The following is a 44,403-nucleotide window of genomic DNA, read 5'->3' on the forward strand; positions in this document are numbered from 1 at the left end:
AATGCGAGAACGAGTGAAACGTTATATTCTTCCAGAAAAAAGAAAACGGCCCAAAAGTAGGACCGTTCGAATTTCAAAAACTCGGTACACCATTAAGTCAAAGCATGCTTAACTGAATGGTGTTAGCCTTAGGCGCTTTTTTTATATCATATTGTTACGCTTAACCGTTTCAGCTTTTGGCTTACTAGGCAGCGCAATAGATACGTTTTTTTCTTTTAAAGCAGCTAGTAAACCTTTTTGATCGTTTGTACCAACTCTATACAAGGTGCCATCTTTGAGCGTTAACTGTATTGCACTAAAGCCAGATACTGTATATACCCAACCATCATGAGTAATTCGCATACCAATACCGTGCCTGTAAGAGTTTTGAACTGCTTTTGCTTCTACTACTTCGCTAAGCTCAATACTTTGCCCAGCAACGCCTGGACCAAACGCCCAGCTAATATTTTTATCATCTACTTTTACTGTTAGGCCATGGAACAAAAAGCCCACCAGCACTAAAATCCCAGTAAATATTATTAAAGGTCCATCAGCGCCTAACAAGTTCCACGCAAGCGCCACAAAACCGCCAATCCACGATAATACAAAAAAGATAAACACCGCATACTGTTTATGCTGATACATAATATTCTCTAAATTAAATAAATACTTAAAAGCTGTATACCAATGTAGCACTCAGCTCTGAGTCAAACTTGAGTTTATCATCTTCGGGTTTTGAATTATAACGATACATGTAGGTAAATTTGAGTGATACCGCGCCAATCACTTGGCTTATCAGTGCGGTTTCCGATTTTAAGCGAGAATTAAGACCTGAAAGCGACTGCTCTATACTCACATCTTGATTAAAACGAGTACGCTTAGAGACCAAACGTTCCCACTGCATTGCAACACGTACTAAATAACCGGTTTTATCAATTTCATCTTCGCTCACATCCGAATCTTCATCGGCGACTGAACGGTATAAACCAGGTCCTATATCAATATCTACTTTGTTTTTAGAGCCTTGATATACACGCGCACCATAGCCTGTCGCCACCGTGCTTTTAAAATCAAGTCCACTAAACTCATCTTCTTCGTAATCACCGTAAATAAAAAATGAGGAGTTTTTAACACCTACTTTATAGTTACCTTGCGCTGATACAAAAATACGATTAGCAGTAACATCAGTGCCACCGCTTTCATCGTTTTCATCACGCTTATAAAGAGAGTCTATTTTAAATTGATTACGCCACTTTTCAAAATCTTGGTATAAATTACCTTTGAGCTTAAAACTGGTCGAATTGGTGTTACCTTTACTTAGAATAAAACCAAATTCAGTATCACCGTAAAGCATATCACCTTTGTGTAACTCATGAATTTCTTCATCAGAGAGCTTGCCATATTCATGAAAATCTTCAAATGGATCAACAGCCCAACTTGGGCAGCTAATTATTAAAAAAATTAAAAATAAATACTTACGCACAACACTCTCTCTGCACACAATTATAAAAATAAGCGGTATTGCTTATTCACTCTCTTTCCATAAAATATGACAAAACGGAGCATCTTTATCACGACTAATCAAAATTTTAGCAAACAAAACATCATCATTTTCAAATTCTAAACCAACTAGCACCTGAATAAAGTGCTCTGGCTCTATCTCAAGGGCAACAAAATCTTGCCACTGATCGTCTGGCTCGTCTTCTTCAATAAAGCCTAGGTCTTCTCTAAACTCATTAAAGTCTTCAACATCTTTATCACTCAAGTTATTTGGCGCTAGCTCTAAAAAAATATCATAAGCTTGGTGAGTAGCTTCTTCTACCGTATATAAACGTGGACCCGACATATGTGCTTAACCTTAAGCTTTTAAGTTGCGCTATATTATCAAATCTCATCATCATTTTGATAAAAAAAAGCGTAAAACACTGACTTTTTTGTAACTGAGTCATGCTTTATTCAGCATGCAGCTCAAACAATAAATAACAATTTAACTAACCCATTGAATATCAAGATTACTTTTTTAATTTAAGCTTAAAATAACAACGTAAAAAATTTTATTATCTCAAGTTCTAATTGTTTAGCTTTTTCTCATCTAAATCTAACCCTTTAAGACTACAGCTTTAGCAATAAATTCCATTTATTTAAAAAATACTGTCACTTTACTTAATTCTTATAACAACATAAGCTCAACTAACAGGTCAGAGGAGTGTGTAATGATAAAACTAGAAAAACAAAATGGCATTGCAACCGTCACGCTTAGCAGAGCAAAAAAACAAAACGCATTAAGCTTTGAAATGTTTGTAGAGCTAAACAAAGCCATTAAAAACATAAAAAGAGATCGCAGTATTCGTGCTGTAGTAATAAAAGGCGATGGCGAGCATTTTTGTGCAGGGCTTGATATATCAGCCGTAATGGCGGCACCATTGAATATTATAAAATTATTGCTTAAATGGTTACCTGGCAATCAAAATTTAGCGCAAAAAGTAGTATTAGGCTGGCAGTCACTGAGCGTGCCTGTTATTGCACAAATTGATGGCAACTGTTTAGGGGGAGGATTACAAATAGCGCTGGGTGCTGATTACAGGATTGTTCATATTGATGCCAAGCTTGCCATTATGGAAGCGCGTTGGGGCTTGTGCCCCGATATGGGCGCAAATGTAATGATGAGCGGTTTAGTTAAGCGTGACCAAGCACTTTGGCTTGCAAGCCACGCAAACCCAATCACAGCACAACAAGCAAATGAGCTAGGTTTAGTTACTCAGCTTACCGATGATACTCAACAAGCCACGCAAAACATGCTCAATACATTACTTGAGCGCTCACCCGATACGCTTGCTGCTATTAAACGTGTTACACAACTTAGCTATAAACCAAACCAACGAAAAATACTCGCTAAAGAAACTTTCAGCCAAATTCGCTTACTGCTAAACCCAAACACTAAAAAAGCAATTGCTAAAGCAAAAGGAAAAGCGGATATAACCTACGCAAATACAAAGCATTGGTAGACTATTGCACAATGCATAAAAGAGTTTGATTTGTTAAAGTTAAGCTCTTATCTTTTCTGTGAGCCACTTTGATGAAATATCTGCTCAGTAGCGCTATTATATTACTATGTTTAGCCTGCGCTAAACTCATTATGCACTTTATTGGTGGAAGCTTTCCTGCACCGCTACTCGCTATGGTTATTTTATTAGTTTTACTCTTATCGGGTATTGTAAAAGAGCAACATGTAAAACCATGCGCCTCCCCTATTTTAAATATTATGCCTATCTTTTTCATTCCAGCTGGCGTGGGATTTATTGAGCATCTCGGCCTTATAAAATCGCACTGGGCATTTTTAGCATCAGTTGTGGTGCTTGTCCCTATAACTACCTTATTGCTTGTTAGCAGTGTAATTGCGTACTTTAAGGGAAGAGAAAATAATGACTAATTTTACTTTTTCCGCTATTTCAGAGCTACAGCCTAATTTATGGTGGCTAAGTATTCCTTTCATTATTGTATTATTTTTAGCGCTAAGGGCCGTAAACCAAAGTATAAAAAGCAGCGTATTTAAATCGCTCACCAACCCCGTATTTTTAAGTATTAGTATTATTGCTTTATTACTCGTTAATCTAAATTTGCCTTATACGCAATTTGCCACGCACAGCAAATTACTAAGCTGGTTATTAGAGCCCGCAATTGTGGCTCTAGCGCTTCCTTTATATCAGCAGTTTACACACGTACGAAAAAATCTATTACTCATAGTCGCAACATGTAGCTTAGGTATTGTTAACGCAACCGTTGTGGCATTTTTGCTAAGCATATTATTTAATTCGCCAGCGCAGCTAAGTGCATCTGTTGCCGCACTCAGTGTGACGACCCCAATATCTTTAATTGTTACCGACTCGTTAGGAGGGATTAGCTCACTTGCTGCGGCTTTAGTTATTTTTATTGGTTTACTAGGCGCTTTATTTGGTTTTATGCTTTTTAAACTCATTAATATTTTTAATCACGAATCTCAAGGCGTTGCCATGGGCACAGCTTGCCATGCAATTGGGACCGCTGCTGCTATTGCTGAGCATCCAAAAGTAGGCGCTTACTCATCAGTTGCAATGGCACTAAGTGCTTTATTAACAGCGATTATAGTGCCGCTGTTATATCCATTTTTAGTCAACATTTTGCTATAGTTGGAAAAATACAACATAGCCCTAACATAGAGCGCTTTATGATCAGTTCTGAAATCGAACAGTTTGAAAAATATTACACCATGCTTACTGAGTATATGGTTACCTACAGTATGCAAATTGTTGGCGCTATTTTTATCGTCCTCATTGGTTTGTGGATAGCACAAAAGCTTGCCAAATTTGTAGCCGCGTTAATGACCCGCCATAACGTTGATATTACGCTCACAAACTTTGTCAGTAGCGTGGTAAAAGTACTGCTAATTGTAATGGTTATAATTATTGCACTTGGCAAAATAGGTATCAGCGTTACGCCATTTGTAGCAGCCATTGGTGCTGCATCTTTAGGTGCTGGTTTAGCGCTGCAAGGAATGCTTTCTAATTATGGTGCAGGCCTTGCCATTATAGCCACTCGACCTTTTGTTGTTGGTGATACTATTGAAGTTAAAAATGTAAGCGGCCAAGTTAAAACAATTGAGCTTGGCTACACTATTTTAATCAATGAAGAAAAAGTAGAAATCACCATTCCAAATAAGCACATAGTGGGTGAAATACTTCACAACTCATTTAGTTACTCATTGGTCAAAGGTGAAATAGATATAGCTTATAGTGCATGCTCTGATAACGCGATTAGCCTCATTGAAGACGTACTTAAAGCACATGAATTAGTCGCACAAAATCCGTTATCACAAGTGGGTATTGAACGCTTCGCCGATAGCGGTGTTACAATAAGCTACCGATATTGGGTGCCTACTACTAAAATTATCGAAACCAAACTGGCTATTAACGGTGGTGTTTATAAAGCAATTAATAACGCTGATATTGAAATTCCATTCCCTCAACGCGTCATTACAATTAACAAAGCCGACCTAGAAAGCTAATTTATTTTTATTTTGAGCTTGCATATCTGCAAGCTCATCCTTTACTCCCCCCCTCTGCTCAGAATAAACTCAAATAGTTGTGTTATAGATTTATTTGCCATATAAATAGTGTTAATAAATATCAATACGCACTTAATTTTAATAATAAAAAACAATAATGAGTAATGATGATGCGCAACCCCTTCTACCTAGGCGATTGGCAAGTAACACCTTCAACTAACTCAATTCAACTCACTGGTAAAGCCAAACAGTTAGAGCCCAAAGCGATGGAAGTTTTATTGCATTTGTGTCAACAAAATGGCGACATTGTAAGCAGCGATGAATTGCTCAATAAATGCTGGAAAAATACTGATATTGGCGATAATCCATTACATAAAACTATCACTCAACTAAGAAAAGCGCTCGGTGATAAAGCCAATGAACCACATTATATTGAAACTATCCGTAAACGTGGCTACCGCATTATTGCAAAATTATCTTTTCCGTTAGCAGATCCTATCCCAAGCACTAAAAGTACATGGCAGGGAGGATCCCCTTTCTTAGGCCTGCGTGCATATAACCCAAATGATACCCACGTTTTTTTTGGCCGTACCCAATCTATAGCTACCCTGCTGGAAAGGATATCTAGCCAGGTAAATTACGGTCGTGCTTTTTGCTTAATACTTGGCCCTAGTGGTACAGGTAAATCCTCGCTTGTTAATGCTGGAATTTTACCAAAACTGCTAGATGAGCGAGGCTATAATAGCATCGAGGTTATTTCCTACACCCAGATCGACTTTGCAGATGTGCATAAAAATAGACTTTTTCTAGACTTAGCTTCTGCATTACTTGATTGGGATATAAACGCCCAGCCTGTGTTTGAAGGATTAAGCGCGCAAACACTTGCAGAGCAACTAGAATTGGCAATAGATGGCGTAATTAACGCCATACAAGCTGCACTTAGTAAAGCCTCTACACAACTTAAAACACCCCAGTTATTTTTATTTATTGACCGCTTAGAAGTACTGCTTTCTTCTCCTATATTTAGTAGCGAAACACGCAGCCATTTTTTATCGGTTATTGAACGCTTAGCAATCTCTAAAGCTGTGATTGTATTTAGTGCGTGTCGTAACGACTTTTACCCTTTAGTGGTTGAACAACCAAGTTTAATGGCAGGCAAAGCTCATGGCGCGCACTACGATTTAACACCGCCAAACCGCTAAGAACTCCAACAAATTATTCGCCTGCCAGCGTTAACTGCTAATTTAACGTTCTCCAATGACCCACAAACTCAAACACCACTGGATGAAATATTGTGCGCCGATACCGCCAATAACCCCGATGCATTGCCCATGCTGCAATACACATTGCAAGAGCTGTACTTACAGCGCAGTGATAATAACGAGCTACTGCACAGTGTTTACAAAAAACTCGGGGGTATTGAGGGCGCCATAGGCAAAAAAGCAGAAGATATATTTATTGACCTTAGTAATGAGCAACAGCAGCAACTAAAAAGCGTATTATCACAACTGATCACTTTAAACCCAGATGGTAAAACCATTACGAGCCGCGCTGCACGCTGGCAAACATTAACAAACACAAGCCAAAAAGAGCTTGTGCAAGCCATGGTCGATAGCCGTTTATTTGTATCGCATTTACAAAACCAAGAAGCCTGTTTTAGTCTTGCTCACGAGGCATTATTACGTCAATGGCCGCGCGCAAAACAATGGATTAATGACCATAAAGATGCCTTAGCAATAAAAAGTCGTTTACAACATCAAGCACAAAATTGGGTAGATGAAGGTAAAAGTAGTGCTTACCTCCTAGTGCCAGGTAAACCGCTACAAGAAGCGCAGCTATTACTTAACGACAAACTGTTTAAATTAGATGATAACGAGCATGCTCTTATCAAAAGCTCTGTAAAAAAAACAAAAACAAAAATAAGAGCAAAACGAGTGACCGTTGCTTTATTGTGCTTACTTACATTTACCGCGTTATTAATGAGCTTCACTAGTTTTAAAGCCCAACAGCATGCGCAAAAAAAGCAGCTTGAGGCCGAAAGCTTACTAGGGTTTATGGTCGGCGACTTTGCCGATAAATTACGTAGCGTTGAACGTATGGACTTACTTGATGGTATTAGTAATAAAGCACTTGAGTATTTTACTGATCAAACTGACGATTCAAGTTCACTTTTTAGCTTTAGCGATAATAAAGCACAATTTAACAACCGTTTTCAGTACGCACAAACCCTCGAAGCAATGGGTGAAGTAGCTTATTCCCGAGGTAAAACCGATGAAGCCTTTACCGCCTTTGAAAACGCCCGCACCCGCCTTGAGGCATTATTAAAAATACAGCCTAACAACTTAGAGCTACTCACGCTTGCAGGTGCCAATGCCTTTTGGCTTGGTCAATTAGCTTATGATCAAAATGATCATCAAGCTACAGAGCAAATGTTTAAAAAATACCACGCTTACAGTAAAAAAATGTATGCGCTGGCAGCCAATGATTTTAACTCCATTATGGAATTGTCGTATTCATCTAATTCTTTAGGCTCTTTATACATAGAAAAGTCTCACTACAGCGCTGCAAAAAAGAACTTTACAGAGTCGCTTTTACTTAAAAATAAAGCGCTTGAACTAAAACCGAATAACAAAAATTTACTTCGAGATAAATCCGATACGATTAGTTGGCTTGCAAAAACAGAAGAGAAGCTAAGTAACTTTAATGAAGCAGTTAATATATTGGAAGGTGCAGTTGAGGTAATCACAAAATTGATTGCTAACTACCCTCGTGATGCAAGCCTTTTTTACACGTCAGCAAACCTATATATGCAACAAAGTTATTTACTGAGCTATTTGAGTGATAAACGGATGGCTCATAAAAAAGCCAGCTTGGCTAATCAAGTTATCAATGAAGCTTTAGTACAAGATCCAAAAAACAATAAATTTCAGCTTATGTATTATCGCTCTTTAGCACATTCACTAATGCTATCTACTGATGAAGCTACTGACTCAACAATTGAAAAAATAATTAATTTTTTAAAATCTCAAAATTTTAAAAATACCAGCACTATTAATACACAAATTACACTGATTCAATATTTTATAAATAGACAGTCACCACTCAAAGCGCAGGAGTTATTAACTGAGCTTGAGAATAATGAAAACTACACACATCAATTAGCCAACCTAACTAGAACTGGTGATTACTTAGTACATACAAGAATAAACTTAATCAAAGCAAACTTAGCTACAACTAATAAACAGCGAGAGCAATTTTGCTTAAGTGCTATCAAAGCTATTTCTGAAGCTGCAAAAATAAGTCAGAGCGTAAAAATAACATACCCACTAGTACAAGCTTATACCTGTTTAAACAGAGAAGACGAGATATCAGAAATAAAAGCAAGCCTAGTTAAATTAGGCATTACGAACTTCCAACTATAATTACTCATAAAGGAAATGATATGAATAACACCCTAGAAAATGTCGACTTTCAAGTAAATATTAAACTTAACAACGGTGAAGCTATTTTTAGTTATACAAAAAATGGCGAACCCGCTACTGGCGGTAGTGTTGTAAGAACTGAAACCGCTGGCAACTACAATTTAGACGACGCCACAATTCAAAATGGTTTCGTATTTACTGGCGCTACTATCACCGATATCGACACACAAAAACCATGCGCCCAAGACTTCAGCTATAAAGTAAGTGATAACGGCCACATAATTATCATTACCGACACAGACGAAAATAATGGATCTGTATGCTTAACCTTTAACGTTGAGTGTAATGGCAAAAAATATGAAAGCGCCGATCCTCAAGTTAAGAATGAAAAAGAACTCTAATTAGCAACGCTTCTTTTTAAATTGCACAGGCCTATTAATTGCGGTGCAATTTTTTTAAAAACGCCCCTAAATAAACATTAAATAACAATAACTTAAATCAGAAGGTTACCGAAAGGTTTAAAACCCATAAATTAAATAAACTCCTAGACATAAAGTTTCATTAACAATAAAAATGAGCAACACCATGTCTAACAATAATGAAAATAGCAGAGCAAACAACACCGACAACGCTGTATCTGCATTAATCAGCAGCATTTCTAATACCGTTAACAATGAAAAAATAAGCGCAATTATTAATGTCACTAATGTCATGGCCGATGCTATTTTTATTGTTAATGCAGATGGAGTGTTTGAATCAGTAAATCCCGTTGCAGCTCGTTTTTTTAATGTTACGTCTGACTCATTAATAGGTAAAAAATGGCAAGATTGTTTACAAGAACAGTATCGCGATGACTATCAATACATGTTTGAAAGTTGGAAAAACAACTATCAAACACCACTCAATCATGGCCCGAAAGAAGTTAAAATAATAAAAAACAATGGTAACTGTTTAGATATAGAGCTCTCAATTTCTTGTATACCCGCATCAACCACAAACAATACTCCTCTATTTATTTGTATTATGCATGATATTTCTAGGCATGTTAAAAAGTATAAAGTACTCGAAAACATAGCCAAAATAGATCACCTTACAGGCGTCGCTAATCGCTGCACTTTAGAGAAGGCGATTATTAAAAATTGGCAAGAATGCATAGTAGACAAACAGCCTTTGAGTTTTATCTTGATCGATATTGATTTTTTTAAACTGTTTAATGATAATTTTGGTCATGTAAAGGGTGATAAATGTTTGCAAAAAGTAGCTCAAACAATTGAAGACTGCCTCCCCTCAAAAGATAGTTTAGTAGCACGCTATGGTGGTGAGGAGTTTGCTGTTGTATTACCCCGCTCACATGTCTCAAATGCAGAAATGATCGCAAAACGTATTCAAGAAAAAATACTCAACATTAATTTTAGAGATCTCGGTTTGCCAGCGAATGTAAAAATAAGTGTAAGCCAGGGTTTAGCGTGTGAATACGATAATCAGTACAGAACATCTGAGGCATTAATATGCGCGGCTGATACGGCTTTATATAGAGCGAAGTCGGAAGGTCGTAATAAATTATGTATAAGGTGATGTACTAACTATTTGGTATAGCCTTTATCTACTAAAATAAAAAACCGCAATTGCGGTTTTTTATTACTTGAGAAAAGCTTAAATATCGATTAGCAATCCTTCGTCCTTTTTAATCTTTTCGATCACCATATAAGTATGATGAGTACCCACGCCGGGAATATCTACTAAGTCGCCAAGAACTTGTCTATATTCTTCCATATTAGAAACGCGAATTTTTAATAAGTAATCATAACCACCAGCAACCATGTCACATTCGACTACTTGTTCTATCCTTAATATGTGCTCTCTAAATACTTTAAATACAGCTGTATTTGAAGCAACAAGCGATACTTGAACATGCGCTACTAAGCTCTGATTAAGTTTAGCTTCGCTAAGCTTGGCATAATAGCCTTCAATATACCCTTCTTGCTCTAATCGTTTAACCCGATCTAGGCACGGGCTGGCACTCAAATTTACCTGTTTTGCGAGGTTAACATTAGAAATTCTGCCGTTCTTTTGAAGAACGTCTAGTATGGCTAAATCAATACGATCTAGCATGCGTAATCTATTTGGAATTGTCATAACAGAATTTTATGCGGATAAGTTAAATTTATACCCTGTAAATTATCGTAAATCGCGAAATTTAACCAGCATATTCTGCTGAATTTTAATTAGAATGCACTCACAATATCACTGGTAATTTATTGGTAATTAATTTTACTTTAATTCTTAACATCCTGAGGGTTGCTTATGTTATTCAACGGCGATTTAACTACTACTTGTCCTATCAGACAAAGAATCCGTGACTTTTACCGCATAGATGAAAATGCAGTTATTGATCATATTTTACCGCTTGCAGAAGTAGGCGTAAAAGCACGAAGTCGTGCCTGGGAAAGAGCCCGCCAGATTGTTTTGAACATTCGTAAAGAGCAAGATGGGCAAGGCGGTGTTGATGCGCTTTTAAATGAATTTTCACTCTCTAGTGAAGAAGGCGTTGTATTAATGTGTTTGGCCGAAGCACTGCTTCGCGTACCAGATAAAGCAACTCAAGATGTACTTATTCGTGACAAGTTAGCCAAAGGTGATTGGAGCTCTCATTTAGGAAGCAGCGATTCTTTATTTGTAAACGCATCTTCTTGGGGATTATTAGTTACCGGTAAAATGGTTAACTACACAGACAAAACTAAAGAACAACAGTTCGGCATGCTTAAAAAGACCATTGGTCGTTTAGGTGAGCCAGTTATTCGTAAGTCTGTAAACTTTGCTATGAAAATTATGGGCAAGCAATTCGTAATGGGTCGTACCATTGACGAGGCAATTGAACGTGCTGCCGAAACAGAGCAAAAAGGTTACGTATATTCTTACGATATGCTAGGCGAAGGCGCGCGCACAATGAAAGATGCGAAGCGTTACTTTGACAGCTACATGAATGCTATACACTCAATTGGTAAAGCGGCCAATGGTCGTGGTCCAATTAAGAGCCCGGGCATTTCAGTTAAGCTTTCTGCTATTCATCCACGCTATGAGTTCACTCATAAAGACCGTGTGATGGAAGAAATAGTCCCTAAGTTAAAAGAACTTGCTCTTGCCGCTAAAAAATACGATATCGGCTTTACCGTTGATGCAGAAGAAGCAGACCGTTTAGATATTTCATTAGATGTAATTGAAGCGGTATTCAGTGATGAAGATCTTGGTGATTGGCAAGGATTTGGCTTAGCGGTTCAAGCCTATCAAAAACGCGCTATTTTTGTAATTGAATGGCTAACTGACCTTGCAACCCGCGTTGGTCGCAAGATGATGGTACGTCTAGTAAAAGGCGCATACTGGGATACTGAAATCAAAACCACACAGCAAGATGGTTTAGATCACTACCCAGTATTTACCCGTAAAGCAACAACAGACGTTTCTTACAAAGCGTGTGCTATTAAAATGCTTGAAGCGCGCGATGTGCTTTATCCGCAATTTGCTACACATAACGCTTACACTGCCGCGACTATTTTAGAAGTAGCCAAAGGCGACAACACTGGTTTCGAATTTCAACGTTTACACGGTATGGGTGAGTCATTATTCGACCAAATCGTTAACGAAGAAAAAATTCAGTGCCGCGTGTATGCCCCAGTTGGTCAACACGAAGACCTCCTTGCGTACCTTGTTCGTCGTTTGTTAGAAAATGGTGCTAACTCATCATTTGTGAACGCCATTGTAGATACAACAAAACCTGTTGAATCATTACTTCCAGACCCTGTAGAAACATTGCAAGGCTTGCGTAACAAGTACAATACGCAAATCAAAATGCCAATTGATTTATACGGTGAAGAACGTGCTAACTCTAAAGGCATGGATTTAACCGACATTAACGTTATTACCCCTTTCAAAGAGAATCTTGAAACATGGTTTAACGAGCACTTAATTGAGCAAAGCCAAGTACCTGAAGGCTCATTAGCTGTTAAAAACCCAGCAAACCACAAAGAAATCATCGGCCACGTTAAATTGCAAACTGGCGAAGAGATGAAAGTATTACTGGCTAACGCTGAAGCAGCACTTGAATCATGGTCACAAACACCAGTAAGAGAGCGAGCTAACTTACTGCGTCGCGTTGCTGACATATTAGAGCGTCATCACGACGAACTTGTTGCTATCTGTATTAAAGAAGCAGGTAAAGTAGCGCAAGATGGTATTGATGAAGTACGTGAAGCGGTTGATTTTTGCCGTTACTACGCGGCGCGCGCTGAGGAGCTATCGCAAGATGAGCGTTTTGAAGCCCGTGGCGTTATTTTATGTATTAGCCCGTGGAACTTCCCGCTTGCAATATTCTTAGGCCAAGTTGCCGCTGCGATTGTTACAGGTAACACTGTAATTGCAAAGCCTGCTGAGCAAACAAGTTTAATAGCCCTTCGTGCTATTGAACTAATGCTGTCTGTTGGTTTACCTGAGCATGTTGTTCAACCGGTTATTGCTCGTGGTTCTGAAGTAGGCAAAACAATTGTTCCTGATGAGCGCATTCAAGCGGTTATGTTTACAGGCTCTACTGAAACAGGCACATTAATTTCTCAAACACTTGCTGCACGTAACGATATTCAAGTACCGTTAATTGCAGAAACAGGTGGCCAAAACTGTATGATTGTTGACTCAACGGCGCTTCCTGAGCAAGTAGTTGACGATGTGATCAGTTCTGGTTTTCAAAGTGCTGGCCAACGTTGTTCTGCTCTTCGTGTTTTATTCATTCAAGATGACGTAGCAGATGGCATTATCGAAATGCTTAAAGGTGCGCTAGCTGAGCTACACATTGGCGATCCATCGTTACTATCAACTGATGTTGGTCCGGTAATTGATGAAAAAGCACTTAAAAACTTAAACGAGCACGTTGAGTACTTAAAAGGTAATTCTATACTTCATTACGAGTGTAAAATCCCGGATAACACGCAAAATGGCGCATACTTTTTTGCACCTCGTTTATACGAAATCAAAGATTTATCAGTACTTAAACGTGAAGTATTTGGCCCATGTGTTCATATTGTTCGCTTTAAATCGAGCGAACTTGATGACGTGATGGATCAAATTAACAACACAGGTTATGGCTTAACAATGGGTGTACATTCACGCATTGAAGAGCGCTGTGAGTACCTTGCTAAAATGTCACGTGCAGGTAATGTTTACATTAACCGAAACATGATTGGTGCTATTGTTGGTGTGCAACCATTTGGTGGCCGTGGTTTATCAGGTACTGGCCCTAAAGCCGGTGGCCCTAACTACCTTCAACGTTTAGTAAAAGAAAAGGCATCACCAGATAACGTGCAAATGACAAACCTGACGCCAGATGAGCTTGATTTACACCACTACAGCGGTGCAAATGAGCAAGTTAAAAAGCTAATGGCTAACTCAATGCGCGATGAAAAAATCTGGCGTGCAACACCACTAAACGACCGTGTTTCGGCTGTGCGTCAGTTGCTTGCTAAAATCGCGACGGTAGAAATTATCGACGATTTAGCAGACGATTTAGCATTAACATTATCAGAAGCTCGTGCACAGCTTAACCGCCTTGAAAAGCACATGCGTAAATTTACTACCCTGCCAGGGCCAACGGGTGAGTCTAATACACTTCATCTAGAAGCGCGTGGTTGTGTAGTGTGTTATGCAGATAAGAGCACATCATTTAACTTCTGGGCATTGTCTATCATTACCGCTATTGCCGCAGGTAATACGGTAATTACTGTAGCGTCTGAGCTGTTTTACGATGAAGCTGTTGCCTTTAAAGATAAATTTATCTCTACAGGTGTTGCTGAAGGTGTTTTCCAAGTAGCTAAACCTAATCAGTTACAAGCTATCTTAGCTCACCCTCATTTAGCTGGTGCGGTAGTTGCCGCTCGCTCGTCTCGTTTAGGCTACTTCAGCCAACAGCTTGCACAGCGTAAAGGCGCAATTTTACCGGTAATTAGCTCTGAGTATTACGATACATTAATCAAGCGCTTAATTACTGAAAAAACAATTAGTATTGATACAACAGCATCAGGCGGTAATACCTCGCTAATGACGCTTGTTGAAGATGATGAATAATTAAGCTAATGCTTTTTCACTAAAAAATAAAATAAGGCACTGTAAAGTGCCTTATTTTATTTGGTCGTTACGTATAAGTTTGTTAGTTTAAAAGTAGATTAACAACTGAAGTCGTAAAATTGAAAACCATTCCTATTACTAAGTTAGTCCCAGGTATGTTTGTGCAAAGCGTTACCAAACAAACTGGCAGTATTAAAATTAAAAACCAAGGCTGGGTTAAAACTCAAGCTGGTATTAATAACCTGATAAAAGCAGGTATTTTAGAAGTAGAAATTGACCCAGATAAAACCCTCATTGATTCAGTCCCTGAAAAAGATCCTATCGCTACACCTACAACAAAAATAAAGCGTGATCCTTGGCAAAAAATAAACAGCGCTGAGCAAGAAATGGGAAAAGCAAAAAAGCTTTATGACGAAGCAAAAACACTGCAAATAAAAGCATTTAAAGATATAAAAGCTGGCCGTGATATAGATATAGGGCCGTTTAGAGAACTGGCAAGTGGCTTTATGGATTCTGTTTTTAGAAATCAAGATGCCCTAGCCTGCCTTACCCAAATGCGCCAAAAAGATGCCTACCTACTTGAGCACTCAATTAATGTATCAATTTTAATGGGTATTTTTGCAAAACACTTAAATATAGAGAAAGACACTATTGTTGAGCTGACTACCGGCGCACTATTACACGACATTGGTAAAATAAAAATCCCTGATGAAGTGCTAAACAAACCTGGCCGCTTTACAGACGACGAATTTAAAATAATGAAAATGCATTCGCTTTTCAGTAAAGAGATATTAGAAGACTCTGGCTTAACAGGGATCGCGGTAGATATTGCAGGTATGCACCACGAAAGACTCGATGGTAAAGGCTACCCGTTTGGTAAAAAAGGTGACGAGATAAGTCAGTATGTGCGTATGGCGTCAATTGTAGATGTTTATGATGCACTTACCGCAGAACGTGTTTATAAAGCAGGCATGGAGCCAATAAAGGCGTTTAAAATATTAAAAGACGGGTGCCCTGATAGCTTTGATCCTGTGCTGCTTAATAAATTTATTCAATGTATTGGCATCCATCCGGTAGGAACGCTTGTAAGGTTATCGAGTCAAAGAGTGGGTTTGGTCACCGAGAGTAATCCGGGGGCACCACTAAAACCTGTCGTTAAAACATTTTACAGCGCTAAGCATAGCCGCTACACCGAAGTAAAAGATATTGATTTATCTAATAAAAAAACTGTAGACACTCTTGAGTCAACGATTAAACCTAAAGAATATAACATTGATTTAGAACGCTTTTATAAAAATTCAATATTATCCTAAGCACTATTGAGAGCTCAATATTCTACCGAGCTCTCAACATGATAACTAAGCGCTTACTGCGGCCAGTCTTGCAAAGCTTTTAAGCTAAACTCATAACCATCAAAATCTAGCACACTTTGCTCAGGTGTAATTTCTGTGACTGTTAGAGCTCCTATGCTTTCTCCTTCGTGTAATTCTCGGCCATTAAGCTTGATCCAACGTTTATCAGCACTCGATGAATATATATGCGCTTGATATTTAATACTAGGTAACATTGATTGCAAACCATCAGGTAATAACTCAACAGGCTCAACACGTGATGACGTTTTTGACGCTTGAGTAACTTCATAATCTTGGTTTTTTTCGACATCTTGTATAGCTTGCGCAAATGCATTTTTAAGAGTTGTAGGCACAGCATCAAGCTCAGGGTCACTCGTCTGTTGAGATTGGGTGCTGCCATTAATTGGCTTACCCAATACTTTATATTTACTCATATCAAGTTGAGCCGATGCGGTATTTTGATTTTGCCCAAATACCGCAGTGTTTTGTGCATTATTTGGATTGTAATTACTTTGTGGGTTAAACGCTGGCTGATTATAATTTTGAACAGGCATTACTTGTTGCATGTTTTGCTGATTATAACCTGCTGCGCTCGTGACCTGGCTCGACGGCATAGGAATATACTGACCATTTGGGGTTAATAACATTTGCTGTACACCATTGGGGGTTTGCACATGCACAAGTTGCCCTTCAATCGTTGCAGTATTTGTTGGAGCTACTTTTGCAGGCTCTAACTTAGCTACTTGCTGTTTTTCATCTCCAGCATCTTCCTCTTTAACGTCTTTGTTAGGCGATGATTTTTCGCTTTCCACCACCTTAATTACAGCGGGTTCCGCTGCGTTTAATAAAGTCGTACTTTGAAACCACTTTCCGGCGGTAAAGCCACCCGCTACCGCAATAAAAGCAGCTAAGCTTGTACCAAATACTAATGCTAATCGTCTATAACGCTTAAGTGCTTGCTGTTGCTTTAACTGCTCAGATTGTAAGTCGTACTGTTCAGCACTCATATCTGATTGCTGCGACTGCTTTAGCGCATCTAATAAATAAGACATAACTTACCTAACTATAAAATAAATGAAAGCCCAATGCCTACGGCAAATAAAGCAGCGAATGCAAGGCTATAGGGTACAAATGACGTTGCTTTGTTAGCTTCGTTAACCGGTGCGACAAAATCCATGGGTAATGACTCATGGGCTGATTTTTTTATTATATCGCTATCAACTATCAACTGCTGCTTTGCAAAAGTCCCAACTAAAGCACGCTCACAGACCAAGTTCATTAATCGTGGCACACCGCCAGTTAATTGATGAACAGCTTGCATGGCATCCATCGAAAAGATTCCTTTATCACACCCTGCAATATGTAACCGATGCTTTATGTAAGCGACTGTTTGGCCTTGCGTAAGTGGTAATAAATGGTAACGAGCCGTTATCCTCTGGGCAAGTTGCCTTAATTCGTTGCGCTTCAAAAGTTCTTGCAGCTCTGGTTGACCAACCAATACTATTTGTAATAATTTTTTATGATCGGTTTCTATATTTGTCAGCAAACGTAATTGCTCAAGCACGTTAGGAGCAAGTAATTGTGCTTCGTCTATAATAAGTATAGTGTGCCCGCCCGATTTATTATTAGTCTCTAAATGCTTTTTTATAATATCGGTAAGACTTTTAAGCGTCGCATTATGAACATCGTAACTAATGTTGAGCTCATCACAAATACTGGCTAATAACTCCAGCTCTGAAAGCGCTGGATTATGGATCATCGCTACTTGAGTGTTTTCAGGAAGCTGCTCTAACATACTGCGGGTAATTGTAGTTTTACCTGTACCTACTTCACCTGTTAATAATACAAAACCACCGTCTTCACCTAATCCATAGGTAAGGTGTGCTAAGGCTTCTTTATGTCGTTCACTTAAAAATAAGTAATGAGGGTTGGGCGAGATCGAAAAAGGTTTTTCGTTCAGGCCAAAATAGCTTAAATACACCGTGATGTTCCTTCGTAATTAAATCACGGCCTATAATGGCAAAAAAATGCGCTGAGTGACAACGTTGTAAGCGCTTTATTATTGAAATAACGTAAATTTATGTAAAACAAAAAAAGTGCAGCTGTTTTAAGGCTGCACTTTTGTCTGTCTAATCTTAGTATGCATTTTACTCTTCGTAGCGCACTAACCGTAAATACACATTACTGGTTTTAGCATGTAAGCTATTCAACCCACTATCAAATTGATAAACCCACGCTGAGCTCATTGTGCTTACACCCGATGTATTTGACCAATAGTTTTGAAGCTTAGTGCCCAAAAATACGTCTTCATTAATACTCGGCTCTGTGCAACTGTGCTCTAAAATACTCGCCAATTCTTTAATGTTAGGCATTTGCCAATCATCGTAATCTGCGGTTGTATCATTTTTAGCACCACGAAGTGCTTCTTGCCAAGTAAGAGAAGGTGTTGATCCCTCACAAAGTTGTGTCTCTGTATTGTAAGTTTGCCCATAACTACAGCGTTGCCACATAAGGCCTGTTTCGCTATCAGACACTGTGCCATCTGTATTTATAGTAAATCTATCTGTCGGTGTTGTGGTATCTGCACCGTCGTAGCACGTTTGCGCCGCTGCAATATTAAAGCTCAAGCTTATAGTTGCTAGTGCATAGAGTAATTTTAATTTCATTATTTTCTCCTAACGACTTCTAACTAAACGTACATAAGCAGTATTTTCTTTTGGATAAGCAAGGTCGTTACCATCACTCATATCAATGATATACGCTTGAGATAAACTGGTACCATCAGCTGCTGTCTGTGAGGTCCAGTAACGTAAATGGCTTAATGCACTTTCACTTGGCATATTAGGAAAAAATGCCTCATCAATTAATATACTTTGCCCTTGTTTACCGTAATCAATTAAGCTCAAAAGCTCTGTATAAGTAGGTAATCGCCAGTTTGTACCACCACAAAAATCTAAATCATTAACTTCGTTTATATAACTTTGTACTCCACAACTTGTATTGTCCGGACACGTTGAATTGGCTGTACTGGTATCGGTAAAAGTCGTATTCCCTACATCCCAAAAGTAATGATTTTGACCATCACGTAACGAAGTATTTGGTACCGTGCCAGATGCCACACTTTTCACCTCCCATACAAGCCCAGTAACATTATCGCGTATACAGGTAAAGTCACTACTATCATCACCAACTTCATCAGCAAACTCATTAAGTTTAGTGTAATCAAACGCTAAATTACCTTTGCCAACTTTATCTAAGCGGTTTGCATAGCTATCGCGTCCAAGCTCTGCATCTTGCGCTGGAAAGTCATCACTCTCACAATTAATACGTTGAGTATTGTTATAACACTCACCAACACCACTATCGTTGATGAGTCCAAGTGCTTTGGGTGATACATCAACAAATAAAGAGTCTGTATCGGTGCGTCCTTTTGAGTCGGTTACCGTGACTTCAAAGCTCAATGTAGACTCAGTATCAACATCTGAGGCAAAAAATGTCGTTGTACATTGGTCGCTATTGCTTAATGTTTCGCTATTACCGGTAAGTTGTTGCCATTTACACTTATAGATATCGGTAACTGTTTCGCTATTTGTAGCATCAAGCGTTACTTGTCCAAACTCTTCAACATTTTGATCTGCGCCTGCATTTGCATCTACTAACTCATTTGTTTTGTTGAGTGTCATTGAATATTGAGTACTCGCCTCGCCACCCTCATCATCAGTGACAGTTAGCTGCCAAGATAAATTCACGTTGCTTTCAAGTAATGGATGAGAAAAGCTAAGAGTTGATTCATTAAAACTCTCAATATCTAAATCAGGACCCGATAGCAATTGCCACAAATAACTATCAATTTGACCATTATCATCAGGATCGCTCGACTCTAGGGCACTCAAAGTCACTGTATCTTTGTATACAGAGGGAAGTGTTTCAGGAGATGTTTGTGTAACAACAGCAAGAGGTAGTTGGTTATTAGAGCTCACTGAAATAGAAATGTCGTCACTAACAGCGCTACTACCTGTACTTTGATAGCTCACTCTTAATATTATTTGACTATCAGTTTTTACGTCAGGTGCAGTAAGTGTTTGCTCAGCGCCTTCAAGGGGGAAACCTTCTATGCTTGGGCCACTAACTTGTTGCCATGAAAAAGTACCATCAGCGGGGGAACCTTGTGCTGTGATGGTAAATTCAGATTTTTCGATAATTTGTAAATCGGCTCCAGCATTAACAGACGTTTCAACAACTGTATTATCACTATCACCGCCACCGCCTCCACACGCACTCAGTAAACCACACGAAATGAGGGGGATTAAAGCAAACGCTTTCATACGCAGCACCTTATTATGTCAAATAATTACTATAGTGTAATCACTAGCAATAAAGATGCCATTAAAGTACTACATATATGTGTCTTGATGAATACGTACAAACAACTTCGTACCGATTTTACTGTAATCTATTTTGTATTCACGCCCGTCTAGAGCTTGAATAAACAGCAACTGCTTTTCTTCGCCAAATATATCAGCGCTACTTACATAAACCATTTCTAAATAACGCTCTTTTGCATCACGGCGGTTTTTAGGTAATTCTTCTTTAAATGGCTCCAGACCATGTTGCGTTACTTTAATTCGAGGATGAATTTCAGAGTTTACAATCACTAAATCATGCTTTTTATCTTTATGTATTATGGTGTTTCGACCACTTTTTAAAAAGGCTCTCTCTTGACTCATTTTTCTTTCCTACAGTCGTAACTTAATTACTAAGCTGCGACGCTATAAACTGACTAGGCTCGCGCTTCCACTTATTTAAGTTAGCACTAAATGCCCAAATATCTCTATCTAACACGCTGGCAGGCAATAATAAATCGTAACCTGTTAGCTGCTGAAGGTGCTTAGTTCTATTAGCAAACATGGCTATAAGCCCAGTATAGCTTATCCCTTTATGGGATGTGTAATGTGTATCTTCTATTAACCATTCTGATGGGCAATTGCCATTTTTGCAATGTTTTTGAACAACTTGCATAAATAAATTACGCTGCTCTATTAATAATTTCCCTGCAATTCTAGGCGCTATGCTTGATAAAAAGTCGTCTATATCATTTACCTTAACGCCAACCGCATTTAATTCTAAATAGTCAAAGCCATCTTCTACTTTGGGTATTCCACTGTGATCAAAGTTACTATGAGGCATACACCAAGCTCCGTACTTGTGGCAATAAACGAGCTCAGATTCGCTTAATATAAGGCTATGGTATGGTTCTTGAGATTTTAAAAATCCAATAAAAATAGCCACAAGGCACAAGCTCACTAAAAATATTTCAAGTATGCTAATCTCACCCGGCCTCAGTAAATTAAATAACATAATAAAGACTAAGCCTATAGCACCTACAACAATCGCCTCAATTGCGTTTCGCGCGCCCTGTGCCCGAAACTTAATGACATTGTCAGATTTATCCATATCGGTAAAACACCATATAAAAAACAAACATAATAATGCCCCAAATTATGACCTTTCTTGTTGTTATACATAAGTTACAGCTAGTTTTAAATTTCATACATTACCACTTTTTCCTCAACAAAATAGGAACAATGAATAAATCTTATTTACTTTTACGCTTAACGCACAAATTTATGAGATACATAACCGTCTTTTCACGGTCTTATTTCGTACAATACTTACAATTCATTTTCAGGTATGAAATCAATGTACTCAAGACAATCAGGTAAAGCACTTTTTCCATTTATTATTACGTTACTTCTAATATTTAGCGTTTATTTATATTTACCCGCTAGCCACGGCGAACAAGCCGATTCATCACAAATGTCTACCCAAGTAACGGCTCATACTGTTACTTCTGAGGAAAACGCAGTGATGATAGAGGCCATCGGTAGTGCACGTGCAAACCAAGCTATTTATATAAAAAGTGCGCAAAACGATTATGTCACAGATATATATTTTAAAGATGGCGACTTAGTCAGTAAAGGACAAAAATTAGTACAGTTACAAAGCCAACAAGAGCAACTTGCAGTTAAAGAACTCGGTATTAACTTACGTGAGGAAAAACGCCAGTTAGATCGCCTTACCGAACTTTCACGCTCGCAATCAACGGCAAAGTCGTTACTTGAGGAGCAGTTATCTCGTGTTGATGCAACAGAGGCCCAACTAGAAAGCGCTAAAACTAAATTAAACGAAATGACTATTAGTGCGCCGTTTTCAGGCCTGTTAGGTAAGCGTGAAATATCAATAGGTGCCTACGTAAGTAATACAACAATAATCACAACACTTGATGATATTAGTATTATTAAAGTTGACTTTAAAGTACCTGAAAAATATTTAGCACAATTAAATATGGGTATGAAAGTGCTTACGCAAAACGATGCCTACCCAGGACAAACATTTAACGGCAAGGTAACGCATATTAGCTCGCGTATTGATTCGGTTACTCGCAGTGTTGAAGTAACAGCAAGCTTTGCCAATAAATCAGGATTACTTCGCCCTGGTATGTTACTAAATACAGCACTTGAGCTAAGCAGCAACCAAGCTTTAATGGTGCCAGAAAAAGCGGTTATACCTTTGCAAGACAAACACTTTGTTTTTCAAATTCAAGATGGGATAGCTAATAAAATTGAAGTGCATGTTGCTAGCAGAAATAATGGCTGGGTTGCTATCGACGAGGGCCTAACTGATGGCGAGCAAATTGTTACTGAGGGGCTAATAAAAATTCGCTCTGGAAGTAAAGTAAGCGTAAAGGGGTAATACGTGAAAATTACAGATACTAGCGTCAAGCGCCCCGTTTTTGCCATTGTAATTAATTTACTGCTTCTTACTTTTGGACTGGTTGCGTTTACTATGCTGCCACTTCGTGAATACCCGGATATTGAAACGCCGATTGTAAATATCAGCACTGAATACACAGGTGCTTCTGCCGAAATTATAGAAACCAAAATAACGCAAATAATAGAAAATCGAATTTCAGGTATTGAAGGTATTAAAAGTATTAACTCATCGAGTCGTAATGGACGTTCAAACATTACCATTGAGTTTGATATTAACCGCGACATAGATGCAGCATCTAACGATGTACGCGAACGTGTAGCACGTGCACTTGATAGTTTGCCCGATCAGGTACGCCCGCCAGAAGTATCTAAATCAAATAGTGATGAAAGCCCAATCGCCTGGTTTGTATTAAACAGCGAAACAATGGACTCGTTACAGCTCTCTGATTACGCGCAGCGTTTTATTGTTGACCGCTTAGCCGTAGTAGATGGTGTATCTAACGTACGTATTGGTGGTGAGCGCCAATACGCCATGAAAATTTGGCTTAACCGCCAAGCAATGGCCGCACGGGGTATTACCTCAAGCGATATAGAAAACACACTTCGTACAGAAAACGTTGAGTTACCTGCTGGCGAAATAGAATCTATAGATCGTGACTTTACCGTGCGTACTGCCCGTAGTTATAAAGATCAGCGCGATTTTAAAAACCTGGTAATTAAACGTGGTGATGAAGGTTACTTAGTACGTTTAGGTGAAGTTGCCGATGTACGTTTAGAAGCTGCCGATGACGAAAGCTTATTTCGTGGTAACGGGCGTAATATGATTGGCTTAGGTATTGTAAAACAAGCTAAAGCAAACACACTAACCGTAGTAGATAACGCACGCAGCGAACTTGAAAAAATCAAACGAAACCTACCTGAAGGTACCACAATTCAAGACAGCTACGATTCGTCTGTATTTATTAAAGAGTCTATTAATGAAGTTTACAGCACACTTGCCATCTCTATGGGTTTAGTCGTACTCGTTATATTTTTGTTTTTAGGCAATATACGAGCAACGCTTATTCCTGCGGTCACCGTACCGGTCGCACTTGTTGGTAGCTTTATGTTTTTGTTGGCAATGGGCTACTCAATTAACTTACTAACTTTACTTGCCTTAGTACTGGCCATTGGTTTAGTAGTAGATGATGCCATTGTAATGCTTGAAAATATTCACCGTCGTATTGAATTGGGTGAGCCGCCGTTACTAGCTGCATTTAGAGGCGCGCGTGAAGTAGGTTTTGCCATAGTAGCAACCACGCTTGTACTTATATCTGTGTTTGTGCCATTAGTATTTATGGATGGCCGTATAGGTGCATTATTTACTGAGTTTGCTATGGCGGTAAGTGCTGCCGTATTTTTCTCAAGTGTTACAGCACTTACTCTCGCACCAGCTTTGTGCTCTAAAGTACTTAAAGTATCAGACAAACCAAATAAATTTAGCCAATGGATGGACCGTCAATTTACTAAAATTGAAGTAAGTTACCGTAATTCACTCTCCACTAACATAACCCGAAAATGGGGCTTAATGGTGAGCTTATTATTAGCTGGCTTTGTTAGTTACTCGTTGTTTTTACAAGTTCCTTCTGAGCTAACACCAAAAGAAGACCGTGGCACGTTCTTTATTATGATGAGCGGCCCTGAAGGCGCAAGTTACGAAAATAACGCCGCTAATATGGCTAAAATTGAAGAGCGCCTAATGCCTTATTCGCAAGCAGGTGAACTGAGTCGCGTACTTGTTCGAGTACCCGGTTGGGGTGGCAGCGGCGGTGTTGCGATTGTGGGTATGGCCGATTGGGATAAACGCAAACGCTCAACGTGGGAAGTAATGGATGAAATAAGCGGTAAAATGCAAGAAGTTACCGATGTTCGTGCATTTGCCATTATGCGCCGTGGTATTGGCGGTGGTGGTTCATCTCGCCCAATTGAGTTTGTGCTGCAGGGTAATGACTATGCACAACTTGCCGATTGGCGTGACCGTATAATAAAGCGTGCTGAGCAAAACCCTGGTTTAGTAAGAATCGATCATGATTATAAAGAAACCTTCCCACAGTTTTTAGTCAGTATAGATAAAAACAAAGCCGCCGATTTAGGCGTGTCGGTATCTGATGTAGGCCGTACACTAGAAACAATGCTTGGCCAGCGCCGTGTTACAACCTTTATTGACCGCGGTGAAGAATACGATGTGATTTTAAAAGGGACTAAAGAAGATTTCACCAACCCTACTGATATTTCAAATATATACCTTAAATCACGAAGCGGTGAACTAGTACCACTTGATAGCCTTATCAGCTTAAAAGAAGAAGCAACAGCCTCACGCTTAAACCGTTACAACCGTATGCGCGCAATTACATTAAGCGCCAACTTAGCCGACGGTTATACACTTGAGCAAGCGCTTAACTTTTTAAACGAGGTAGCCGCGCAAGAAAACGATATAGATGGCGCAGTAGATTACAAAGGTGAATCGCAGCTTTACTACGAAGGCGCATCAGCGATGACCTACGTATTTATACTTGCACTCACTGTTACCTTTTTAGTACTGGCAGCACAGTTTGAAAGCTTTATGCATCCGTTCGTCATTATGCTTACCGTACCACTTGGTTTAATGGGCGCTATGTTCGGACTTTGGGCTACAGGACTTACCTTAAATATTTACAGCCAAATAGGTATTGTCATGCTCATAGGGCTAAGTGCTAAAAACGGTATTTTGATTGTAGAATTTACTAACCAACTACGCGATAAAGGCGTTGAATTTAGTGAAGCTATTTTGCAAGCAGCAACTCAGCGTTTGCGCCCTATTATTATGACCTCGCTGACTACGGTTATGAGTTCGGTACCTTTAGTACTTGCTTCAGGTCCGGGCGCTGAAAGCCGTATGGTGATAGGTGTAGTCGTGTTTACTGGGGTTATTGTATCGACCCTACTAACTCTTTTTGTTGTACCTGCTGCATATTATGCACTTGCACGTAACACTCAATCACCTGAATTTTTACAGCAAAAATTAGACAAACAAGCCGCTGAAAAACCTTTCGAAGAGATCTAGCCTCTTAATTGCGCCGTAACCTTGTTGTTGCGGCGCATACAATTTATGCTCGCCTTTAAACCCCATATACATTTTAGGAATACTTATGAGCTCAACAACGCAAGTAGCAACATTTGGTTGCGGCTGTTTTTGGTGTATAGATGCTGCATTTAGACGTGTAAATGGCGTACTAACCGTAAGCTCTGGCTACACTGGTGGCGAAACTGACGCCCCAACATATAACTCTGTATGCTCAGGCACAACCGGTCACGCTGAGGTTGTTAAAATTGAATTTGACGCGACTGTAGTTAGCTTTGAAACACTCTTAGCAATGTTTTTCACACTGCATGACGCAACACAATTGAATCGCCAAGGTAACGATATAGGCACACAATATAGAAGTGTTGTTTACTATCACGATGAAGCTCAACTTAAGCAAACCAACGAAATGATAGCTCAACTGCAAAGCCATGTCGCTGAGCCAATTGTGACAGAAATCAGCCCTGCCACTACGTATTACCCAGCAGAGCATTATCACCAAGATTACTATAACGAAAATCCACAGCAGGGTTACTGTAGTATTTTAATAGCACCTAAGTTACACAAATTTGAAACCGTATTTAAAGAGTTCTTAGCTGATTAATACCAATCTGCATAAGTATAGAAGCTATTTAACGATAATAAAATTGCGCTCTAACTAGGCAAAAATTTTATATCTAGTGGTTCTAAATAAAAATTTATAACGACGTTAGCGTATGATTTAATCGGTTAAACTGTTTAGAGGTCTATGCAGGTTGGTATAACTTAAAAGTAAACAGAAAATGCAAAAAGCCCGATAACTTATCGGGCTTTTGTATTTTTTATAACTAAATAATAAACTTAGAACTGGTAGCTAATCCCAGCAAATACTTGTCTGCTGGGTGCGCTGTAACCTAAAAGCTCACCACTTGCGGCAAAGCCAATACCCGCAGTGAAGTACTCTTTATCAGTTAAGTTTTCAATACGTGCATGTAGCGCTAGATTATCTAAAAGCTGATAGTTAGCAGCAATATTAAACACAGTAAACGCTGCAATTTCTGTATCGTAGTATGAAATTGAATCGCGAGATGAGCGATATAGCATGGTTAGATTGGCGTCAAAATATCCCCAACTTTTAGTAAGTGTATAATTAAATGCTTCAGATGGACGACGCGCTAACTCTTTACCCGTAGTTTCATCTTCTGTATCTAAAAAACTTAAGTTAGCGTTATGTTCAAATCCTAATGCGCTAAACTCAGCACTAATTTCAACCCCTTGCATAGACACACGCGCAACATTTGAAGGGACATATTTTCCCAAATTAGCGTCATATTGGTTTTCAATTAAGTTTGTAATATTATTATCAAAAATAGTAATATCGTAACGACCCCATTTTGTTGTAAGCGTAATGCCCAGCTCATTATTCACAGCCTCTTCGGGCTTAATATCGCTGTTACCTACATAATAGAGGCTATTCGTTACAAACGCGTTCACCAATGATGGTGCTCTAAATGCTGTACCGTGACTTGCACGAACACTAATATATTTATTAGCTTTATAACCAACACCTGTGCTGTATGTATTAGCGCGACCGTGGTAATCGTAATCATCGGTTCTAATAACAGCACTAGCAAGCCATATGTCATCGTCATAAAAAGCACCAATAAATAATGCTTTATTATCGCGTTTTTCATGTAATGAAGTTGCTGTAGAACCGGATAAATCTTCTTGTAATAAATTAACACCGCCACTTAATTCTAGTGTTTGAGTTAAAGTATATAGACCACGATATTCTGCTTCAAAACGTTCAGTACTATAAAAAGTATTTACTGCAGTCCCTGTTTGCTCATTTTCTTCTTGCGATAAACTGACTGAAACACCTTGATTATAATTTTGAGAGCTTTTTTCCCAACCTAATTTAGCTATATAGTTTTCAAAATCATAAGCGTCGCTAGAGTATGCCGAGTCGTATTCACCCTCACCCTCACTATACTGTGCTTGTGCGCTAAATTGACCCAAATCTTCAGTATGATAGCTTAAGTTAAAACCAATATTTTTATTTCTATAGCCATCATCATCATGATCTTTAGTAATTGCAGCAGTAGGGTCTTTTTCAGTAACATCAAAGCCATCTGTTTCTTCATAACCTGCATTGTATTTAAAGCTCAACGCATCTTTAGCTACCCCACCTGCTAGCTGATAGTTTGAGTAACTATTGCTACCAAATGTTGCAGATAAGGTATTATTAATTGCATCACGAGTAATGATGTTAATAACCCCTGCGATTGCATCTGAACCATAAATGGCCGCGCGAGCACCTTTGATAACTTCGATACGTTCAATGCTATTAACAGGGATATTAGTAAGCGACACACTCCCCGATGTCGCATCACTTATCCTAACACCATCCACCAAAACCAATGTGTATTTTGCCGACGCGCCACGTACAAATACATCCGCTTTTTGCCCAAAGCCCCCATTACTTACAATATCAAGACCAACAACTGTATTTAAAAGAGAGGGTAAATCGCGTACGTTGCTTGCTTCTATTTCTGCACGCTCAATAACATTTACACTTGCTAAAACGTCATTGATTGATTGCTCAAATTTATTAGCTGTAACGGTTATTTTTTCAATTGATTGCTCTGCGCCAGACACAGAAAATGAAAGCGCAGCAGAAATAGCAACGCCTAAAGTTATTTTGTTTAACATGATGTCCCCTACCTTTGCCCACCGCAAAGATTTAAGTAAGTAAGATAGCATCAAGGCCGGTCTCCGGACTCAGTAAGCACATCAAAATATGCAATACTTTACCGTTGCGGGGGCAGTGTTGGGCTTGTAGTCATCATGAAAACGCACCAACTTCCCGATTATCCTGCTAAAAAAATCATTACATGAAGTGGCTAGCAAGCACCTTGAAAATATGTCGCTATTGTGAGTATTTTGTTTACAAATGTCAATGGACGTCTATATAGCTAAAGCTAGATTTACCTATGATAAATACGAAAAATAACCTCACAGAAAAAAAGCCAAACATTACTGTTTAGCTTTTATTAATACATTCAACACACTCGTTAGCTAGGGTCTAGCAGGTGCACTTTAGTCACGAAAGTTTTTAAACTGAAAAGGCTGACCTAGCTCAGCGCTGCGCACTACTTGCATAGCCTCTTGAAGATCGTCACGTTTTTTACCTGTCACACGCACTTCTTCGCCTTGAATAGCGGCTTGTACTTTAACTTTTGAATCTTTAATGGCTTTAACCACTTTTTTGGCCATGTCTTTTTCGATACCTTGCTTTAACCCAACGTTACGAAATACATTTTTTCCTGCACGGCTAATATCTTGAAGTTCTAAACTAGCTACATCCATACCGCGCTTTGAAATTTTTCCCGCTAAAATATCAAACAACTGCATAACTTGAGAGTCAGCTTCTGCTTTAAGCTTAATTGTTTTATCGTTTAGCTCAATAGATGCATCAACGCCTCTAAAATCAAAGCGAGTCTCTAGTTCACGGTTTGCGTTATCAACCGCATTTTTAGCTTCGTTCATTTCTACTTCAGATACAATATCAAATGAAGGCATTAGTATACTCCTAACTATTTAATCTTAATTTTATGTGGCAATTATAACGCTAAAATTATAAATCTTTACATTTTTCTGCATCTTGTTCAGGTGCGATACTAAATTAGTTTGATATACTTGCGCCTCTTTTTTAAGCGATTTTAGGATTTGTCGTGACAAGGCGTGTTTATCAAGCAGTTTTTTTAATCAGCATAGTGGCTTTCACCTTTTTATTTGCCAAAGAAATAAAAGGTGGCGTTGTAAATTTATTTCCTCATGTTGATAAAGTTGCCCATTTTGGGATTTTTTTTATATTAGCCATAATAATGGACAAGGCTTTTAAGCTTCCTTTATATGCTCAAATACTCTTATTGGCAGGTTATGGCGCCTCAATAGAAATAATGCAAGACGCACTCCCTTATAGGCAAGCATCACTTGGTGATTTTTTTGCTGATTTTGCAGGTGCTGCAAGCTACTTTTTACTTAGAGTAATTTTTACACCTCGAAAAAAGAACCCACATGGCTAATATTTTAATCGTTGGCGATGGCGCTATTGGCTTATTGCTGAGCCACTTTTTGAGCGCATCGCATAATGTCAGTGTTTTAACTCGTAAAAACCCAACAAACACCCGCTTTTACAGTAGAGGTAAGGGTGCATCAAAAAAAATTGACGCAAAATTTATTTCATTAAATCAGCTAGATAAAGCAACTGAATTTGATGTAATTTTATTTACCGTTAAAGCTTTTCAAGTGCTTGATGCGTTTTCTCAAATAAAGCCACTTTTACCGACACATTGCTCTGTTGTACTTTCGCATAATGGAATGGGCAACGTTGATGAGATAAATAACCAGCTAAACACTCATCAAGCACTCTACTTTTTAACGACAAGCATAGCGGGCTTTAAATCAAACCAATATATTGTGCAACACACAGGTGAAGGACAAAGCGTTATTGGTGGCTGTAATGAGCTTGCACTTCAAAATAGTGCGCCAATAGCTGATATTTTTAAAGTAATACCCAACCTAAAGTTTACTAATAACATTCAGCAGCTTCGTTTTGAAAAGCTACTCGTCAATATTGCCATTAATCCATTAAGCGCTTTAAGTAATGTAAAAAATGGCGAATTACGTGCACCTAAGTACAATACAATAATTTTTAATGCACTCACTGAAGCATGCAATATTGCAAAGGCTCAAGGGCTTAATATCCCATTAATTAAAGCGCTCAATACCGCTTATAAAATAATGGAGTTAACCGCAAATAATTACTCATCAATGCAGCAAGATATAGCTCACAATAGAGAAACTGAAATATCAGCTATATGTGGCTATATTAGCCAACAAGGTAAACTTCACAGTATTCCAACGCCTTACAACGATGAGTTGTTAGTCAAAATTCAGGCAAAAAAAAGCGTGGTATAAACCACGCTTATATAAGCTTTTAACTTTACGGGCGATAAACTTTTACCGTTTCGAAGCCCTGTTCGTGCAGCATAAGTGCCTGTAGTTGGCTCATTACGCCTCTGTCACAATATAAATAGTAGTCGGTGTCTTTTGGTAAATCACCAAACTTAGTAGCTAAACGGAAGAACGGCAAATGCACCACTTCAATACCATCGATTGCAAGCGGTGCAGCTTCTTCTTCTTCTGGTGAGCGAATATCAATTACTACAGAGCCTGCAGGTAAATCAGCAACTGACTCAGCCTCTTTTAGCTCTTGCTTGGCCTCTACGTCAATATCGCGTACATCCATTATGCGCGCGTTATTTACTACGGTATCTAGCACATCAAAATCGAACTTTTCTTCTTCGGCTTCTATTACTTCAATTTTGGCTTTAACTGTCGGCTTTTTAGAAATAACACCACAATATTCAGGCATCGTTTCAGCCATTTCAGCTGTACCAATTTGGCGAGCAAGATTAATAATTTCTTGTTTATCATTTTGAATTAGCGGGCGTAAAATAAGCGTTTCAGTAACACGGTCAATCACGCTTAAGTTCGCTAATGTTTGACTAGATACTTGGCCAATACTTTCACCTGTGACAAGCGCCTGAATGTTCAACTTTTCAGCCACTACACTTCCTGCTCGCATCATCATACGTTTAAGCACAACACCCATTTGGCTGTTTTCAACGTTTTCTAGAATTTCAGCAACAACAGGTTCAAAATCAACTGTTATAAATTTAACTTTATGTGTTGAGCTGTATTTTTTCCATAAAAAATAGCTCGCTTGCTTAACACCAATCTCGTGCGCTGCGCCACCTAGATTAAAGAATAAAAAGTGCGTACGTGCGCCTTTACGAATCATTTGGTAACTTGCTACGCCAGAGTCAAAACCACCCGACATAAGTGAAAGCACGTCTTCTTGCGTTGGTAGTGGAAAGCCCGCCATACCAAAATGCGTTTGCGAAACAATGTAAGCTTTATCGTCTTTTACTTCTAAGCGTATTGTTACTTCTGGACGGCTAAGCTTAACGCTTGCGCCTTCAATATGTTGATTTAGCCCACCACCAACATAGCGCTCTAAATCAGTCGAGGTAAAGTCGTGTTGGCCTATACGCTTAGCACGCACACAAAAAGTTTTTCCCACAATTGTGTGACCCACTAACGCTATTGTTTTTTGATAGATATCATCGAGAGTTTCAAATTGCGTCTCAGTTACTTCAATAAACTGAACGATACCAGGTATGCGTTTAAGGCTGTCGATAAAATCAAGACGAACTTGTGCATCTTCAAGCTTTGTAACAACTGAAATATTATCCCAGTTATTTCTTACTTGTACTTTTTCGTCAAGACGTCGCAATACAATTTTAATGTTATTTTCTAACACTTTAGTAAAGCGTTTACGGACCGAACGGCTTTTGATGGCTATTTCAGGATGTAGTTTGACGATAAATTTAAGCATAGTTCACTCTTAGACTGCGGGAATTCGCGCTCCCAGGCATTTGGCGCGCGATTATAGCAAAAAATTCAGCGTCTAGGAAACAACCAATAATTATCGACTAAGCAACCGCGAGGGCCTGTTTATCTTTCGAGGTTAAATTTGCAGCAGTGTGTTTGGTATTTTAGCAAGGCAGAGCCTATGTAGCGTGGTTATTCCCTATAAATAGGCGATAACGTAGCATAAATGCTAAACATACGCTGCTCGAAGGATTCTGCCTTAGGGCAATTAACTCTTTGTTGCCTACATAGATGTAGTCAGTAAGGTAACGCAGGAGCAGTTACCGAGCCCACAAGATTACAAATCTCGCATCGCGATTTAATCGCCCCTAGATTGAACAAATTTTAATCCTGAAGGGTCACAGCCCCTAAGGCTTGTTGTGCTAACTCGGTGTACTTTTCGCGTAGCAGGTTCATTTTATCGATACTTTTATCGGTACTGTACGCTCTAAATAATGTAAGTACTTTTAAAATACCGTGATATATATCTTGCTCAGCAAGGGTACCGCTTGGCCTACGAGCCTTAATATAAGGCGTCCAAAAGCTAACAGTTAACTTTAGTGTATGGGCTAAATCAATAACATCTTGCTCATCAATAGCAATCATTTCACTATCGCGAAGACCTAGAATAATTTTACGAACTTGCTCTAATAACTCTAACTGAAAATCAATGTAAGCTTGTTTTAGCTCAGTGTCTCTGGCGAGTATATCGCCAAGATTGTCGTAAAAAAAATGGTAACGCCACATCAATTCAAATAACGAATCTAAATAAGCCGTTAAATGATTAAATGCATCATCATCTTTATTAATAGGTTTAAAGTGAGTATTTAAATGATCGCGATACAGCGCAAAAATATGACGGATAATGTCTTCTTTATTTTTAAAATGATAATAAAGATTACCCGGGCTCATCCCTAAGTTTGATGCAATATGATTTGTCGTTATTGCACGCTCACCATTTTCGTTAAACAACAAAATACTGGTGTGTATTATTTTATCCTTGGTATTCATATGCTAATACTCAAATTATCTATAGGCTACATTACACTCAAAAGAGGTAAACAGTATAAACAAATATGAATCATTAAAACACTCAAACCTTGGACTGATCTGTTCAAAGAAAGTAAGTGTTTATATGCTTTATTAGCTAGGCTGCTTTGTGGCATAAACACTGTTAAACTAGCGCTAAAATCATAAATAGTGAACATTATGAAAGTTATTGCAATTTACCCGGGCACCTTTGATCCACTAACTAATGGTCATACAGATCTTATTCAACGTGCAGCTAAAATGTTTGATACCGTATTAGTTGCGGTTGCGAACAACCCAAGTAAAAAACCCTGTTTTAACCTTGAAGAACGTGTTGAACTTGCAAACTCTATTTTAAGTCACTTAGATAATGTTAAGGTCATTGGTTTTTCTGGCTTATTGGCTGACCTTGCGCGCGATCACAATGCTAATGTGCTTATTCGTGGTATTAGAGCGGTATCTGATTTTGACTATGAATTTCAATTAGCTAACATGAACCGCCGCCTGAATCCTGATTTAGAAAGTGTATTTTTAACACCCGCAGAGCGAAATTCATTTATTTCATCAACGCTCGTTAAAGAAGTAGCACGTCACAATGGTGATGTAAGCGAGTTTGTAGATCCTGTAATTGTCAAAGCTCTAAAAACTAAACTGGGCTGTGGTGCCCAATAACACTTCCCGAATTAGCGCATAACTTGTATGCGCTAATTTGGCTTTTGTATAGATGATGATTTTAATTTTTTAATTAACCAAACAAGTTTTAGCAAATCTTTATTGATAATTAGTATTAGCGCCATAGTGATATCAATAATAGGCATAAGAAAACCATACAGCATCCACAGCCACCAAAAGTCCCAATTGCCATAAAGAGTATTATCAATATACATGCTCATAAACAGTGAGGCATTGATACCAAGCCCTACAATAAGATAATAAAATCCGTACGGTATTTTGCGTCCTAAAAAAATACGCCACATAAAAATAACGGCAATTGTTAGTACATCAAATATAAACATCTTTAAATGCGGAGCTGCAGTAGTTATGTCCATAAATAAACTAAGTGTGTACGAAGCCATCATAATAAAGCTAAGGTGAACTCGGCTTTTATCTTGCTTATTAATGGCAATTGATAGAGTGAACAAAAAAGAAAAAACAAACAGCCATGTAATAAGTATTCCAAAATATTCATTAACTGAATTTAATTGCCAAAATAGATCCTCCATTCTATTCAACCTTTTGATGAGTGCTTTTTCTACGATTAAGTAAATACCGTTTTAATGCAACCAAACCTAAAAAATCTTTATTAAAGATAAGCGCTAATGGCATTATCAAATCTGTAAAGTACATACCAAATACATAAACGTTCCAAAACCACCAATAATATAGAGTACCTAAAATCTCTATATCGTAATGCATAGCTAAAAATAAAGATGCGTTAATACTCAGACCAAAAACAAGATAATAAAATGCGTTAGGAATTGGGCCTCGACTGCAGTACCGAAACGTAAAAATAATAATTAGAGTTACAATATCGAAGTAAAAATAGTTTAAGTGAGACACTATAACCATATCGAACAGTGTACTTAAGGTATACGAAATCATCATAATACCAGAAAGGTACATTGTATTTTTATAGGGACTGTTTATGCTTGCTGACAAATTATAAAGAAATGCAATTACAAAGAGCCATGTAATAAAAATACCTACATAATCTCTAATCGCTACCAGATCCCACAGTATATCAGCCATCATGCCCCTTTATGAATTTATTATTTCGCAACCACCCTTTTAGTTTATACAAACCTAAAATATCCTTGTTTATAAAAAATATAGCTACCATTATAAAATCCGCAGCGTTGACCCCTATCGCGTAAGCATTCCAAAGCCACCAGTAGCTTGTATTATTTGATATATAGATGTCGTAATGCATGAGAAAGTGTAGAGCTGAGTTTATAGCTAAACCAGTAATAATATATAGATAGGTAATACCATCATGCCAGAGCCGCCTAAGGGAAATAATAACTAGGAGAGTTAAAATATCGGAAAACAAAAAATCTAGATAAGTTACCGTATCCAGATTTGTAAATATACTAAATGAATATGAAATACTCATAACCAAAGACAAATACACTCTTTCTTTATTAGGCTTATTAATCGAATGAGCAAGGGAGTACAAAAAGGCCATAAGGAATCCCCATTGTACAAATGCACCTATGTACAAAGAAACTGTTGGGCTAATTAAAAGCTCATTCAATATTTTTCAACTTTTTAAAGTTCAATGTAACCCATCTTTTAAAAATGGTATTTTTATTGAATACTAGTGAAAGAATCATTAAAACATCGAACATATTTACACCAACAGAATAAACACTCCAATACCACCAAGGCTCATAGTTATATAAAACGTATAGGTCATAATGCATTATGAGAGTGAGTACAGCATTTGTTGTTAACGCAAAGATGATGAAGTGAAAGGCTGCAGAACGTTGGAGTACTTTTAAGTGCTCTAAAATTAATAGAGCTAAAATTGTGATTAAATCATAAAGCGCCCAGTTTAAATATAAACTTTCTAATAAGTTTATATAACCACTGGAAATATATGAGCAGAGCATAAGCGCAGACAAATAAACCGAGGATTTATTTTCTTTATTTATACTGGAGGCTAAACAATATAAGAAGGCCATTAAAAAGCCCCATTGAGAGAAAGCTTCTACATAATCCATCAGGGCTTCAGTAACGTACATTTAAGCTAGGTTACTTTATGGGTATCGTTTGACTTGAAGTAGCTGAGAGTTTTATTTTTTAATTTATGAAGACCGAGAAAGTCTCTATCTACAATAAGAGCTACAACCATTGTTAAATCAATAATAAAAACAGATATTGTATAAATATCCCAAAATATCCACGGCTCTTGATTGCCATAAATAAACATATCAATATGCATTGATAAGGTTAAAACTAAGTTTACGCTCAAACCTATTATTAAATATAAAAAAGAATCTGAAGTTTTTCTAATGAAGGCAAAGGCTATAAACAAACATATAATTGTAGCCAAATCGTAAATAACCCAATCTAAATAAGTAATATTATATATTGACAGCCAAGTAAGAAAATAATCAGATGATGAGTATGAAGTCATCATAATGAATGAACTGAGTAATAAAGTTGTGCCTCTTTTAACATCTAAGCTGTAAACAAAAATATTAAAAAAGAAGGCCATTAGAAAAGCCCACATTATCAAAGCTGAAAGCGAGAAAAAACCAAATAACTCAGTTAAAAACATTAAAAACCTTAAAATTACTTAGGGCGGAGACCACCTGGCAATATGATAGAACCGCGCTGTAAGCTATCACTACTTGCTGCAGAGATAGCCTCTTGAGAGAAGCTTACTGTATCAGATTGCAGGGTTTTAGGGCTAGCAGTTTGTTCCATTGCAGGCTTTAATTGTTGTGTTTTGTTGTATGCTTGCATTTGTAATTGGCTATTAGCTGAAACTTGCATGTGATTGATCCTTGTAAAAGTTTTATTTATATTTGGTGCAACTTTTAACCACATTATTATGTAGATAAATGCATTACCTGTTTTAAGCAGTGATAGCTATTTTGCTATCTATCTTATACACAGCAACCAATGTGCCAACTTTTTTTGACGCATTAAAATTCACTCAAAAATATAATCAAACCAAACAACTCCGACCAGTTTACTGCAAATATAAAAAAACGCACAGGGATAACCGTACGTTTTTTGTATCCAGGGAGTTTAAGCTACGTATTTACACGGGATCTCCGCACGTGTACTTAGCTTCAAAATATATTCCATTGCTACTTCGTCACAATTTTCTTTACGAAGGCAAAGTTCACAATCTTTCATTACTTTTTCAGGCAAAGAGTCTTTGCTACAAAAAGTAAAACGTTGTTGTTCAAAAAAATCGGGGACACGGGTCAATACAATAACTCGGTTAAGTGCCAATTTTTTGGCTTTAGTAAGTAGGTGCTCTACAAGCTGTCTACCCTGCCCCGTCACTTTACTTTTTGGGTCTATACCCAATGAGCGTATTTCAGCAAGGCCGGTATCGTAAATGTATAACGATGCACAGCCCGACACTTTTCCATTTATTTCAGTAACTGCAAACTCGTTAATAGAGTGCACCATATCGCTTTTTGCACGAGGTAGGTTTTCGCCTACCGTTGCCCAATGCTGTATAAGTGTTGCAATTGCCTCTACATCATCTAAATTTGCATCACGTACCGTTATTTGCTGTTTTTTTTTGGCTTCTTTAACAGCATTAGTTACTTGCTCAATAGACGTCCCACCAAGCGCTTGACGCGCTTTTATACACGCATCAATTTCAAGTACTGGGTAAACATCATCTTCAAATACAGTGTTTACTGATTTGTACTGCTCAAGTGATAGCTCCTCAAGCGTTTTACCTTCGCTAATCGCAAGCTGTACAAGTACACCCACAATGTGATGCCCTTCTCTGAATGGCACACCTTTAGCAACTAAGTAATCAGCAAGCTCGGTGGCATTAGCGTGGCCGCCTTTTGCCGCTGCTAACGTTTTATCGCCATTTACTTTTACGCCTTTAATACATGCTTGCGCCATATGAATACATGCAAGCCATGTTGGCATAGCGTCAAACAGGCCTTCTTTGTCTTCTTGCATATCTTTATTGTATGCAAGTGGCAGCGCCTTTAATGTCATCATCATAGCGCTAAATGCACCAAATACACGTCCGGTTTTACCGCGAATAAGCTCGAGTGCATCAGGATTTTTTTTCTGAGGCATGAGCGATGAGCCTGACGTGACGTTATCAGCAAGCTCTATAAATCCGGCTTCACCTGAATTATAAAAAATCAAATCTTCAGACATACGAGATAAGTGAATCATCGAAATAGACGCACAACTTAAAAGATCTAACACGAAGTCACGATCAGATACGCCATCAAGGCTATTTTTTGTAGCCGCTGTAAAACCTAATCCGTGGGCTAATGCTTGGCGATCAATCGGATAAGCTGTACCTGCTAATGCACCACTGCCTAATGGGCAAAAATTCATGCGCGCTTTAGCATCTTGCAGGCGGCTTTCATCGCGCTCTAGCATTTCTACATACGCCATACACCAGTGGCTAAACAATACTGGTTGTGCGCGCTGTAAATGCGTGTAACCTGGCAATATTGTGCCAAGCTCTCGTTCTGCAAGCGCTACAAATTCGCCTTTTAGCTGTGCAATGGCATCTAATAAATGATCGGCTGTATCACGGCACCATAGTCTAAAATCGGTGGCAACTTGGTCATTACGGCTTCGGCCTGTATGTAATTTTTTAGCTAAATCACCTACTTTTTCAATTAGAGCAGCTTCAACGTGTGAATGAATATCTTCTGCACCTGAAGTAGCAACTGATTGTGGATCAGCTTTAACTTCTTCAAGTAGCTCATTTAATGCAGCAACTAATTTTGTATGCTCATCACTTGAAAGTACATTTACCTGTTCAAGTGCACCTGCCCATGCCACAGAGCCAATAATATCTTGCTCTGCTAACTGGTAGTCAAAGGGAAGAGAGTCGTTAAATTGCTTAAACGCCTCATCTGGACCCGTAGAAAAACGTCCGCCCCATAATGCCATGAAATCTCTCCAAACCCTGTAGTGCCCCTTTTATAAGGGGCTATAAATAATTTACTTTTTAGCCAATGCTGAAATTCTGCTTGAAAGCGAGAATAAACGAATAAAGCCTTCAGCGTGTGACTGGTCATATACATCATCTTCGCCAAATGTAGCAAATGCTTCGCTGTATAAGCTATTTGGTGATTGCTTTTGAACCGCAGTTACTTGACCTTTATATAACTTAAGTACCACTTCACCTGTTGCCACTTTAGAAAGTGCTTCTGCACCGGCTAAAATAGAATCTTTAAGTGGTGTAAACCAACGTCCGTCATACACTAAATGTGAAAATTCACCACCTAGTACTTCTTTCCACTTACGGCTTGCTTTATCAAGCACTAGCTCGTCAATGGCTTGAAGCGCAGCCATAATTACTGTGCCACCTGGTGTTTCATAACAACCGCGTGACTTCATGCCAACTAAACGGTTTTCTACAATATCAACACGTCCAACGCCATGAGGCGATGCAATATCGTTTAATTTAATTAAACAGTCATATGGTTTAAGTTCTTCGCCATTTACAGCAACCACTTCGCCTTCAACAACTTTTAAAGTTACTAGTTCTGATTTATCTGGCGCTTGCTCTGGAGAGTTAGTCCAAGTCCATACTTGCTCAGTTGGTTGGCACCATGGATCTTCAAGCTCACCACCTTCGTGCGAAATATGCCAAGCGTTAGCATCACGGCTATAAATTTTTGTAGCAGATGCTGAACACGGAATGTCACGCTCTGCTAAGTAATCAAGTAATGATTCTCGACTCGATAAGTCCCACTCACGCCATGGCGCAATTACTTTTAAATCTGGAGCAAGGGCCGCAAAACATGATTCAAAACGAACTTGGTCATTACCTTTACCAGTACAACCATGAGAAAGTGCATCAGCACCTACTTTACGTGCAATTTCAACTTGTGCTTTAGCAATAATAGGACGCGCCATAGACGTACCTAGTAAATAAGTACCTTCGTAAATCGAGCCCGTTTTAAGTGTTGGATAAATGTAATCACTTACCATTTCATCTTTTAAATCAACTACGTAACATTCTGAAGCACCTGAAGCGATTGCTTTAGCTTCTACGCCTTCAAGTTCTTCTGCGCCTTGACCTACATCCGCTACAAACGCAACAACTTCACAACCGTAGTTTTCTTTTAACCATGGCACGATAGCCGATGTATCAAGACCACCTGAATAGGCTAAAACGACTTTTTTAATTGAACTCATAGGTGTTCCTTAACAAAATTTGGATTTAGTAATGTAACTAGCAAAGCATTTTGCGCGTGCATGCGATTCTCTGCTTGTTGAATAATTTTCGATGCTGGACCATCCATTACCTCAGAGGTAATTTCAAATTCACGGTGTGCCGGTTGGCAATGTAATACCGTAGTTGCACCTGTTTGATCTAGCAATGCCTGATTTAATTGATAAGGCATATATTTTTCTTTAACTTGCCCAAGCGGTGTTGTATCACCCATTGATACCCAAGTATCTGCATATACAACGTTTGCACCAACAGCCGCTTCAACACGGTCACTTACCATCACTGATGCGCCATTCATTGCCGCTATTTGCTCTGCCTTTTTAAGGATTTGCGAATCAGGCGAGCTGCCTTTTGGCGTTACAGCAACAAAATCAGTGCCAAGCGCTGCCGCTAAAAGCATTAATGAATGAGTTACATTGTTGCCCTCACCTAAGTAAGCCACTTTAAGCTCGCTCACATCGCCGTGAACTTCTTGAAGCGTTAAAAAATCAGCAAGAGCTTGGCATGGGTGGTATAAATCACACAAACTATTTACTACCGGTACTGATGCGTATTCACCTAATGTAGTTAATGTGCTGTGCTGATTTACGCGTGCAACAATACCATCGGCCCAAGTAGAAATATTAAGTGCGAAATCTTTAATTGATTCACGTGCACCCATAGCGCCATTTTGCTGATCTAAATAAACTGCATGGCCACCAAGGCGGTTAATACCTATATCAAACGATAAGCGAGTACGTAAACTTTGTTTTTCAAACAATGTTACGATTGATTTTCCCGCTAATACGTTGCTGTATTTTTCTGGTTTTGCTTTTATATCTTGCGCTAACTTTAATAAATTAAGTGCGCCTTCTTGGTCTAACTCTAAACCCGTTAAAAAATTCTCAAACATAATAAACCTATGGTGTAATCTTAGTTCCGACATGCTCGCCTTGTAGCAGAGCAGTTAAATTTTCTGGCTTTTGCCAGCTGGAAATATACACACCGCGTCGTAAATGTTGGGCAGCGTGAAGGCTGGTCTTAACTTTGACCTCCATCCCGCCCACAATTACTCCATTTGTAATTAAAGTATCAATGTGTTTTGTGTCAAGTTGATGTAACGGCTGTTTATTTTCGTCAAGCACTGCTTCAACATCCGTCATAAAAATAAGCTCAGCATTTAAGTTACTAGCAATAGCCGCTGCTGCTTCATCTGCATTTACGTTGTACCAAAGCCCTTGCTCATCAAAGCCTATAGAGCTAACAATCGGTAGGCGACCGATTTTAAGTAAATCATTAACAATAGAATCGTCGTTGCTTTTACATTTACCCACTAAGCAAAGCGCTTTTAGCTTTTGAGTGGCAGTAACACCTGCCTCAAAAAGGCTTAAGCCCACAGGTTTGTGCCCAGCACTAATAGCTTGAGTCATTAATTGTTTATTAGCGCAACCTGCGAGTGCACCCACTATATAAGGCATTTGCTCTGCTGGGCTAATACGTAATCCTTGGTGTTTAGCACTGGCAAAACCCGCTTGTTTTAACCATGTATCAACTAAAGCGCCACCGCCATGAACAATGACAAACTCATCATTTGTTTGCTCATTTAATACATCAAACAACGCTTTTGCTGCATTTTCTGTATTAAGTACTGCACCACCTAGTTTAATTACCCACGTTTTTTTACTCATTTAAAACGCTCCTTTTAAACCAGTGGTATGATCTAAATTCATAGAAATATTAATACACTGTAAAGCTTGTCCAGCAGCGCCTTTTAATAAGTTATCAATAGCAGACATCACAATTAACTGCGTTCCTTGTTGCTGCCAGCCAATATCAACAAATGGCTGCTTAGCTACACCTTTAATTGAAGGTACTTTATCGCCTAATAAACGAATTAATGGCTCGCTCGAAAGTACTTGATAAGCCGATGCAACGTTTTCCTTGGTAACGCCTGGCTTAAGCTGTACATAAATAGTTTCTAAAATACCGCGCGGAAAATTACCTAGATGCGGTGTAAACAACACTTTGTGGCCAAGGTGTTGTTCAATTTCAGGGCCGTGGCGATGGTTAAACAAACCATAAGGTGCAAGCGACACTTCACAAAAATGCGTTCCTACACTGGCTTTACGCCCTGCGCCTGTAACGCCCGAAACCGCATTAATAATAATACTTTCGCTGCTTAATAAGCCTGCTTGCTTAAGCGGTTTTAGCGCATTAAGCGCTGCTGTTGGGTAACAGCCTGCAACAGCAATTAGCTTTGCATTAGCGATAGCATCATGGTTCCACTCAGCTAGACCGTAAGCCGCTTCATTTAAAAGCTCTGGATGTTGATGCTCAAAACCATAGTAAGTAACGTAGTCGTCATTGCTTGCTAAACGATAGCCACCAGATAAATCAAATACCTTTTTACCCATAGCTAAAAATTGCGGCGCTAGATCAACACTTACTTTGTGATCGGTACATAAGCATACGTAATCAGCATCACTTTGAATGTCATCAAAAGCTGATACGCTAAGAGGAAGTAAAGGGCAGTCTAGTAAGCCAAGGTGCTCTGGGTATAAATCACTTAGCAATTTATTTTTATCTAAGCTACCCTCTGATACATAACAGCCTGTTAAAGTTAAGTTTGGATGCTTAGCAACTAAACTTGCTAACTCTGCGCCGCTGTATCCGCTTGCGCCAATAATCACTACATTCATTTGTTACTCGTTATCTTAAAATTAATTACTACTTATCTATAATGTTCGCTTAAACTAGCTTAGACGCTAATTAAGTCTTTTTTATTAATGAATTTTGATTATCGTCGCATTATTTTCATGGCGTTACTTTTAATATATTTATGCTTAAAAAGTGAATTGATATTCATCATAAATACTTTTATATTGTTATGCAATTAAATTGAATAATAATTTTGGATTTTTTTATGCCTTTGCCTTCGTTTATTTCCATGTACCAACAATTGATTGCAGCCCCTTCTATTAGTGCTATTGAAGACAACCTGTGTATGAGCAATAAAAACGTAATTAAACTCCTAGCCAGTTGGTGCGAAACAATCGGTTTTACGTGTGAAATTATAGAATTAGAAGGAGGTAAAGGGCGCTATAATTTATTAGCAAAACGCGGAGAAGGTGATGGCGGATTAATGCTAGCTGGTCATACCGACACAGTGCCTTTTGATGACAGTCGTTGGAATCATAATCCATTTAAACTTACCGAACTCGATAACAAATTGTATGGGCTAGGAAGTATTGATATGAAAGGCTTTTTTGCTTTTGTATTACAAGCGATTAGTGAACTTGATGAAAAGCAGCAAACTCAGCCTATTTTAATCCTTGCCACCGCCGACGAAGAAACAACGATGGCTGGTGCACAACAAATATGTAAGCACCCGAATTTAAAACCTGCGCGTTGTATAATAGGCGAACCTACTGATATGACGCCAGTATTTATGCACAAAGGCCATATGAGTACAGCAATAAGAGTGGTTGGTCGCTCTGGGCATAGCTCCGATCCCGAACGTGGTCTTAACGCCATTGAAGTAATGCATAAAGTGATTACAAAATTGATGATCTTAAAAGAACAATTAAAGCATAAGTATTCAATAAACCACTTCGAAATCCCTTATCCAACATTAAACTTAGGTAATATTCATGGCGGCGATAACGCGAATAGAATTTGTGGTTGCTGTGAAATGCATATAGATATGCGCCCATTACCAGGTTTAAGTGTACAAGAACTACAAGCATTAGTACTCGATGCAACGAAAGAGATAAATCAGCAATACCCAAATGCGGTGAGCGTTATTGATTTACATGAACCAATACCGGCATTTAGTGGGAGCACCGACAGTGCTTTAGTAAAAATGGCTGAAAAAATAGCGGGGCAAAAAGCGGTCGCAGTAAATTACTGCACTGAAGCGCCGTTTATCCAGCAACTCGGTTGTGAAACGATTGTAATGGGCCCAGGCTCAATTAACCAAGCACACCAGCCTGATGAATTTTTAGCGATGGAAAAAATAAAACCATCACAACAAATAATCACTGATCTTATAAAAGCAAATTGCTTTAGCTAATAAGATTACAATAAAGGCGCCAATTGGCTGTCTCTTATACACAAATCCCTGCTAAGAAATTAGCGGGGATTTTTTTGAACTAAATCTCAATGTCATGATCAGATCTTCAAATCTTGTTTGAGGGCACATTATGATTAACGAACATACTCATT

Annotated in this window: 38 protein-coding genes, 1 pseudogene and 1 riboswitch; of the genes and pseudogenes, 16 read left to right on the top strand and 23 right to left on the bottom strand. The window is 38.5% G+C overall.

The window, feature by feature from the left end; genetic code table 11:
* Positions 1-141: 141 nt before the first annotated feature.
* From H4J63_RS10550 to H4J63_RS10560, 3 genes are read right to left on the bottom strand one after another with little or no spacing between them, the layout of a single operon-like run.
* A complete protein-coding gene (locus H4J63_RS10550; RefSeq protein ID WP_165744928.1) occupies positions 142-624 on the bottom strand; it encodes a hypothetical protein in 483 nt (160 codons plus the stop codon).
* Positions 625-649: 25 nt separating this feature from the next.
* On the bottom strand, positions 650-1,462 hold the full coding sequence (locus H4J63_RS10555; RefSeq protein WP_024597159.1) for a DUF481 domain-containing protein: 813 nt from the start codon (positions 1,460-1,462) through the stop codon (positions 650-652).
* Between the two features lie 42 nt (positions 1,463-1,504).
* Positions 1,505-1,825: an HI1450 family dsDNA-mimic protein gene (locus H4J63_RS10560; protein WP_002958729.1), complete on the bottom strand. Its 321-nt coding sequence runs from the start codon at positions 1,823-1,825 to the stop codon at positions 1,505-1,507.
* Positions 1,826-2,192: 367 nt separating this feature from the next.
* On the opposite strand from H4J63_RS10560, the gene H4J63_RS10565 reads away from it, so the two are divergent.
* The 7 genes and pseudogenes from H4J63_RS10565 (at position 2,193) to H4J63_RS10595 (ending at position 10,017) form a co-directional block, all read left to right on the top strand.
* Positions 2,193-2,984, top strand: coding sequence for a crotonase/enoyl-CoA hydratase family protein (locus H4J63_RS10565; RefSeq protein ID WP_024603617.1), 792 nt, complete (start codon positions 2,193-2,195; stop codon positions 2,982-2,984).
* Positions 2,985-3,055: 71 nt separating this feature from the next.
* On the top strand, positions 3,056-3,409 hold the full coding sequence (locus tag H4J63_RS10570) for a CidA/LrgA family protein (RefSeq protein WP_010553207.1): 354 nt from the start codon (positions 3,056-3,058) through the stop codon (positions 3,407-3,409).
* Positions 3,402-4,145, top strand: coding sequence for an LrgB family protein (locus H4J63_RS10575; RefSeq protein WP_024604711.1), 744 nt, complete (start codon positions 3,402-3,404; stop codon positions 4,143-4,145). The genes H4J63_RS10570 and H4J63_RS10575 overlap by 8 nt, the downstream gene beginning before the upstream one ends.
* A gap of 38 nt (positions 4,146-4,183) precedes the next feature.
* Entirely contained in the window at positions 4,184-5,020 is an 837-nt protein-coding gene (locus H4J63_RS10580) for a mechanosensitive ion channel family protein (RefSeq protein WP_002958733.1), read from the top strand.
* A 167-nt stretch (positions 5,021-5,187) separates the two neighbouring features.
* Positions 5,188-8,442: pseudogene (locus H4J63_RS10585) on the top strand (winged helix-turn-helix domain-containing protein).
* Between the two features lie 20 nt (positions 8,443-8,462).
* Positions 8,463-8,843, top strand: a complete 381-nt coding sequence (locus tag H4J63_RS10590) for a DP-EP family protein (RefSeq protein ID WP_024605786.1) — start codon at positions 8,463-8,465, stop codon at positions 8,841-8,843.
* A gap of 184 nt (positions 8,844-9,027) precedes the next feature.
* Complete coding sequence (locus tag H4J63_RS10595; RefSeq protein WP_024605787.1) at positions 9,028-10,017, top strand: sensor domain-containing diguanylate cyclase; 990 nt, start codon at positions 9,028-9,030, stop codon at positions 10,015-10,017.
* A gap of 78 nt (positions 10,018-10,095) precedes the next feature.
* Here H4J63_RS10595 and H4J63_RS10600 read toward each other — a convergent pair whose 3' ends face one another.
* On the bottom strand, positions 10,096-10,578 hold the full coding sequence (locus H4J63_RS10600) for a winged helix-turn-helix transcriptional regulator (RefSeq protein ID WP_024596882.1): 483 nt from the start codon (positions 10,576-10,578) through the stop codon (positions 10,096-10,098).
* 168 nt (positions 10,579-10,746) lie between these two features.
* Here H4J63_RS10600 and putA point away from each other — a divergent pair, with 168 nt between their 5' ends.
* Entirely contained in the window at positions 10,747-14,550 is a 3,804-nt protein-coding gene (gene putA, locus H4J63_RS10605) for a bifunctional proline dehydrogenase/L-glutamate gamma-semialdehyde dehydrogenase PutA (RefSeq protein ID WP_024596881.1), read from the top strand.
* A 119-nt stretch (positions 14,551-14,669) separates the two neighbouring features.
* Positions 14,670-15,863 carry an HD-GYP domain-containing protein gene (locus H4J63_RS10610; protein ID WP_182196451.1) on the top strand — a complete coding sequence of 398 codons (1,194 nt, stop codon included), beginning with the start codon at positions 14,670-14,672 and terminating at the stop codon, positions 15,861-15,863.
* Positions 15,864-15,916: 53 nt separating this feature from the next.
* Here H4J63_RS10610 and H4J63_RS10615 read toward each other — a convergent pair whose 3' ends face one another.
* The 6 genes from H4J63_RS10615 to H4J63_RS10640 form a co-directional block, all read right to left on the bottom strand.
* Positions 15,917-16,954, bottom strand: a complete 1,038-nt coding sequence (locus tag H4J63_RS10615; protein ID WP_024604442.1) for a general secretion pathway protein GspB — start codon at positions 16,952-16,954, stop codon at positions 15,917-15,919.
* Between the two features lie 11 nt (positions 16,955-16,965).
* Positions 16,966-17,883, bottom strand: coding sequence for an ExeA family protein (locus tag H4J63_RS10620; protein ID WP_024596878.1), 918 nt, complete (start codon positions 17,881-17,883; stop codon positions 16,966-16,968).
* A gap of 166 nt (positions 17,884-18,049) precedes the next feature.
* Complete coding sequence (locus H4J63_RS10625) at positions 18,050-18,568, bottom strand: DUF1566 domain-containing protein (RefSeq protein ID WP_024604441.1); 519 nt, start codon at positions 18,566-18,568, stop codon at positions 18,050-18,052.
* Between the two features lie 9 nt (positions 18,569-18,577).
* Complete coding sequence (locus H4J63_RS10630; RefSeq protein ID WP_182196454.1) at positions 18,578-20,227, bottom strand: DUF1566 domain-containing protein; 1,650 nt, start codon at positions 20,225-20,227, stop codon at positions 18,578-18,580.
* Between the two features lie 69 nt (positions 20,228-20,296).
* Positions 20,297-20,629, bottom strand: coding sequence for a hypothetical protein (locus H4J63_RS10635; protein WP_182196456.1), 333 nt, complete (start codon positions 20,627-20,629; stop codon positions 20,297-20,299).
* Between the two features lie 22 nt (positions 20,630-20,651).
* Positions 20,652-21,356, bottom strand: coding sequence for a DUF2982 domain-containing protein (locus tag H4J63_RS10640; RefSeq protein WP_182196459.1), 705 nt, complete (start codon positions 21,354-21,356; stop codon positions 20,652-20,654).
* Positions 21,357-21,602: 246 nt separating this feature from the next.
* On the opposite strand from H4J63_RS10640, the gene H4J63_RS10645 reads away from it, so the two are divergent.
* From H4J63_RS10645 to msrA, 3 genes are all read left to right on the top strand, one after another.
* Positions 21,603-22,655 (top strand): efflux RND transporter periplasmic adaptor subunit, encoded by a 1,053-nt coding sequence (locus H4J63_RS10645; RefSeq protein WP_182196462.1) that lies wholly within the window; start codon positions 21,603-21,605, stop codon positions 22,653-22,655.
* 3 nt (positions 22,656-22,658) lie between these two features.
* A complete protein-coding gene (locus H4J63_RS10650) occupies positions 22,659-25,757 on the top strand; it encodes an efflux RND transporter permease subunit (RefSeq protein WP_182196465.1) in 3,099 nt (1,032 codons plus the stop codon).
* 85 nt (positions 25,758-25,842) lie between these two features.
* Positions 25,843-26,379 carry a peptide-methionine (S)-S-oxide reductase MsrA gene (gene msrA / locus H4J63_RS10655; protein WP_182196467.1) on the top strand — a complete coding sequence of 179 codons (537 nt, stop codon included), beginning with the start codon at positions 25,843-25,845 and terminating at the stop codon, positions 26,377-26,379.
* Between the two features lie 236 nt (positions 26,380-26,615).
* Here the strand turns inward: msrA and H4J63_RS10660 are convergent, their stop codons facing one another.
* Positions 26,616-28,466 carry a TonB-dependent receptor domain-containing protein gene (locus H4J63_RS10660; RefSeq protein WP_182196470.1) on the bottom strand — a complete coding sequence of 617 codons (1,851 nt, stop codon included), beginning with the start codon at positions 28,464-28,466 and terminating at the stop codon, positions 26,616-26,618.
* 36 nt (positions 28,467-28,502) lie between these two features.
* Positions 28,503-28,687, bottom strand: a riboswitch (cobalamin riboswitch).
* A gap of 166 nt (positions 28,688-28,853) precedes the next feature.
* The gene (locus H4J63_RS10665) at positions 28,854-29,336 is read right to left on the bottom strand and encodes a YajQ family cyclic di-GMP-binding protein (protein WP_165744842.1); all 483 of its coding nucleotides are present in this window, start codon (positions 29,334-29,336) and stop codon (positions 28,854-28,856) included.
* A gap of 152 nt (positions 29,337-29,488) precedes the next feature.
* On the opposite strand from H4J63_RS10665, the gene H4J63_RS10670 reads away from it, so the two are divergent.
* Together H4J63_RS10670 and H4J63_RS10675 are read left to right on the top strand one after the other, a co-directional pair.
* A complete protein-coding gene (locus H4J63_RS10670) occupies positions 29,489-29,842 on the top strand; it encodes a VanZ family protein (protein WP_002958754.1) in 354 nt (117 codons plus the stop codon).
* A complete protein-coding gene (locus H4J63_RS10675; RefSeq protein WP_182196473.1) occupies positions 29,835-30,737 on the top strand; it encodes a ketopantoate reductase family protein in 903 nt (300 codons plus the stop codon). Before H4J63_RS10670 ends, H4J63_RS10675 begins: the two co-directional genes overlap by 8 nt.
* Before the next feature lie 25 nt (positions 30,738-30,762).
* On the opposite strand, the gene thiI is transcribed toward H4J63_RS10675, so the two are convergent.
* Positions 30,763-32,220 (bottom strand): tRNA uracil 4-sulfurtransferase ThiI, encoded by a 1,458-nt coding sequence (gene thiI, locus H4J63_RS10680; RefSeq protein ID WP_165744838.1) that lies wholly within the window; start codon positions 32,218-32,220, stop codon positions 30,763-30,765.
* A gap of 380 nt (positions 32,221-32,600) precedes the next feature.
* Positions 32,601-33,266 carry a TetR/AcrR family transcriptional regulator gene (locus tag H4J63_RS10685; RefSeq protein WP_165744837.1) on the bottom strand — a complete coding sequence of 222 codons (666 nt, stop codon included), beginning with the start codon at positions 33,264-33,266 and terminating at the stop codon, positions 32,601-32,603.
* A 198-nt stretch (positions 33,267-33,464) separates the two neighbouring features.
* On the opposite strand from H4J63_RS10685, the gene coaD reads away from it, so the two are divergent.
* A complete protein-coding gene (gene coaD, locus H4J63_RS10690) occupies positions 33,465-33,956 on the top strand; it encodes a pantetheine-phosphate adenylyltransferase (protein ID WP_039484868.1) in 492 nt (163 codons plus the stop codon).
* Between the two features lie 32 nt (positions 33,957-33,988).
* Here coaD and H4J63_RS10695 read toward each other — a convergent pair whose 3' ends face one another.
* From H4J63_RS10695 to argC, 9 genes are all read right to left on the bottom strand, one after another.
* A complete protein-coding gene (locus H4J63_RS10695) occupies positions 33,989-34,507 on the bottom strand; it encodes a hypothetical protein (RefSeq protein ID WP_182196475.1) in 519 nt (172 codons plus the stop codon).
* Positions 34,508-35,530: 1,023 nt separating this feature from the next.
* Positions 35,531-36,028, bottom strand: coding sequence for a hypothetical protein (locus tag H4J63_RS10700; protein ID WP_182196478.1), 498 nt, complete (start codon positions 36,026-36,028; stop codon positions 35,531-35,533).
* 5 nt (positions 36,029-36,033) lie between these two features.
* Positions 36,034-36,567, bottom strand: coding sequence for a hypothetical protein (locus tag H4J63_RS10705; protein ID WP_182196481.1), 534 nt, complete (start codon positions 36,565-36,567; stop codon positions 36,034-36,036).
* A 14-nt stretch (positions 36,568-36,581) separates the two neighbouring features.
* Positions 36,582-36,785 carry a hypothetical protein gene (locus tag H4J63_RS10710; protein WP_182196484.1) on the bottom strand — a complete coding sequence of 68 codons (204 nt, stop codon included), beginning with the start codon at positions 36,783-36,785 and terminating at the stop codon, positions 36,582-36,584.
* A gap of 258 nt (positions 36,786-37,043) precedes the next feature.
* The gene (argH, locus tag H4J63_RS10715; protein WP_002958762.1) at positions 37,044-38,909 is read right to left on the bottom strand and encodes an argininosuccinate lyase; all 1,866 of its coding nucleotides are present in this window, start codon (positions 38,907-38,909) and stop codon (positions 37,044-37,046) included.
* A gap of 51 nt (positions 38,910-38,960) precedes the next feature.
* Positions 38,961-40,163, bottom strand: a complete 1,203-nt coding sequence (locus H4J63_RS10720) for an argininosuccinate synthase (RefSeq protein ID WP_182196487.1) — start codon at positions 40,161-40,163, stop codon at positions 38,961-38,963.
* The gene (locus H4J63_RS10725; protein WP_182196490.1) at positions 40,160-41,092 is read right to left on the bottom strand and encodes an ornithine carbamoyltransferase; all 933 of its coding nucleotides are present in this window, start codon (positions 41,090-41,092) and stop codon (positions 40,160-40,162) included. The genes H4J63_RS10720 and H4J63_RS10725 overlap by 4 nt, the downstream gene beginning before the upstream one ends.
* A gap of 7 nt (positions 41,093-41,099) precedes the next feature.
* Positions 41,100-41,867 (bottom strand): acetylglutamate kinase, encoded by a 768-nt coding sequence (gene argB / locus H4J63_RS10730; protein WP_002958765.1) that lies wholly within the window; start codon positions 41,865-41,867, stop codon positions 41,100-41,102.
* Positions 41,868-42,878 (bottom strand): N-acetyl-gamma-glutamyl-phosphate reductase, encoded by a 1,011-nt coding sequence (gene argC / locus H4J63_RS10735; protein ID WP_024596072.1) that lies wholly within the window; start codon positions 42,876-42,878, stop codon positions 41,868-41,870.
* 224 nt (positions 42,879-43,102) lie between these two features.
* On the opposite strand from argC, the gene argE reads away from it, so the two are divergent.
* Complete coding sequence (gene argE, locus H4J63_RS10740; protein WP_182196492.1) at positions 43,103-44,251, top strand: acetylornithine deacetylase; 1,149 nt, start codon at positions 43,103-43,105, stop codon at positions 44,249-44,251.
* Positions 44,252-44,403 lie beyond the last annotated feature (152 nt).

The sequence above is a fragment of the Pseudoalteromonas sp. 5Ae-yellow genome, assembly GCF_014077565.1.
GTDB lineage: Bacteria > Pseudomonadota > Gammaproteobacteria > Enterobacterales > Alteromonadaceae > Pseudoalteromonas.

Excerpts from the sequence above, each read along its gene's own strand:
- H4J63_RS10550 (WP_165744928.1), bottom strand. The coding sequence starts at position 624 with ATGTATCAGCATAAACAGTATGCGGTGTTTATCTTTTTTGTATTATCG.
- H4J63_RS10560 (WP_002958729.1), bottom strand. The coding sequence starts at position 1,825 with ATGTCGGGTCCACGTTTATATACGGTAGAAGAAGCTACTCACCAAGCT.
- H4J63_RS10565 (WP_024603617.1), top strand. The coding sequence starts at position 2,193 with ATGATAAAACTAGAAAAACAAAATGGCATTGCAACCGTCACGCTTAGC.
- H4J63_RS10570 (WP_010553207.1), top strand. The coding sequence starts at position 3,056 with ATGAAATATCTGCTCAGTAGCGCTATTATATTACTATGTTTAGCCTGC.
- H4J63_RS10575 (WP_024604711.1), top strand. The coding sequence starts at position 3,402 with ATGACTAATTTTACTTTTTCCGCTATTTCAGAGCTACAGCCTAATTTA.
- H4J63_RS10580 (WP_002958733.1), top strand. The coding sequence starts at position 4,184 with ATGATCAGTTCTGAAATCGAACAGTTTGAAAAATATTACACCATGCTT.
- H4J63_RS10590 (WP_024605786.1), top strand. The coding sequence starts at position 8,463 with ATGAATAACACCCTAGAAAATGTCGACTTTCAAGTAAATATTAAACTT.
- H4J63_RS10595 (WP_024605787.1), top strand. The coding sequence starts at position 9,028 with ATGTCTAACAATAATGAAAATAGCAGAGCAAACAACACCGACAACGCT.
- H4J63_RS10600 (WP_024596882.1), bottom strand. The coding sequence starts at position 10,578 with ATGACAATTCCAAATAGATTACGCATGCTAGATCGTATTGATTTAGCC.
- putA (WP_024596881.1), top strand. The coding sequence starts at position 10,747 with ATGTTATTCAACGGCGATTTAACTACTACTTGTCCTATCAGACAAAGA.
- H4J63_RS10615 (WP_024604442.1), bottom strand. The coding sequence starts at position 16,954 with ATGTCTTATTTATTAGATGCGCTAAAGCAGTCGCAGCAATCAGATATG.
- H4J63_RS10625 (WP_024604441.1), bottom strand. The coding sequence starts at position 18,568 with ATGAAATTAAAATTACTCTATGCACTAGCAACTATAAGCTTGAGCTTT.
- H4J63_RS10630 (WP_182196454.1), bottom strand. The coding sequence starts at position 20,227 with ATGAAAGCGTTTGCTTTAATCCCCCTCATTTCGTGTGGTTTACTGAGT.
- H4J63_RS10635 (WP_182196456.1), bottom strand. The coding sequence starts at position 20,629 with ATGAGTCAAGAGAGAGCCTTTTTAAAAAGTGGTCGAAACACCATAATA.
- H4J63_RS10640 (WP_182196459.1), bottom strand. The coding sequence starts at position 21,356 with ATGGATAAATCTGACAATGTCATTAAGTTTCGGGCACAGGGCGCGCGA.
- H4J63_RS10645 (WP_182196462.1), top strand. The coding sequence starts at position 21,603 with ATGTACTCAAGACAATCAGGTAAAGCACTTTTTCCATTTATTATTACG.
- msrA (WP_182196467.1), top strand. The coding sequence starts at position 25,843 with ATGAGCTCAACAACGCAAGTAGCAACATTTGGTTGCGGCTGTTTTTGG.
- H4J63_RS10660 (WP_182196470.1), bottom strand. The coding sequence starts at position 28,466 with ATGTTAAACAAAATAACTTTAGGCGTTGCTATTTCTGCTGCGCTTTCA.
- H4J63_RS10665 (WP_165744842.1), bottom strand. The coding sequence starts at position 29,336 with ATGCCTTCATTTGATATTGTATCTGAAGTAGAAATGAACGAAGCTAAA.
- H4J63_RS10675 (WP_182196473.1), top strand. The coding sequence starts at position 29,835 with ATGGCTAATATTTTAATCGTTGGCGATGGCGCTATTGGCTTATTGCTG.
- thiI (WP_165744838.1), bottom strand. The coding sequence starts at position 32,220 with ATGCTTAAATTTATCGTCAAACTACATCCTGAAATAGCCATCAAAAGC.
- H4J63_RS10685 (WP_165744837.1), bottom strand. The coding sequence starts at position 33,266 with ATGAATACCAAGGATAAAATAATACACACCAGTATTTTGTTGTTTAAC.
- coaD (WP_039484868.1), top strand. The coding sequence starts at position 33,465 with ATGAAAGTTATTGCAATTTACCCGGGCACCTTTGATCCACTAACTAAT.
- H4J63_RS10695 (WP_182196475.1), bottom strand. The coding sequence starts at position 34,507 with ATGGAGGATCTATTTTGGCAATTAAATTCAGTTAATGAATATTTTGGA.
- H4J63_RS10700 (WP_182196478.1), bottom strand. The coding sequence starts at position 36,028 with ATGTACGTTACTGAAGCCCTGATGGATTATGTAGAAGCTTTCTCTCAA.
- H4J63_RS10705 (WP_182196481.1), bottom strand. The coding sequence starts at position 36,567 with ATGTTTTTAACTGAGTTATTTGGTTTTTTCTCGCTTTCAGCTTTGATA.
- H4J63_RS10710 (WP_182196484.1), bottom strand. The coding sequence starts at position 36,785 with ATGCAAGTTTCAGCTAATAGCCAATTACAAATGCAAGCATACAACAAA.
- argH (WP_002958762.1), bottom strand. The coding sequence starts at position 38,909 with ATGGCATTATGGGGCGGACGTTTTTCTACGGGTCCAGATGAGGCGTTT.
- H4J63_RS10720 (WP_182196487.1), bottom strand. The coding sequence starts at position 40,163 with ATGAGTTCAATTAAAAAAGTCGTTTTAGCCTATTCAGGTGGTCTTGAT.
- H4J63_RS10725 (WP_182196490.1), bottom strand. The coding sequence starts at position 41,092 with ATGTTTGAGAATTTTTTAACGGGTTTAGAGTTAGACCAAGAAGGCGCA.
- argB (WP_002958765.1), bottom strand. The coding sequence starts at position 41,867 with ATGAGTAAAAAAACGTGGGTAATTAAACTAGGTGGTGCAGTACTTAAT.
- argC (WP_024596072.1), bottom strand. The coding sequence starts at position 42,878 with ATGAATGTAGTGATTATTGGCGCAAGCGGATACAGCGGCGCAGAGTTA.
- argE (WP_182196492.1), top strand. The coding sequence starts at position 43,103 with ATGCCTTTGCCTTCGTTTATTTCCATGTACCAACAATTGATTGCAGCC.